Source organism: Mycobacteriales bacterium (assembly GCA_035690485.1).
GTDB lineage: Bacteria > Actinomycetota > Actinomycetes > JAFAQI01 > DASSKL01 > DASSKL01.
On record DASSKL010000038.1, the window covers coordinates 1 to 47280 of the forward strand.

47 protein-coding genes and 1 tRNA gene are annotated in these 47280 nt (G+C 72.8%); 38 read left to right on the forward strand and 10 right to left on the reverse strand.

The features are described from left to right. From VFJ21_04890 to proB, 6 genes are all read left to right on the forward strand, one after another. A partial coding sequence (locus VFJ21_04890; protein HET7406460.1) for an Rne/Rng family ribonuclease occupies positions 1–1839 on the forward strand: 1839 nt, incomplete at its 5' end. Between the two features lie 142 nt (positions 1840–1981). Next, positions 1982–2266, forward strand: coding sequence for a hypothetical protein (locus VFJ21_04895; protein HET7406461.1), 285 nt, complete (start codon positions 1982–1984; stop codon positions 2264–2266). A gap of 161 nt (positions 2267–2427) precedes the next feature. Beyond that, on the forward strand, positions 2428–2748 hold the full coding sequence (gene rplU, locus VFJ21_04900; GenBank protein ID HET7406462.1) for a 50S ribosomal protein L21: 321 nt from the start codon (positions 2428–2430) through the stop codon (positions 2746–2748). 7 nt (positions 2749–2755) lie between these two features. After that, positions 2756–3013 carry a 50S ribosomal protein L27 gene (rpmA, locus tag VFJ21_04905; protein ID HET7406463.1) on the forward strand — a complete coding sequence of 86 codons (258 nt, stop codon included), beginning with the start codon at positions 2756–2758 and terminating at the stop codon, positions 3011–3013. A gap of 22 nt (positions 3014–3035) precedes the next feature. Further along, complete coding sequence (gene obgE, locus VFJ21_04910) at positions 3036–4481, forward strand: GTPase ObgE (protein HET7406464.1); 1446 nt, start codon at positions 3036–3038, stop codon at positions 4479–4481. Then, entirely contained in the window at positions 4478–5593 is a 1116-nt protein-coding gene (gene proB, locus VFJ21_04915; protein HET7406465.1) for a glutamate 5-kinase, read from the forward strand. Before obgE ends, proB begins: the two co-directional genes overlap by 4 nt. Here the strand turns inward: proB and VFJ21_04920 are convergent. Further along, positions 5486–6184, reverse strand: a complete 699-nt coding sequence (locus tag VFJ21_04920) for a DUF3159 domain-containing protein (GenBank protein ID HET7406466.1) — start codon at positions 6182–6184, stop codon at positions 5486–5488. The two genes, proB and VFJ21_04920, sit on opposite strands and share 108 nt — an antisense overlap. A 58-nt stretch (positions 6185–6242) precedes the next feature. Between VFJ21_04920 and VFJ21_04925 the strand changes: the two genes are divergently transcribed. The 3 genes from VFJ21_04925 (at position 6243) to VFJ21_04935 (ending at position 9892) form a co-directional block, all read left to right on the forward strand. Next, positions 6243–7505, forward strand: a complete 1263-nt coding sequence (locus VFJ21_04925; GenBank protein ID HET7406467.1) for a glutamate-5-semialdehyde dehydrogenase — start codon at positions 6243–6245, stop codon at positions 7503–7505. A gap of 109 nt (positions 7506–7614) precedes the next feature. Then, on the forward strand, positions 7615–8490 hold the full coding sequence (locus tag VFJ21_04930; protein HET7406468.1) for a MoxR family ATPase: 876 nt from the start codon (positions 7615–7617) through the stop codon (positions 8488–8490). A 4-nt stretch (positions 8491–8494) separates the two neighbouring features. Next, complete coding sequence (locus tag VFJ21_04935) at positions 8495–9892, forward strand: VWA domain-containing protein (protein ID HET7406469.1); 1398 nt, start codon at positions 8495–8497, stop codon at positions 9890–9892. A 7-nt stretch (positions 9893–9899) separates the two neighbouring features. Here VFJ21_04935 and VFJ21_04940 read toward each other — a convergent pair whose 3' ends face one another. Continuing rightward, the gene (locus tag VFJ21_04940; protein HET7406470.1) at positions 9900–11129 is read right to left on the reverse strand and encodes a hypothetical protein; all 1230 of its coding nucleotides are present in this window, start codon (positions 11127–11129) and stop codon (positions 9900–9902) included. Between the two features lie 168 nt (positions 11130–11297). On the opposite strand from VFJ21_04940, the gene nadD reads away from it, so the two are divergent. From nadD to fabI, 16 genes are all read left to right on the forward strand, one after another. Next, positions 11298–11897 (forward strand): nicotinate-nucleotide adenylyltransferase, encoded by a 600-nt coding sequence (gene nadD, locus VFJ21_04945; GenBank protein HET7406471.1) that lies wholly within the window; start codon positions 11298–11300, stop codon positions 11895–11897. 77 nt (positions 11898–11974) lie between these two features. Continuing rightward, complete coding sequence (locus VFJ21_04950) at positions 11975–13225, forward strand: LCP family protein (GenBank protein ID HET7406472.1); 1251 nt, start codon at positions 11975–11977, stop codon at positions 13223–13225. A gap of 38 nt (positions 13226–13263) precedes the next feature. Next, positions 13264–13650: a ribosome silencing factor gene (gene rsfS / locus VFJ21_04955; protein HET7406473.1), complete on the forward strand. Its 387-nt coding sequence runs from the start codon at positions 13264–13266 to the stop codon at positions 13648–13650. 7 nt (positions 13651–13657) lie between these two features. Then, the gene (locus VFJ21_04960) at positions 13658–14305 is read left to right on the forward strand and encodes a histidine phosphatase family protein (GenBank protein ID HET7406474.1); all 648 of its coding nucleotides are present in this window, start codon (positions 13658–13660) and stop codon (positions 14303–14305) included. Positions 14306–14335: 30 nt separating this feature from the next. After that, positions 14336–14408: transfer RNA gene (locus VFJ21_04965), tRNA-Ala, on the forward strand. A gap of 83 nt (positions 14409–14491) precedes the next feature. Then, positions 14492–15988, forward strand: a complete 1497-nt coding sequence (locus tag VFJ21_04970; GenBank protein ID HET7406475.1) for an NAD(P)/FAD-dependent oxidoreductase — start codon at positions 14492–14494, stop codon at positions 15986–15988. Between the two features lie 60 nt (positions 15989–16048). Continuing rightward, entirely contained in the window at positions 16049–16885 is an 837-nt protein-coding gene (locus VFJ21_04975) for a hypothetical protein (protein HET7406476.1), read from the forward strand. 31 nt (positions 16886–16916) lie between these two features. Further along, positions 16917–17990 carry a phosphotransferase family protein gene (locus tag VFJ21_04980; GenBank protein ID HET7406477.1) on the forward strand — a complete coding sequence of 358 codons (1074 nt, stop codon included), beginning with the start codon at positions 16917–16919 and terminating at the stop codon, positions 17988–17990. Beyond that, on the forward strand, positions 17987–19177 hold the full coding sequence (locus tag VFJ21_04985) for a helix-turn-helix domain-containing protein (protein ID HET7406478.1): 1191 nt from the start codon (positions 17987–17989) through the stop codon (positions 19175–19177). Before VFJ21_04980 ends, VFJ21_04985 begins: the two co-directional genes overlap by 4 nt. Before the next feature lie 79 nt (positions 19178–19256). Beyond that, positions 19257–20429: an acyltransferase domain-containing protein gene (locus tag VFJ21_04990; protein ID HET7406479.1), complete on the forward strand. Its 1173-nt coding sequence runs from the start codon at positions 19257–19259 to the stop codon at positions 20427–20429. Then, the gene (locus VFJ21_04995; protein ID HET7406480.1) at positions 20426–21379 is read left to right on the forward strand and encodes a beta-ketoacyl-ACP synthase III; all 954 of its coding nucleotides are present in this window, start codon (positions 20426–20428) and stop codon (positions 21377–21379) included. Before VFJ21_04990 ends, VFJ21_04995 begins: the two co-directional genes overlap by 4 nt. Before the next feature lie 36 nt (positions 21380–21415). Further along, positions 21416–21664, forward strand: a complete 249-nt coding sequence (locus VFJ21_05000; GenBank protein ID HET7406481.1) for an acyl carrier protein — start codon at positions 21416–21418, stop codon at positions 21662–21664. Then, complete coding sequence (locus tag VFJ21_05005) at positions 21661–22887, forward strand: beta-ketoacyl-[acyl-carrier-protein] synthase II (protein HET7406482.1); 1227 nt, start codon at positions 21661–21663, stop codon at positions 22885–22887. Before VFJ21_05000 ends, VFJ21_05005 begins: the two co-directional genes overlap by 4 nt. Next, the gene (locus VFJ21_05010) at positions 22887–24302 is read left to right on the forward strand and encodes a carboxyl transferase domain-containing protein (GenBank protein HET7406483.1); all 1416 of its coding nucleotides are present in this window, start codon (positions 22887–22889) and stop codon (positions 24300–24302) included. The genes VFJ21_05005 and VFJ21_05010 overlap by 1 nt, the downstream gene beginning before the upstream one ends. Next, the gene (fabG, locus tag VFJ21_05015; protein HET7406484.1) at positions 24299–25003 is read left to right on the forward strand and encodes a 3-oxoacyl-ACP reductase FabG; all 705 of its coding nucleotides are present in this window, start codon (positions 24299–24301) and stop codon (positions 25001–25003) included. The genes VFJ21_05010 and fabG overlap by 4 nt, the downstream gene beginning before the upstream one ends. A gap of 1 nt (position 25004) precedes the next feature. Next, entirely contained in the window at positions 25005–25772 is a 768-nt protein-coding gene (fabI, locus tag VFJ21_05020) for an enoyl-ACP reductase FabI (protein HET7406485.1), read from the forward strand. A 106-nt stretch (positions 25773–25878) separates the two neighbouring features. On the opposite strand, the gene VFJ21_05025 is transcribed toward fabI, so the two are convergent. The 4 genes from VFJ21_05025 to VFJ21_05040 form a co-directional block, all read right to left on the reverse strand. Further along, complete coding sequence (locus VFJ21_05025) at positions 25879–26094, reverse strand: DUF2277 domain-containing protein (protein ID HET7406486.1); 216 nt, start codon at positions 26092–26094, stop codon at positions 25879–25881. A 10-nt stretch (positions 26095–26104) separates the two neighbouring features. Next, the gene (locus tag VFJ21_05030) at positions 26105–26875 is read right to left on the reverse strand and encodes a Sir2 family NAD-dependent protein deacetylase (protein ID HET7406487.1); all 771 of its coding nucleotides are present in this window, start codon (positions 26873–26875) and stop codon (positions 26105–26107) included. A 22-nt stretch (positions 26876–26897) separates the two neighbouring features. Next, complete coding sequence (locus tag VFJ21_05035) at positions 26898–28400, reverse strand: NAD(P)/FAD-dependent oxidoreductase (GenBank protein ID HET7406488.1); 1503 nt, start codon at positions 28398–28400, stop codon at positions 26898–26900. A 121-nt stretch (positions 28401–28521) separates the two neighbouring features. Then, positions 28522–28836 carry a hypothetical protein gene (locus tag VFJ21_05040; protein ID HET7406489.1) on the reverse strand — a complete coding sequence of 105 codons (315 nt, stop codon included), beginning with the start codon at positions 28834–28836 and terminating at the stop codon, positions 28522–28524. Positions 28837–28974: 138 nt separating this feature from the next. Between VFJ21_05040 and leuS the strand changes: the two genes are divergently transcribed. The 6 genes from leuS (at position 28975) to VFJ21_05070 (ending at position 36660) form a co-directional block, all read left to right on the forward strand. Next, complete coding sequence (gene leuS, locus VFJ21_05045; GenBank protein ID HET7406490.1) at positions 28975–31494, forward strand: leucine--tRNA ligase; 2520 nt, start codon at positions 28975–28977, stop codon at positions 31492–31494. A gap of 9 nt (positions 31495–31503) precedes the next feature. Further along, positions 31504–32373: a DegV family protein gene (locus VFJ21_05050; GenBank protein ID HET7406491.1), complete on the forward strand. Its 870-nt coding sequence runs from the start codon at positions 31504–31506 to the stop codon at positions 32371–32373. Between the two features lie 66 nt (positions 32374–32439). Then, the gene (locus VFJ21_05055; protein HET7406492.1) at positions 32440–33159 is read left to right on the forward strand and encodes a ComEA family DNA-binding protein; all 720 of its coding nucleotides are present in this window, start codon (positions 32440–32442) and stop codon (positions 33157–33159) included. Beyond that, positions 33156–35450 carry a ComEC/Rec2 family competence protein gene (locus VFJ21_05060; GenBank protein HET7406493.1) on the forward strand — a complete coding sequence of 765 codons (2295 nt, stop codon included), beginning with the start codon at positions 33156–33158 and terminating at the stop codon, positions 35448–35450. The genes VFJ21_05055 and VFJ21_05060 overlap by 4 nt, the downstream gene beginning before the upstream one ends. Before the next feature lie 26 nt (positions 35451–35476). Further along, complete coding sequence (locus tag VFJ21_05065; GenBank protein ID HET7406494.1) at positions 35477–36424, forward strand: DNA polymerase III subunit delta; 948 nt, start codon at positions 35477–35479, stop codon at positions 36422–36424. Beyond that, on the forward strand, positions 36421–36660 hold the full coding sequence (locus VFJ21_05070; GenBank protein ID HET7406495.1) for a hypothetical protein: 240 nt from the start codon (positions 36421–36423) through the stop codon (positions 36658–36660). The genes VFJ21_05065 and VFJ21_05070 overlap by 4 nt, the downstream gene beginning before the upstream one ends. Here VFJ21_05070 and rpsT read toward each other — a convergent pair. Both rpsT and VFJ21_05080 read right to left on the reverse strand, forming a co-directional pair. Next, positions 36657–36917, reverse strand: coding sequence for a 30S ribosomal protein S20 (gene rpsT, locus VFJ21_05075; GenBank protein HET7406496.1), 261 nt, complete (start codon positions 36915–36917; stop codon positions 36657–36659). The two genes, VFJ21_05070 and rpsT, sit on opposite strands and share 4 nt — an antisense overlap. A 101-nt stretch (positions 36918–37018) precedes the next feature. Next, positions 37019–37975, reverse strand: a complete 957-nt coding sequence (locus VFJ21_05080) for a hypothetical protein (protein ID HET7406497.1) — start codon at positions 37973–37975, stop codon at positions 37019–37021. 73 nt (positions 37976–38048) lie between these two features. Here VFJ21_05080 and lepA point away from each other — a divergent pair, with 73 nt between their 5' ends. The 4 genes from lepA to VFJ21_05100 all read left to right on the forward strand — a co-directional run bounded on the left by lepA (position 38049) and on the right by VFJ21_05100 (position 43048). Beyond that, positions 38049–39881, forward strand: coding sequence for a translation elongation factor 4 (lepA, locus tag VFJ21_05085; GenBank protein HET7406498.1), 1833 nt, complete (start codon positions 38049–38051; stop codon positions 39879–39881). Then, entirely contained in the window at positions 39878–40318 is a 441-nt protein-coding gene (locus VFJ21_05090; protein HET7406499.1) for a cytidine deaminase, read from the forward strand. The genes lepA and VFJ21_05090 overlap by 4 nt, the downstream gene beginning before the upstream one ends. 14 nt (positions 40319–40332) lie before the next feature. Then, positions 40333–41553, forward strand: coding sequence for a radical SAM family heme chaperone HemW (hemW, locus tag VFJ21_05095; GenBank protein ID HET7406500.1), 1221 nt, complete (start codon positions 40333–40335; stop codon positions 41551–41553). Between the two features lie 349 nt (positions 41554–41902). Beyond that, positions 41903–43048 carry a hypothetical protein gene (locus VFJ21_05100; GenBank protein HET7406501.1) on the forward strand — a complete coding sequence of 382 codons (1146 nt, stop codon included), beginning with the start codon at positions 41903–41905 and terminating at the stop codon, positions 43046–43048. Between the two features lie 79 nt (positions 43049–43127). On the opposite strand, the gene VFJ21_05105 is transcribed toward VFJ21_05100, so the two are convergent. Further along, the gene (locus VFJ21_05105) at positions 43128–44063 is read right to left on the reverse strand and encodes an alpha/beta hydrolase (protein HET7406502.1); all 936 of its coding nucleotides are present in this window, start codon (positions 44061–44063) and stop codon (positions 43128–43130) included. 84 nt (positions 44064–44147) lie between these two features. Between VFJ21_05105 and hrcA the strand changes: the two genes are divergently transcribed. From hrcA to VFJ21_05120, 3 genes are read left to right on the forward strand one after another with little or no spacing between them, the layout of a single operon-like run. Continuing rightward, positions 44148–45176, forward strand: coding sequence for a heat-inducible transcriptional repressor HrcA (gene hrcA / locus VFJ21_05110; protein ID HET7406503.1), 1029 nt, complete (start codon positions 44148–44150; stop codon positions 45174–45176). Positions 45177–45199: 23 nt separating this feature from the next. After that, complete coding sequence (gene dnaJ, locus VFJ21_05115) at positions 45200–46333, forward strand: molecular chaperone DnaJ (protein ID HET7406504.1); 1134 nt, start codon at positions 45200–45202, stop codon at positions 46331–46333. A gap of 12 nt (positions 46334–46345) precedes the next feature. Further along, positions 46346–47059, forward strand: coding sequence for a 16S rRNA (uracil(1498)-N(3))-methyltransferase (locus VFJ21_05120; GenBank protein ID HET7406505.1), 714 nt, complete (start codon positions 46346–46348; stop codon positions 47057–47059). A 1-nt stretch (position 47060) separates the two neighbouring features. Here VFJ21_05120 and VFJ21_05125 read toward each other — a convergent pair. After that, on the reverse strand, positions 47061–47280 hold a 220-nt coding region (locus VFJ21_05125; protein ID HET7406506.1), incomplete at its 5' end, for a hypothetical protein.

Genomic DNA, 47280 nt, shown 5'->3' on the forward strand with positions numbered 1-47280 from the left:
GCCGACGCGGCCGCAGACGACGACAACGCCGAGCCCGGCGCCGCGACCCGGTCGGACTCCGAAGGCGGCAAGGCCAAGGGCTCGTCCAGGCGGACCTCCCGGAAGGGCTCCTCCACCAAGGGCGCCGGACCCGAGGACTCCGAGGCTGCCGACGGCGCCGACGCCGAGCACGCCGACGGCGAGGGTGGTGACGCCGAGTCCGGCCACGCCGACTCGGATGCCGCCGACTCCGAGTCCGGCAAGTCCTCATCCCGCCGGCGCCGCCGTCGTCGTCGCCGCTCCGGATCCTCCGACGGCAGCGGTGACGACGATCCCGCCGACACCGTCGTGCACGTCCGGGAGAGCCGCTCCGGCGGGTCCGAATCGTCCAACGTGCAGGGCGTCAAGGGCTCCACCCGGCTGGAGGCCAAGCGGCAGCGGCGTCGCGAGGGACGCGAGTCCAGCCGCCGCCCGCCCGTGCTCAGCGAGGCTGAGTTCCTCGCTCGGCGCGAGTCGGTCGAGCGGGTCATGGCCGTGCGCCAGGGCAAGGACCGCACCCAGATAGCCGTGCTCGAGGACGGCGTGCTCGTCGAGCACTACATCACCCGCTCCGAGCACACGTCCTACGTCGGCAACGTCTACCTCGGCCGCATGCAGAACGTGCTGCCCAGCATGGAGGCCGCCTTCGTCGACATCGGCAAGGGTCGCAACGGCGTGCTCTACGCCGGCGAGGTCAACTACGACGCGAGCCAGCTCGACGGCCGGCCCCCGCGCATCGAGCAGGCGCTCAAGTCCGGGCAGTCCGTGCTCGTCCAGGTCACCAAGGACCCGATCGCGCACAAGGGCGCGCGGCTCACCAGCCAGATCAGCATCCCCGGCCGCTACGTCGTCCTCGTCCCCGAGGGGCACAGCACCGGCATCAGCCGCAAGCTGCCCGACAAGGAGCGCACCCGGCTCAAGAACATCCTCAAGCGCCTCACCCCCGAGGACGCCGGCCTCATCGTGCGTACGGCGGCCGAAGGGGCCAGCGAGGAGCAGCTCGAGCGTGATGTTGCCCGGCTCCAGGCCCAGTGGGAGGACATCCAGCGCAAGTCGCAGACAGCGAGCGCCCCGTCGCTGGTCTACGGCGAGCCCGACCTCGTCGTGCGCGTCATCCGCGACATCTTCAACGAGGACTTCTCCTCCCTCGTCGTCCAGGGTGACGACGAGTGGGACATGGTCGAGCCCTACATCGCCCATGTCGCGCCCGACCTGCGCGAGCGGGTCAGCAGGTGGGTCGAGCCCGGCGACGCCTTCGCGCACTACCGCATCGACGAGCAGCTCGCCAAGGCGCTCGACCGCAAGGTCTGGCTGCCCAGCGGTGGGTCGCTGGTCATCGACCGCACCGAGGCGATGACCGTCGTCGACGTCAACACCGGCAAGTTCACCGGCTCCGGCGGCAACCTCGAGGAGACCGTCACCCGCAACAACCTCGAGGCGGCCGAGGAGATCGTCCGCCAGCTGCGGCTGCGCGACGTCGGCGGCATCATCGTGATCGACTTCATCGACATGGTGCTCGAGAGCAACCGCGAGCTGGTGCTGCGCCGGCTCGTCGAGTGCCTCGGCCGTGACCGCACCAAGCACCAGGTCGCCGAGGTCACCTCGCTCGGGCTGGTCCAGATGACGCGCAAGCGCATCGGCCAGGGGCTGCTCGACGCCTTCAGCCAGACCTGCCCCGAGTGCAACGGGCGCGGGGTGAAGGTCGTCGTCGACCCGTTCGAGCCGGCACCGACGCACGCGCACGCCTCGACCGCGCACGCGGCGCCCGCGGGGGACGAGGGTGAGCCGGCCGAGGCACATCCGGAGCCCGCCAGCGCCTGACCGCGTCCGCGGCGCGGAAACGGTCGAAACAACGACATCCGGACGACCTGGCATGACCTGCGGTGACGGGGGTAGCGTCGGCTCAGGCTCAGTCACGAGCCTCCGCCGACTGCTCCGTTTCAGAGTCTTTGGAGGCGTCCTCATGGTGGCGTCCCGCCCATTTCTTGAGCCGATCGATGACGAGGTCGTGCGCCGGATGACCCGCCGGCTGCTCGCCGACTACGCGGACCGGCTTCCTGACACCACGATCTGGCGTTGTGTCGACGCGGCGCGCCGCGCCGTGCGCTACTTCGGTGAAGACCCCCAGGACCTGCCGCGAGTCCTCGAACGGATCGCCCGCGCCGACCTCGACCAGATCGCCAACGGCCGTGACTCCGGGGCCCGCATCTTCGGCGTGCACCGGCCCACGCATCCCGCCGACGGTTAGCCGGCCGGCCGAGCCCCAGGGGGGCGCTGGGCCGGGCCTCTTTGACCCACGGGCCGGGCACTCCGTATCCTGAACGCCGGCGCGTCCGAGCGGTCAAGAGACGTGCTGGCTCTCGCACGCCCGGCTTGCGCGGGGTCCGACCATCAGCACGTCAGGAGCGTCTGTCGATGTACGCGATCGTCCGCAGCGGCGGGCGCCAGCACAAGGTCGCTGTCGGCGACGTCCTCGAGGTCAACAAGCTCGAGGGCGGGGTCGGCGCTTCGCTGACGCTGCCCGCCGTGCTGCTCGTCGACGGCGAGAGCGTCACCCACGACGCGGGCAAGCTCGCGGGCGTGCGGGTGACCGCCGAGGTCGTCGAGCACACCAAGGGCCCCAAGATCCGCATGCACCTGTACAAGAACAAGTCCGGATACCACCGGCGCCTGGGCCACCGTCAGTCGCTCACCCGCGTCAAGGTCACCGGCATCGAGACCGGGAAGTAGCACCGAGATGGCACACAAGAAGGGCGCCTCGTCCAGCCGCAACGGCCGCGACTCCAACGCGCAGCGGCTCGGCGTCAAGCGCTTCGGCGGTCAGGCGGTCAACGCCGGCGAGATCCTCGTGCGCCAGCGCGGCACGCACTTCCACCCGGGCTGGCACGTCGGCCGCGGCGGCGACGACACGCTGTTCGCGCTCGTCGCCGGCACCGTGCAGTTCGGCAACCGCCGCGGCCGCCGAGTGGTCAGCATCGCCCCGAGCGACTCCTGACCCATTCGCTGAGTCGGTCCGCGTGAGCGGCCGGGGCGCGGAGTTCGTCGACCGCGTCGTCCTCCACGTCAGCGCGGGCAGCGGCGGCCACGGCTGCGCCTCGATCCATCGCGAGAAGTTCAAGCCGCTGGGGGGCCCCGACGGCGGCAACGGCGGCCGGGGCGGCGACGTCGTGCTCCTCGTCGACCCCGGCGTGACCACGCTGCTCGACTATCACCGCCACCCGCATCAGCGCGCCGGCAACGGCAAGCCCGGCCAGGGGAGCATGCGGCACGGCGCGAACGGCGGCGACCTCGTGCTGTCCGTGCCCTCGGGCACCGTCGTCCGCGACGCCGAGACAGGTGCCGAGATCGTCGACCTGGTCGGCGCCGGGACCCGCTACGTCGTCGGCGAGGGGGGCCGGGGCGGTCTCGGCAACGCGGCCCTCGCCTCCCCGCGGCGAAAGGCCCCCGGCTTCGCCCTTCTCGGCGAGCCCGGTGAGGTGCGCGACGTCGTCCTCGAGCTCAAGACCGTCGCCGACGTCGCGCTCGTCGGCTTCCCCAACGCCGGCAAGTCGTCGCTGATCGCGACCCTGTCGGCGGCCAAACCGAAGATCGCGGACTACCCGTTCACCACGCTCACCCCCAACCTCGGAGTGGTGGAGGCCGGCGACACCGTCTACACCGTCGCCGACGTACCCGGCCTGGTGCCCGGCGCCAGCGCCGGCAAGGGGCTGGGCCTGGAGTTCCTGCGCCACGTCGAGCGTTGCGCCGTGCTCGTGCACGTCATCGACGCCGCCACCCTCGAGCCCGGGCGCGACCCGCTCAGCGACCTCGACACGATCGAGGCGGAGCTCACCGCCTACGGCGGGCTGGCCGAGCGGCCACGGCTGGTGGCGATCAACAAGATCGACGTACCGGACGCCCGCGATCTCGCCGACCTCGTCCTGCCGATGCTCGCCGAGCGCGGCCTGCCCGCCTACCCGGTGTCGGCGGCGACCCGCGAGGGCCTGCAGGAGCTGCGTTTCGCGATGGCCGAGCAGGTCGCCGCTGCCCGCGCCGCCGAGCCGGAGCCCGAGGCGACCCGCATCGTGCTGCGCCCGCGGGCGGTTGACGAGAAGGAGTTCGCAGTCGACGTCGAGGAGGACGGCTTCCGGGTGCGCGGGCGCAAGCCCGAGCGCTGGGTGCGCCAGACCGACTTCACCAACGACGAGGCCGTCGGCTATCTCGCCGACCGGCTCGCCCGTCTCGGCGTCGAGGACGCGCTGGCCGACGCGGGAGCCGAGCGCGGGGCCGCCGTCACGATCGGCGACGTGACCTTCGACTGGGAGCCGACGCTGCGAGCCGGCGCCGGCGTGCCCTACGGCGTCCGCGGTGCCGACGAACGCCTCGACGCCTCCGACCGGGTGCCGGCCGCGGTACGCCGCGAGCTCAAGCGGGCCCGGCGCCGCCGCGAGGACGACGAGGACGACGACGGGGAGGAGCCGTGAGGGACGCGGTCGCTGGCGCGCAGCGGATCGTCGTCAAGATCGGCTCGTCGTCGCTGACCTCGGTCGATGCCGGCGTCGACGCGGCTCAGGTCGACCTGCTGGTGGATGCGCTCGCCGCCTGCCGCGCGGCCGGTCGCGAGGTCGTGCTGGTCTCCTCCGGTGCCATCGCCGCCGGGCTCGCACCGCTCGGGCTGCACGCCCGGCCCCGCGACCTTGCCACCCTGCAGGCCGCCGCGAGCGTCGGCCAGGGGCTGCTCGTCGCCTGCTACACCGAGGCGTTCGCCCGGCACGACCTGACGGTCGGGCAGGTGCTGCTGACCGCCGACGACGTCGTACGCCGCAGCCACTACCGCAACGCGCAGCGCACGCTGTCGCGGCTGCTCGGCCTTGGGGTGGTGGTCGTCGTCAACGAGAACGACACCGTCGCCACCGAGGAGATCCGGTTCGGCGACAACGACCGGTTGGCCGCGCTGGTCGCCCACCTCGTGCGGGCCGACGTGCTCGTGCTGCTCTCCGACGTCGACGGGCTCTACGACGGCAACCCGCGCCGGCCCGGCGCCCGCAAGATCGACGAGGTTCGCGGGCCGGCCGATCTGGCCGGCGTCTCCCTGGGCCGGCGCGGCGCGGCCGGCGTGGGCACCGGCGGCATGGTCACCAAGGTCGAAGCGGCCGGCATCGCCGCGGCGTCCGGCATCCCGGTGCTGCTCGCCGCCGCGACCGACGTGCAGGCCGCTCTCGGCGGAGCCGAGGTCGGCACGGTGTTCCACCCGACCGGCCGCCGGACGTCGTCGCGGCTGCTCTGGCTCGCCCATGCCAGCACGCCCCGCGGGAGCCTGCGGCTCGATGCCGGCGCCGTGGCGGCGGTCGTGCAGCGGCGCCTGTCGCTGCTGCCCGCGGGGGTCGTCGCCGTCGACGGTGACTTCGCCGCCGGTGACCCGGTCGACCTGGTCGACGAGACCGGCCGGGCGGTGGCCCGCGGGCTGGTCAACTACGACGCGAGCGAGCTACCCGCCCTCCTGGGACGCTCCACCCGGGAGCTGGCCGCCGAGCGGGGCCCGGCGTACGAGCGTGAGGTCGTCCACCGCGACGACATCGTGCTGCTGCGCCGCTGAGCTGATCGCCCGGCGGGCCAGCAAGAGGCTGACCGCGCCCGCAGCCGCGAACAGCGGCAACCCCATGCCGAGCTTCGCCGCCGCCAGCCAACCGACCTGGCTGTGCACGTAGAGCCACCCCTGGACGGTCGCCCGGGCGGCGAAGACCGCCACCCAGAGCAGTGAGGCGAGGGTGGCGGCCCGCCGGACCGGTGGCATGTGCTGCCAGTCGGTGCAGCGGTCGTCGAGCGCGGCGAAGACGTAGCCCACGAAGGGGCGTCCGACGAGCACGGACACGGCCGCCATCGCCGCGTAGGCGGCGTTGAGCAGGATGCCCGGCAGGAAGAACCCCTGGGCGCTGCCGGTGCGGGCCGCGACCGCGGCCGCCACCGCCACCGCGCCGAACCCGCCGATCGCCTGCCGCAACGGCTGCCGGCGGGCAAGCCGCAGCACCATGATCAGGACACCCGTGACCACCGCCGCGATCAGGCCGGCCCGCAGACCGCCGACGCTGTTGGCCGCGACGAAGACCACGGTCGGCGCGGCGCTGTCGATGACCCCGCGGACACCGCCGACGGCCTCGGCGAGTGTCTGCGGCTGCTGCGGGCGCATCGGTCCAGTCTGCCCGCCGCGGGCCGCATCGGGGCGTGCGCTCGCTAACCTTGTGCACATGAGCGAGGGGACCGCGCAGCAGTTCGCGGAGGTCGCGCATCGCGCCCGCGAAGCGGCGGTCGACCTCGCCCAGATGTCGCGAGCGCAGAAGGACGCCGCGCTGCACGCGCTGGCCGACGCGCTGGTGGCGGGCAGCGCCGACATCGTCGCGGCCAACGCGACCGACGTCGAGCGGGCTCGTGCCGACGGCACGTCGGCATCGGTCGTCGACCGGCTGGGGCTTGACGGCGACCGGATCGCGGCCATGGCTGACGGGCTGCGCCAGGTGGCCACGCTGCCCGACCCGGTCGGCGAGGTCGTCCGCGGCTCCACTCTCGCCAACGGCCTGGAGCTGCGGCAGGTCCGCGTGCCGATGGGCGTCGTCGGGATCATCTACGAGGCACGTCCCAACGTGACCGTCGACGCCGCCGGGCTGTGCATCAAGAGCGGCAACGCCGTGCTGCTGCGGGGCTCCTCGTCGGCCCGGGCCAGCAACGCCGCCCTGGTCGACGTGCTCTCGACCGCCGGGGTCGCGGCCGGCCTGCCGGCCGCCGCCGTACAGCTGGTGCCCGGCATCGACCACGAGTCGGCCAAGCACCTGATGCGCGCCCGCGGCCTCGTCGACGTGCTGATCCCGCGCGGTGGCGCCGGCCTGATCCGCAGCGTCGTCGAGGAGTCGACCGTGCCGGTCATCGAGACCGGCGTCGGCAACTGCCACGTCTACGTCGACGCCGACGCCGACCTCGACATGGCCGTCACCCTGACCGTCAACTCGAAGGTCCAGCGCTGCAGCGTCTGCAACGCCGCCGAGACCCTGCTCGTGCACCGCGCCGTCGCCGAGGCGTTCCTGCCGAAGGTGCTGCCCGCGCTGCACGACGCGGGCGTGACCGTCCACGGCGACCAGACCGTTCTTGCCTACGACGACACCGCGGTGCCGGCCACCGACGAGGACTGGGCCCAGGAGTACCTCTCGCTGGACCTGGCCGTCGGCGTGGTCGACTCGCTCGACGATGCGGTGGCCCACATCCGGCGCTGGGGCAGCCAGCACACCGAGTCGATCATCACCCGGTCGCAGTCCGCCGCGCGCCGGTTCGTCGCGACCGTCGACTCCGCCGCGGTGATGGTCAACGCGTCGACGCGGTTCACCGACGGCGAGCAGTTCGGCTTCGGCGCCGAGATCGGCATCTCGACTCAGAAGCTGCACGCCCGCGGGCCGATGGCCCTGCCCGAGCTCACGACGACCAAGTGGGTCGTCACCGGCGACGGTCACATCCGCGAGTAGCCGGGGCTCGGCGTCGGGTGACGGCCGCCGGTCGAACGAATAGAATGTGGTTCGGTATCCGCTGTCCGCCGGGCAGCGTCCGGCTGGCCGACGGAAGGCTGCTGCTGTCATGACTTCGACGCTCGTCCCCGTGTACGGCTCGCCGAGCGACGTGCACGAGCGGCTCGCGCAGGTGGGCTACCTCGCCGACGACGCGATCGCGACGACCGTGTTCCTCGCCGACCGCCTCGGCAAGCCCCTGCTGGTCGAGGGTCCGGCCGGTGTCGGCAAGACCGAGCTCGCCAAGGCGATCGCCGAGTCGACCGGCTCCGGGCTCATCCGCCTGCAGTGCTACGAGGGCCTCGACGAGGCGCGCGCGCTCTACGAGTGGAACTACAAGAAGCAGCTGCTGCGCATCCAGGCGGCCGGCTCCGACGCGAAGTGGGAAGAGACCCACGACGACATCTTCAACGAGGAGTTCCTCCTCTCGCGGCCGCTGCTCACCGCGATCCGCCAGGACCGGCCGACCGTGCTGCTCATCGACGAGACCGACAAGTCCGACGTCGAGGTCGAGGGGCTGCTCCTCGAGGTGCTCTCCGACTTCCAGGTCACGATCCCCGAGCTCGGCACCATCGAGGCATCGCGCCGCCCGATCGTCGTGCTGACCTCCAACGCGACCCGTGAGCTGTCCGAGGCGCTCAAGCGCCGCTGCCTCTACCTGCACCTCGACTACCCGTCGGCCGAGCGGGAGAAGGCGATCGTCCTCGCCCGGGTGCCCGAGGTCGCCGCCTCGCTGGCCGACCAGCTCGTGCAGACCGTGCGCGCGCTGCGCTCGCTGGAGCTGAAGAAGTCGCCGAGCATCGCGGAGACGATCGACTGGGCGCGTACCCTCGTCGCGCTCGGCCTCGACACCCTCGACGAGGCGGCGGTCAACAGCACGCTCGGTGTCGTGCTCAAGCACGCCTCCGACCAGGCGCGCGCCGCCGACCAGCTCAAGCTCAGCTGACGCCGTGACGGGCGGACTGATCGACCGTCAGGTCGGCTTCGTCGGCGCACTGCGCGAGGCCGGTCTGCCGGTCTCGCTGGCCGAGTCGCTCGACGGCGTGCGGGCGATGGGCGCGATCGAGCTGCTCGACCGCGAGCAGCTGCGCGCCGCCTATGCGGCGACGCTGGTGAAGCGGCCGGCGCACCGGGTGACGTTCGACGCGCTGTTCGACCTGTGGTTCCCGCCCGCGTGGGGGGACTCGGTCGACGTCGACGAGCACATCGAGGAGGCGCTCGAGGACATCGACCCCGACGACGCCGGGGCGATGCGCGACCTGCTGCGCAGCCGGCTGCTCGACCTGCTGCTCGAGGGTGACGACGCCAAGCTGCGCCGGTTCGCCCGCGAGGTCGTCGGTCGCATCGGCCGGGCCGACTCCGCGCCCGGGCGCCAGTCGTGGTTCGCCTACCGGGTGCTGCGTCAGCTCAACCCGCAGACGCTCATGGCCGCGCTGCTCGAAGAGGTGCTGCAGGGCGAGGAGCGTGGCGGGCTCGCGGAGAAGGTCGCCCGCCAGTCGCTCGCCGAGCGCATCAAGGCGTTCGAGAGCTACGTCGAGGCGGAGGTGCGCCGGCGGCTTGCGGAGGAGAAGGGCGTCGAGCAGGTCTCCAGGACCGCCGTCAAGCCGCTGGTCGAGACGGTCGACTTCCTGCGCGCCTCCCGTGACGATCTCGCCCAGCTGCGCCGCGAGGTCTACCCGCTCGCCCGCCGGCTCGCGACCCGGCTCACTGCCAAGCGGCGGCTCGGTCGCTCCGGACGCCTGGACTTCCGGCGTACGGTCCGCGCCTCGCTGTCGACCGGCGGCGTGCCGATCGAGACCAAGCACAAGCCGCACAAGCCGCACAAGCCCGAACTGGTCGTGCTCTGCGACGTCAGCGGGTCGGTGACGGCGTTCGCGCACTTCACGCTGCTGCTGTCCTACGCGCTGCGCGAGCAGTTCTCCAAGGTGCGGGCGTTCGCTTTCATCGATACGACCGACGAGGTCACGAAGTACTTCGAGCCGGGCAAGGACGTCGCCGACGCGATGACGTCGATGGCCAACGAGGCCGACCTCGTGTGGTTCGACGGGCACAGCGACTACGGGCACGCATTCGAGATCTTCGCGGAGAAGTGGCCCGACGCGGTGACCCCGCGCACGTCGCTGCTGGTCCTCGGTGACGCCCGGAGCAACTACCGGCAGCTCGCGCTGCCGACCGTGCGCTCGCTCGTGCACCACGCGCGGCACGCCTACTGGCTCAACCCCGAGCCTCGGCAGTACTGGGGGAGCGGTGACTCGGCCGCCACGCAGTACGCCCAGGTGATGCCGATGGTGGAGTGCCGCAACTCCGTTCAGCTCCAGGACTTCGTCGAGGCGCTGCTCCCGACCTGACCCGCGGTCACTTCGAGCCCAGCAGTCCGGTCACGACACTGATCGCGCTGCCGACGAGGCCGCCGGTCGTGGTCGTGACGGCCGTGGTCGGTGACGGGCTGGGCGCCGGCGACGGGTTCGAGGCCGGTGCCGGTCCGGCCGACGTGGCCGGAGCGGGCTGTGCCGCCGGCACGGCGCCGGCGAGGAACGCGCTGTTCGCGGTGTTCCAGTGCGCGGCGAGCCAGCTGCCCGCGGCCGGCTTCGTCGAGAAGTAGTCGTCGTGGCGGCAGTCGTAGCGCCACTGGTGAGAGCTGCTGCACACGACCTGTTGCCTTGCCCCGGTGCCGTCGTCGTAGCACATGATGTCGGCACCGTCGGTGCAGTGGGCGGCCTTCGTCGCGTGAGGCGCGTCGGGCTGTACGCCGCCCAGCATGTGCATGAGCTCGTGACCCTCGCCGTAGTCCCAGCAGGAGCGGTCGACGCGCGCGTAGGACGGGTAGGCGCCGTTGTTGTCGTTGTCCTGCGTCGGCTTGGAGTCGACGTAGACCGTGGCCTGGCCGCAGATGACGTCGTCGTCCATCCAGACGAGGTACTTGCGGTTGGGCTGGTCCAGGCCCGCGTCCGAGAGCGCCTTGATGAAGTTGGTCATGTTCTGCGCCGCAGTCGGGGACACCGCGATCTGGCCGACCAGCAGGTGGCAGCCCGGTGAACCGTTGTCGGTGACCCAGCGCACGTGCCGGCTCCCGCCGGTCTCCGCGGCGCTCTCGTTGATCTCGTTGTCCACCGCCGCCGCCCACTGCTGGATCGAGCCGGCGTAGGTGCCGAACCGGTTCGGACTGCCTTGCACGTAGGCGTAGTAGGCGATGACCCGCGGCCCGTCGTGACCGTTGCCGTAGCAGCCGATCGAGCCGCCTGCGGGCGGGTGGCCGCTGCCGGAGCCGGACGCGCTCAGCTCAGCCTTCGGGTCGGCTCCGTGGCTGCAGAGGTCGGGAGCACCGGCGATGAGAGGTGCGCAGGTCAGACCCTGCACGAGCTCGCCGACCACGTCGGCCGCCTGGCCCACCAGTGCCGACGGCGAGACGGGCGCGGTGCGCGCCACGGTGCCGGCAGCAGCACCCGCGTTGCGCGGCGCGGTGGTGACGGCCGTGACGGCGGCGGCCGGCCGGTCGGGCAGCTTCTCCTGCGCCATCGCCGTCGCCCCGACGGCGAGCGCCAACGATGTCGCGGCGAGCCCTGCCCCGATGATCCGGACGCCCATGAGCCGAGGCCCCTTCCGCGTGTCTAGTGCTTGCGGATCAGGGATCGGGACGTCCGAAAGGCCGTTGTTGGCCCGATCGGACTATTTCGGGCTAGTACGCCCGACCGTGAGGGAAACGCGCAGAGCGTCCGGAGGGGCCGGGTCGCCGCTGCGCTCTAGGCTTGGCCGGTGAGCGGCACCCGCCGGCTGGGCGTGATGGGCGGCACGTTCGACCCCGTGCACCACGGCCACCTGGTGGCAGCTAGCGAGGTGGCGACGCTGTTCGACCTCGACGAGGTCATCTTCGTCCCGACCGGCCAGCCGTGGCAGAAGTCCTCGTACGACGTGACGCCGGCCGAGGACCGCTACCTGATGACGGTCATCGCGACGGCGAGCAACCCGCGCTTCTCGGTCAGCCGGGTCGACGTCGACCGGCCCGGCCCGACCTACACCTACGGGACGCTGCGCGCACTCCATGAGCAGTACGGCGCCTCAGGAGAGCTGTTCTTCATCACGGGCGCCGACGCGTTGGCGCAGATCCTCGGGTGGCACCGCTCCGACGAGCTGTTCGACCTGGCCCACTTCATCGGCGTCACGCGACCCGGCCATCACCTGGCCGACCCCGGCCTGCCCGACGGTGGTGTGAGCCTCGTCGAGGTGCCGGCGCTCGCCATCAGCTCGACCGACATCCGGCGGCGGGTGGCCGAGGGGCACCCGATCTGGTACCTCGTGCCCGACGGCGTCGTGCAGTACATCCAGAAGCGGCACCTCTACCGCGCCGTCAGCTGAGGACTGCGCCGTCCGGGCGGCCCGGTGTCCGGCGACCGGCCCTACAGATCTGCGCCCGAACGGACGAGACACCTACGGTGCCCGTCCTGCAGCAGCCTCCCGGCGCGCCGGTCGTCATCGAGCCGCGGCTCAGCCGGCGTGCGCAGCGCGCCGCCGAACGTCGCCGGCAACGCCGCCAGCGCCGCATCCTCGCCGCCATCACGGCAGGTGTGGTCGCGCTCGCCGCGATCGTGCTCTTCGTCGTACGCGGGCATTCGTCGAGTCCGGACAAGTCCGTGGCAGCCGCCGGCGCCCGCACGCAGAGCACCTTGCTGCTCTCCCTGCGGGCGGGAGACGGCAGTGCCGCCGCGTCGGTGCTGCTCGCCGACGACCCGGCCCACCACCAGGGCGCCGAGGTCCTCGTGCCCGGCCGCGTCATCGTCGACGCGCCGGGTTACGGCAGTCACCCGTTCGCTCAGGTGCTCACCCTCCCCGGGGCCGGCTCGCTGTCCCGCGCCGCCCTGACCGATCTGGTCGGCGTCACCGTCGACGGCTACTGGACGCTCGACCAGACGTCGTTCGGCCGGCTCGTCGACACCCTGGGCGGCATCGACGTCCGGGTCGACCGTGACGTCGTACGCCGCACCGCGGGAGGTGGCGGCCAGGTGCTCGTCCCCGCCGGCCGGCAGCACCTCAACGGTGCGTCGGCCTGGGCCTACGCGACGTACGTCGCCGCCGGCGAGGACCCCACCGCGCAGCTGCCCCGGGTGCAAACCGTGCTCGACGGTGTCCTCGCGAAGATGCCGCGGGACGAAGCGGCTGCGGGCCGGATCGTCGGTGCGTTCCGCGGCGCGACCGACCGGTCCACGAAGCAGCTCGCCCACCTGTTCGTCGGGCTCGCCACCGATGCTCGCGGCTCCGACCTGACCTACACCCAGCTTCCCGTGCTCGACGTGGACACCGGCGGGCCGCTGCCGACCTACCGGATCGACAGTGCCAAGGTGCAGCAGCTGGTGAAAACGTCGTTCGCCGGTTCGCAGGTGGCGGACGGCGACGGGGCCGGCCGCCGGGTGCTGGTCGAGAACGCCGTCGGCACGCCGGGCCTGGGCGCGTCGGTGCGCGACCGCATCGTCAAGGCCGGCTACGTCTTCGTCTCCTCCAGCAACTTCCCGCCCTTCGGCCGCGCGCAGTCGCTGGTGCTGGTCTTCCAGGACACCCCCGGTGCCCAGGCGAAGGGCGCCGCGCTGGCGAAGGCGCTCGGACTGCCGGTCACCTCGGTGCGCTTCTCGCCGCGCGGCCAGTCGGTTGCCGACATCGTCGTGATCCTCGGGCGCGACTACCGGTCGTGACATCCTGGGCAGGTCCGATCCCTGCCCGAGAGAGTGCCGTGACTGCATCAGCCCGCGCGCTCGAGCTCGCCCAGGCGGCCGCCGCGGCAGCGGCCGACAAGCTGGCGACCGAGCTGCAGATCATCGACGTCAGCGAGCAGCTGGTCATCACGGACTGCTTCGTCCTCGCGGCGGCCGCCAACGACCGACAGGTCCGCGCCGTCGTCGACGCCATCGAGGAACGCATGCGCGACCTCGGCGCCAAGCCGGTGCGCCGCGAGGGGGAGCGCGAGGGCCGGTGGGTGCTGCTCGACTACGTCGACATCGTCGTGCACGTGCAGCACGCCGAGGAGCGCGACTACTACGCCCTCGAGCGGCTCTGGAAGGACTGCCCGACGTTGCCGCTCCCCGAGGCGGCGCTGGCGCCGCGGCGTGACGCCTCCTGAGGCTCGGGTGGGCGACGGCCCACGCCGGCTGGTGCTGTGGCGGCACGGGCGTACGGCGTGGAACGAAGGCGGCCGGTTCCAGGGCCAGCTCGACCCGCCGCTCGACGACACCGGGTTGGTCCAGGCGCGCGACGCGGCGCCGATGCTCGCGAGCCTGCGTCCCGCGGTCCTGGTGAGCAGCGACCTGGTCCGGGCACGTGACACCGCGGCAGCGCTGGCCGCCCTGGTCGACGTGCCCGTGCAGGACTGCGCCGCACTGCGCGAGATGGATCTGGGGGAGTGGCAGGGGCTGACCCGCCGGGAGGCGCGCGAGCGGTTCCCCGAGGAGTACGCCGAGTGGCAGGTCGGCAAGGACGTCCGCCGCGGTGGTGGCGAGAACTACTCCGAGGTCGGCCGCCGGGCCGCCGACGCGCTGCTGGCCGCGCTGTCGGGCGTACCGCCGGGCGGCACCCTGGTCGCGGTGTCGCACGGCGGCACGATCCGCTCGGCCATCGGCACGCTGCTCGACCTCGAGGTCGTGCTCTGGTGGCGGCTCGGACCGCTCGGAAACGCACGCTGGTCGGTGCTCGTGGAGAACCGTCGCGGCTGGCAGCTGGAGGAGCACAACGCGGGCGGCCGGCCCGAGCGGGTGACCAGCGGCGACGACGCCCGCTAACGGTCCCCGTTGATACACTGAGGCCGCCGCGGGGGTATAGCTCAGTTGGTAGAGCACTTGCTCGGCAGGCAAGGGGTCAGGGGTTCGAATCCCCTTACCTCCACCGCGACGTCATGGGGCGCAGTGGGACAGTAGAGCCCACTGCGCCGCGTGCATTCCGGCGTTCTGACGACCGAGGAGACCCAGATGGCTTCCGACCAGCACGTCGACGTCCTCATCGTCGGCGCCGGTCTGTCGGGCATCGGCGCCGCGTGCCGGCTGCAGATGGAGTGCCCGGGCAAGACGTTCACGATCCTCGAGGCGCGCGAGGCCATCGGCGGCACGTGGGACCTCTTCCGCTACCCGGGCATCCGATCCGACTCGGACATGTACACCCTGGGCTACGACTTCCGGCCGTGGACCGAGGCCAAGGCGATCGCCGACGGGCCGTCGATCCTCAACTACATTCGCGAGACCGCGAGAGACTACGGCGTCGACCGGCACATCCGGTTCAACCACCGCGTGGTGCGAGCCGCCTGGTCGACCGACGACGCGGTCTGGACCGTCGAGTCGGAGCGCTCCGACACCGGCGAGACGGTGCGGTTCACCTGCGGCTTCCTGTTCATGTGCAGCGGTTACTACCGCTACGACCAGGGCTACCTGCCCGAGTTCCCGGGCGTGGAGCGGTTCGCCGGTCCGGTCGTGCACCCGCAGCACTGGCCCGAGGACCTCGACTACGACGGCAAGCGCGTCGTCGTCGTCGGCAGCGGGGCGACAGCGGTCACGCTCGTGCCCGCGATGGCCGAGCGCGCGGCCCACGTGACGATGCTCCAGCGTTCCCCGACCTACGTCGTGTCGATGCCGGCGAAGGACCCCATCGCGACGCGGCTGCGCCGGTGGCTGCCGGAGATGCGCGCCTACCAGGCGGTGCGCTGGAAGAACGTGCTGCTGACGATGCTCAGCTACCAGCTGAGCCGCCGGGTGCCGCAGGTCGTGCGCGCCGGCATTCGCAAGGGCGTCGAGAAGCAGCTCGGTCCCGACTACGACATCGACACGCACTTCAACCCGCGCTACGACCCGTGGGACCAGCGCATGTGCCTGGTGCCCGACGGCGACCTGTTCGCGGCCATCAGCAGCGGCCGCGCCTCGATCGTGACCGACACCATCGAGACCTTCGACGAGACCGGCATCCAGCTGACCTCCGGTGAGCGCCTCGAGGCCGACGTGGTCATCACCGCCACGGGGCTCAACATGCTCGCCCTCGGCGGCATGCAGATCAGCGTCGACGGCCGCGCGGTCGAGCTGCACGAGACCGTCGCCTACAAGGGGATGATGTTCAGCGGCATCCCGAACCTCGCCGCGGCCATGGGCTACACCAACGCCTCGTGGACACTGAAGTGCGACCTCGTGTGCGCCTACGTCTGCCGGCTGCTGGGCCGGATGGACGAGCTCGGCGTCCGGCAGGTCACGCCGCGCTGGCCGGGCGGCTCGCTGCCCGACAGCCCCTTCATCGACCTGACGTCCGGCTACGTCATGCGGTCGATCGACAAGTTCCCCAAGCAGGGGCGCCGGTCGCCGTGGCGGCTCTACCAGAACTACATCCGCGACATCGTGCTGCTCAAGCGCGCACCGCTCGACGACGGCGCCGTCGAGTTCTCCAACCCGGTGCCGGCCGGCCGCCCCGCCGAGCGCGTCGCCGTCTGACGCCCGCTGGCGCCGGGTCCGCCCCCGCGCGGGCCCGTCGTCGGCGACACTGGTTGCACCATGGCCCCACCGTCCAGCCACCGGCGGCGGCGCCGACGCCTGCGGCGTTTCGGCGTCACGCTGACCGTGCTCGCGATCGTCGCGGTGGGTGCGGTGGTCGTCTGGCATCGGGCGGGACCCGGCGCCACCGGCTGCACGGTGACCGCCGGCACCGACCACTACGAGCTCGACACCGAGCAGGCCGCCAACGCGGCCACCGTCGCGGCGACGGCCGACCGGCTCGGCCTGCCGCACCACGCGGTGACGGTCGCTCTCGCCGCGGCCCTGCAGGAGTCGAAGCTGCGTAATCTGCCCTACGGCGACCGCGACTCCCTCGGGCTCTTCCAGCAACGGCCGTCGCAGGGCTGGGGCACGCCGGCGCAGCTCATGGACCCGGCGTACGCCTCGGGTGCGTTCCTTCAGGGGCTGGAGAAGGTGCGCGGCTGGGAGACGATGTCGCTCGCCGACGCCGCGCAGTCGGTGCAGCGCAGCGCGTCGGCCGACGCCTACGCCGGCTGGGAGGACCAGGCCCGGGCGCTCGCTCGAGCGCTCACCGGAGAGGTCCCCGCTGCGCTCACCTGCCGCTTCGACAAGCCCGTGTCGACGGCGACGGCCGAGCACCTGCGCAACCGGATGCAGGTGGAGTTCGGCAGCGCGCTGCACAACGACGCCAGCCGCTGGACGGTCGCGACGTGGCTGGTCGCGCACTCCTACACCAGCGGCGTCACCGCGGTGACCTACGACGGCCAGACGTGGACCTACGCCAGCGGTGCGTGGAAGCACGGAGCAGGTGTCGACGGGGCCAGCCCCGACCGCGTGGCGGTGCGACTCGGCGACGCGACGACACTGCAGGTCTGACCGGACGCGCGACGGTGTTCACTACGCAGGTGTGAGCGAGCATCTCGACGAAGCCGCGCCGGTCCGCACCGGTGACGACCTGGACTGGCCGCGCATCGAGTCCTACCTGCGCGAGCACCTCGAAGGCGCCGAGGGCGAGTTCACGGTGCTGCAGTTCCCGCACGGTGCGGCCAACCTGACCTACCTGCTGCGCTTCGGTGACCGCGAGTTCGTGCTGCGGCGACCGCCGTTCGGCGTCATCGCACCAGGCGCGCACGACATGCGGCGGGAGTTCCGGGTGCTGTCGCGGCTGTGGCGGGTCTTCGACCTCGCCCCCCGGGCCTACGTCTTCTGCGACGACCACGACGTCGCCGGTGCCGACTTCTTCGTCATGCAGCGCCGGGACGGCGTCGTCATTCGCGGCGTGCTGCCGCCGTCGATGGCCGGGCTGCCGGACGTAGGCCGGCGCATCGGCTTCGCTGTCGTCGAGGCGATGGCCGCGCTGCACCTCGTCGACCCGGCGGCGGCCGACCTGGCCGACCTCGGCCGGCCGGAGGGCTTCGTCGCCCGGCAGGTGTCCGGCTGGAAGAAGCGCTGGGACCTGGTTGCGGACGAGGCCAACACGCCGGTCATGACCGAGGTGCACGAACGGCTCGAGCGCACGATGCCCCGACCGAGCCGCGCGTCGCTGGTGCACAACGACCTCAAGCTGGACAACTGCCAGTTCGACCCGGCCGACCCGGACCGGGTTGTGTCCATCTTCGACTGGGACATGACGACGGTCGGCGACCCGCTGGTCGACCTGGGCACCCTGCTCAACTACTGGCCCGACCCTGCCGACCCACCGCAGGCGGCGCGCGGCGCGCATCCCGGGGAGCGGCAGATGGGCCTCCCGTCACGTGCCGAGATCGTGCAGCGGTACGCCGAACGCACCGGCACTCCGGTCGAGTCGATCGGCTGGTACGAAGCCTTCGCGCAGTGGAAGACGGCCGTCGTCGTGCAGCAGCTCTACAACCGTTTCGCTCGGGGCGAGACGCAGGACACCCGCATGGCACACCAGGCCGACCGGGTCCCGGCGCTGGCGGCGGGAGCGCTGGAGCTGATCGAGGGGATTCCGGCGGGGTGACGCCCACGCCGGCGGGCAAGGCAGCGCAGCGCACCCATGCGCGGGCGGCGCGGCGGCTTCAGCGCGCCGCGGGCAGGCTTGCCACCACCGCCCTGGAGCGCATGGAGGCGACGCTGCCGTGGTTCGCCGCGCTGCCGGCCGACCAGCGGTCGTGGGTCGGGCTCGTCGTGCAGTCGGGCCTGGCCGGCTTCGCCCGGTGGCTGCGTGAGCCGGAGAGCAGCGAGCGGGTGACACTCGACGTCTTCGCCACCGCGCCGCGGGAGATGGCCCGGCTGATCACGCTGCAGCAGACCGTCGAGCTCGTCCGCATCGTCGTCGACATCGCGGAGGAGGCGGCGGCGGACCTGGCCGACCCCGGTGAGGAGGCGTGGCTGCGCGAGTCGACCCTGCGCTTCTCCCGGGAGATCGCGTTCGCCGCAGCCACGGTCTACGCCCGCGCCGCCGAGCAGCGCGGTGCGTGGGACGCCCGGCTCGAGGCCCTCGTCGTCGACGCGATCCTGCGCGGCGAACCCGACGACACGTTGCTCTCCCGCGCCTCGGCCCTCGGCTGGGCCGACCCGCCCGCGGTCACCGTCGTCGCCGGCCGCTCGCCGCACGACGACCCCGAGGCGGTGGTCGAGGCGGTCCACCGCCGGGCAGCCGTCGAACGACTGCAGGTGCTCGCCGGGGTGCAGGGCACCCGGCTCGTCGTGGTGCTCGGCGGCGACGGCACCCTCGACCGCGGGGTGCGCATCCTCGCCGACGCCTTCGGAGCCGGCCCGGTCGTCGTCGGGCCGACCGTCGGCTCGCTCTCAGGCGCATGGTCCTCCGCGCTCGAGGCGCTCGCCGCACTGCGCGCCGCGCCCGCGTGGCCCGCCGTACCCCGGCCGGTGCCGGCCGCGGCTTTGCTCCCCGAGCGAGCGCTCAACGGAGAGCCCGTCGCGCTGCAGGCCCTCGTCGACACCGTCTTCGCGCCGTTGCGCGACGCCGGCGGCTCGCTCCTCGAGACGGTCGAGGCCTATCTCGACTGCGGGGGGGCGGTCGAGGCGACCGCGCGCGCCCTCTACGTGCACGCCAACACCGTCCGCTACCGCCTGGGCCGTGTGGCCGACCTCTGTGGCCTTTCCCCAAATGATCCACGGGACGGCTACGTGCTCCGCACCGCTATTACGGCAGGACGGCTACGCCCGGTCGAGGGCGCGTTGTAGGAACCCTACAAACGCGGGCACGATATTTCGTGCGCGTCGTCCGACGACACCCGGCGCCCGGCCGGGCGAGGGTGGAGACGTGCTCGCCCTCCTCGCCCCCGGCCAGGGGTCACAGACCCCCGGCTTCCTCGCTCCCTGGCTCGACCTGCCGGGTGTCGCCGACCGCGTGCGCTGGCACGGCACCGTGGCCGGTCGGGACCTGCTCACGGCCGGTGCCGACCCGGACTTCCCCGACGTCGTCGACACCGCCGTCGCCCAGCCCCTGATCGTCGCCGCGGGCCTCGCGACGGCACCGCTGCTCGGTGATCTGCCGATGGGCACCCCGGTGGCCGGCCACAGCGTCGGGGAGTTCACGGCGGCGGTCCTGGCCGGCGCGCTCGACCCGAGTGCGGGGCTCGCACTCGTCGGCGAGCGGGGCCGTGCCATGGCCGAGGCCTCTGCCCGCACCGACGGGGGGATGACGGCGATCCTCGGTGGCGACGCCGACGAGGTGGAGCGCGCGGTGAGCGCCGCCGGCTGCGTCGTCGCCAACCACAACGGCGCCGGGCAGGCCGTGGCGGCCGGGCCGCGCGCCGCGCTCGAGCGGCTCGCTGCGGCACCGCCCGCCGGGGCGCGGTTGCGACCGCTGTCGGTCGCCGGCGCGTTCCACACGGAGCTCATGGCCGCCGCCCAGCGGGTGCTGGCCGACGTCGCGGCCGGCGTCTCCGCGAAGGACCCGCGGCTGCCGTTCGTGTCCAATGCCGACGGCGCGGTCGTCGACCGCGGCAGCGAGCTGGTGGCCCGGCTGGTGGCGCAGGTGAGCCGCCCGGTCCGCTGGGACAGCTGCATGCAGACCCTCGGTGCGATGGGCGTCACGGCCGTGATCGAGCTCCCGCCGGCGGGCACCCTGACCGGGCTGGTGCGCCGGGCGCTCCCCGGCGTACGCACCGTCGCCCTTCGCGGACCGGACGACCTCGACGAGGCGCGCGCGCTGATCGCGGAGTTCGCCCACGTCGACGTGTCGCCGCTGCTGCCGTGGCGAGTGCTCGTGGCACCGGTCGGCGGCACGTTCCGCGCAGAGCCGGTGGTTCCCGGCGACAAGCTGCCGGAGGGCACCGAGGTCGGCCGGGTGGTGTCGCACCGCGACGAGACGGCCGTTCGCACGGCCCACGGCGGCGTGCTGGTGGAGTGGCTGGCGCAGGACGGCGACCCGGTCGCCCCGGGACAGGCGCTGGCCCGGCTGCACCCCGAGACCGCGGACGTCGTGGCATGAAGGCCCGCAGCGGCGCACCCGGCGCGCGCATCCTCGCGGTCGCCGATCACCGACCGGCGCGGTCGGTCAGCAACGACGACCTGTCGCAGGTCCTCGACACCTCGGACGAGTGGATCCGCGAACGCACCGGCATCGCCCATCGCGGTGTCGCCGACGCCGCGGAGAGCGTGGTGGCGATGGCGGCCGACGCCGCCGGCAAGGCGCTGGCGGCCGCCGGCGTCGACCCGGCGCAGGTAGACCTCGTCGTGCTCGCCAGCTGCACGATGCCGACCCCGATCCCCGGTGGTGCGGCTCGGCTCGCGCGGCTCATCGGCGCCGGATCTCCGGGGGCCTACGACGTCAACGGCGCCTGCGCCGGCTTCTGCTACGGGCTGGCCGCCGCGGCTGACGCGGTGCGCGCGGGCAGCGCTCGCTACGTGGTCGTCGCCGGTGCGGAGCGGCTGTCCGACTGGCTCGACTGGACCGACCGGTCGACCGCGGTGATCTTCGGTGACGGGGCGGGTGCGGTCGTGGTCGGGCCCGCCGACGAGCCCGGTATCGGCCCGGTGGTCTGGGGCAGCGACGGCGACCGGCACGCGCTGATCCAGGTGCCGTCGGGCGGTCACCTCGAGATGGACGGTCCGGCGGTCTTCCGGTGGGCGACCACGTCGCTCGCCGCGATCGCGGAGCAGGCCTGCGACGCCGCGGGCATTGCGCCGAGCGATCTCGCGGCGTTCGTGCCGCACCAGGCCAACCTGCGCATCATCACCGCGGTGGTGCGCCGGCTCGCCATTCCCGACGTCGTCATCGCCGACGACATCGTCTCGGCCGGCAACACGTCGTCGGCGTCGATCCCCATGGCGCTCACCGCGCTGCAGGCCGAAGGCCGGGTCGCCGGCGGCGACCTCGCGCTGCTGCTCGGCTTCGGCGCCGGCCTCACCTGGGCCGGCCAAGTCGTCCGCGTGCCCTGAGCGGTCGCGGAACTTCCATCCACTGAAGGAGAAAGCATGTCCCAGCAGGAGATCCTCGACGCGCTCGCCGAGATCGTGCACGAGGTGACCGGCATCCCGATCCGTGAGGTCGAGCCGGGCAAGTCGTTCAGCAAGGACCTCGACATCGACTCGCTGTCGATGGTGGAGATCGCGACGGCGGCCGAGGACCGGTTCGGCGTGAGCATCCCCGACGAGTCGCTCGGCCAGCTGAAGACCGTCGCCGACGCCGTCGCCTACATCGAGAAGGCCGGCGTTCCGGCATGAGTCGTGAGGTCGTCGTCACCGGCCTCGGCGCGGTGACCCCGCTCGGCGGCGACATGACGTCGACCTGGTCGGCGCTGGTCGCCGGCACGTCCGGCGCCCGCCTGCTCGAGGACGACTGGGCGGCCGAGCTGCCGGTGCGCATCGCCGCACCGGCAGCGGTCGACCCCGCCGAGGTGCTCGACCGGGTCGAGGCGCGAACCCTCGACCGCGGGCAGCAGCTCGCGGTCGTGGCGGCCGGCGAGGCGTGGACCGACGCCGGCGCTCCCGACGTGGAGCCCGAACGCCTGGCCATCGTCATCGGCACCGGCATCGGCGGCGTCCTCACCACGCTCGCCGCCTACGACACGCTGAAGGAACGCGGCGCCCGCCGCGTCTCGCCGCACACCGTGCCGATGCTCATGCCCAACGGGCCGGCGGCCGCCGTGGGCCTGCGGCTCGGTGCGCGGGCCGGGGTGCACGCGCCGGTGTCGGCATGCGCGTCGGGCGCCGAAGCCGTCGCGCTGGCGCTCGACCTGGTCCGGTCCGGCCGCGCCGACGTTGTCGTCTGCGGGGGCACGGAGGCGGCGATCCACCCGTTGCCGATCGCGGCGTTCGCCTCGATGCGGGCGCTCTCGACGCGGGAGTCCGAACCCGCGGCCGCCTCGCGGCCGTTCGACAAGGGCCGTGACGGCTTCGTCCTCGGAGAGGGCGCCGGGGTGCTCGTCGTCGAGTCGGCCGAGCACGCGGCTGCGCGCGGGCGGACGGCGTACGCCGTGCTCGCCGGAGCCGGCATCAGCGCCGACTCCCACCACGTCGCAGCACCGGAGCCGACGGGTGCGGGCGCGGCGCGTGCCATGCAGGGAGCGCTGCGCGACGCGGGGCTGGCACCCGAGGACGTGCGGCACGTGAACGCCCACGCGACCTCGACACCCGCCGGCGACGTGGCCGAGTCGTCGGCCATCCGCACGGCGTTCGGCCCCGCGGCCGGGCAGCTCGCCGTGACCGCCACCAAGTCCTGCACAGGCCACCTGCTCGGTGCCGCCGGCGCGGTCGAGGCGGCGCTCACCGTCCTGTCACTGCATCACCATCTGGTGCCGGCGGTGCGCAACCTCGACGACCCCGACGACGAGGTTCAGCTCGACGTCGTCCGCGTCGACCCGCGGCCCCTCGCGCCGGGTGCGGCGCTGTCCAACTCGTTCGGCTTCGGCGGGCACAACGTGGCGCTCGCCTTCATGGAGGTCTGATGACCCTGCTCAGCGACCACCCGCGCGCAGTCGAGCGTCAGGGTGTCGCCGACGAGCGCGACCCCCGGGTGCGCCTGGCGCGGCTCTTCGACGCCGACTCGCTCACCGTGCTGCGCGACGACACCGGTTGCGGTGTCGTCGCCGGCATCGGCGTGGTCGACGGGACAGAGGTCGTCGCGTTCGCCACCGACGCGTCGGTGCAGGGCGGGGCGATGGGCGCCGAGGGCTGCGCGGCCATCGCGTCGGCCTACGACGTGGCGATCCGCGCCCGGGCGCCGATCGTCGGCATCTGGCACTCCGGCGGCGCCCGGCTGCGGGAGGGGGTGACCTCGCTCGACGGCGTCGGGCGGGTGTTCGCCGCGATGACCCGCGCCTCCGGCCGGGTGCCCCAGGTGTCGGTCGTGCTCGGCCCGGCCGCCGGGGGAGCGGCCTACGGTCCCGCGCTCACCGACGTCGTGGTGCTCGGACCGCAGGGCCGCATCTTCGTCACCGGTCCCGACGTCGTCCGCAGCGTCACCGGCGAGGACGTCGACATGGCGCGGCTCGGCGGTCCGGAGCCGCACGGCCGGCGCAGCGGCGTCGCCCATCTGGTCACCGACACCGACGACGCCGCCTTCGACGCGGCGCGGCAGGTGGTCACGTTGCTCGGAACGCCGCGGCGGGTCGGCCCGGCGAGCGACCGGCCCTTCGCGACGCTGCTGCCGGAGTCCGCGCGCCGCGCCTACGACGTGCACCCGCTCGTCGACGCGCTGCTCGACCTTCCCGGCGTGGAGTTGCACCCGCGCTGGGCGCCCAGCATCGTGACCACGCTCGGCCGGCTCGGCGGCGGCTCCGTCGGGGTGCTCGCCAACAACCCGCAGCGTCTCGGCGGCTGCCTCGACGCCGCGTCCGCGGAGAAGGCGGCCCGTTTCGTGCGGATGTGCGACGCGTTCGGCCTCCCGCTCGTCGTGCTCGTCGACGTACCCGGGTACCTGCCGGGCGTCGGGCAGGAGTGGGACGGGGTCGTACGCCGCGGGGCCAAGCTGCTCCACGCCTTCGCCGAGGCGCGGGTGCCGCGGGTCACGGTCATCACCCGTAAGGCTTACGGCGGCGCCTACATCGCCATGAACTCGCGGTCGCTCGGCGCCACGTCGGTGCTCGCCTGGCCCGACGCGCAGGTCGACGTGATGGGCGCGGTCGCCGCGGTGCGGGTGCTGCACCGGCGCAGGCTCGCCGAGGTCCCGGAGTCGCACCGCGCGGCACTGGAGGAAGAGCTCGCGATCGAGCACGTGCAGCTGTCCGGCGGGCTGGCGACTGCGGTGACCGAGGGGTCGGTCGACGCGGTCATCGAGCCCGACCGCACCCGCAGCGTCGTGGCATCCGCCATCGCGGCGGCACCCGCCGAACGCGGCCTGCACGGAAACATCCCGCTGTGAGCAGGTCGGTCCTGGTCACCGGCGGCAGCCGGGGCATCGGTCTCGCCACCGCCCGGGCATTCGCCGCTCTCGGCGACAAGGTCGCGGTCGCGCACTGGTCGACCACGCCGCCGGACGGCTTCTACGCCGTGAAGTGCGACGTGAGGTCGACCGACAGCGTGCGTGAAGCCGTCGCGGGGGTCGTCGCGGAACAGGGTCCGGTGCAGGTGCTCGTCGCCGGCGCCGGGGTCACCCGCGACACCTTGCTCATGCGGATGGCGGATGACGCCTGGGCCGACGTGCTCGACGCCAACCTGTCCGGGGCCTGGAGGGTTGCCCGCGAGGTCGTCCCGGGGATGGTGCGCGCGCGGGGCGGCCGGCTGCTCTTCCTGTCGAGCGTCGTCGGCCTGCTCGGATCGGCGGGCCAGGCCAACTACGCCGCCTCCAAGGCGGGCCTGGTCGGGCTGGCGCGGTCCTTGGCCCGCGAGCTCGGGTCCCGCGGCATCACCTCGAACGTCGTGGCGCCCGGGTTCGTCGACACCGACATGACCGCGGTGCTCACCGACGAGCAGCGCGCCGACATCGTCGCCCGCACGCCCCTCGGCCGCACCGCACAGGCCGAGGAGGTCGCGGCCGTGCTGACGTTCCTCGCCAGCGACGCAGCGGCGTTCATCACCGGTGCGGTGGTGCCGGTCGACGGCGGACTCGGGATGGGGCACTGACATGGGCCTGCTGTCCGGCAAGTCGGTGCTCGTCACCGGCGTGCTGACCGACAAGTCGATCGCGTTCCGGGTGGCCGAGGTCGCCCAGCGCGAAGGTGCTGCGGTGGTGCTGACGGGTGTCGGGCGCAGCCTGTCGCTCACCCGGCGGATCGCCGGTCGGCTGCCGCGGCCGGCCCCCGTGGTCGCGCTCGACGTGACCGATGAGGAGCAGCTCGCCGCGCTGCCCGTCGCGGTGCGCGAGCACGTCGACTCACTCGACGGTGTGCTGCACGCCATCGGTTTCGCGCCTCCGTCGGCACTCGGCGGCGGCTTCATCGACGCGCCCTGGTCCGATGTCGCGACCGCGCTGCACGTGTCGACGTACTCCCTGGCCGCACTCACCAAGGCGGCGCTGCCGCTGATGCCGGGCGGGGGATCGGTCGTGGGGCTCGACTTCGACGCGACCGTGGCCTGGCCGGCGTACGACTGGATGGGTGTCGCCAAGGCGGGGCTGGAGTCCGCGACCCGCTATCTCGCCAGGGACCTGGGCTCGAGCGGCGTGCGGGTCAACCTGGTCGCGGCCGGACCGCTGCGCACGATGGCGGCGCGCAGCATCCCGGGCTTCGCCGACTTCGAGTCGGTCTGGAAGGACCGCGCGCCGCTCGGCTGGGACCTCGACGACGCCGAGCCGGTCGCCCGGGCGTGCGTGGCGTTGCTGTCGGACTGGTTCCCGGCGACGACGGGGTCCGTCGTCTACGTCGACGGAGGCGTGCACGCCGTCGGCTGCTAGCCGACCGCCTTCCTCGGGGTCCGCCGTCCGAGGCGCGCGCCCGTCATGATCGTGAGCCCGCCCTCCGTGCAACACGTCGTGCCGGCCACCCCGGGAGGGCTCTGGATCACCGGGCGCTGGCGCGGACGGTGAGGCCGGCGAGCAGCTCGGCGGTCACGTCGGCGATCCGGTCCACTGCCTGGTCGAAGGCCACGCGGTTGGCCGCGGCAGGCTGCCGCATCCCGGCCACCTTGCGCACGTACTGCAGCGCGGCGGCGCGAATCTCCTCGTCGGTCACGGAGTCGGCGTACGGCGGGCGCAGCGTCTTGATGCTCCGGCACATGCCGCGCACTCTAGGACGGGGAGAGAGCGGCACGGACGACGTCGGGCAGCACCTCGCCGATCCGCGCGCGCAGCACGACCGTCGCCATCGCGTCGTAGGGGGTCGGGTCGGCGTTGAGGATGACGAGCCGGGCGCCGTGGCCGACCGCCACGTCACACAGTCCCGCCGCCGGGTGCACCTGCAGCGTGGAGCCGATCGCCAGCATCAGGTCGCAGTCGGCGGCCGCCTGCCAGGCGCGCTCCAGCACCTCGGGGTCGAGCGCCTGACCGAACGAGATCGTCGCCGACTTCAGGATGCCGCCACAGCGTTCGCAGGGGGGATCGGGGAGCTCGTCGCTGACCCGCTCGAGCGTCTCCGCCATCGGCGTCCGGTCGCCGCACGCCACGCACTGGGCGAACCACACGGTGCCGTGCAGCTCGATCACTCTCTCGGCGCTGGAGCCGGCGCGCTGATGCAGGCCGTCGACGTTCTGCGTGGCCACGGCGCGCAGCTTGCCGGCGCGCTCCAGGTCGACGAGGGCGTGGTGGCCGGAGTTGGGCTGGGCGGTCCAGGCGCCGTGCGACTTGCGGGCCTGCCAGGCCCGACGGCGTACGTCCGGGTCGGCCAGGTAGGTCTGCAGCGTCGCCTGCTTCTCGGCCGCGGGGTTGCGAGTCCACACGCCCTGGGGCCCCCGGAAGTCGGGGATGCCCGAGTCGGTGGAGATTCCGGCACCGGTCAGAGCCGCGATCTTCTCGGCGTCACGCAGCAGAGTGACCACGCGGTCGATGTCCGGCTGCGGCATGACGCCACGGTACGGGCGACTGCTACTTGAAGACGAGGGCGCCGTCGTCGAGGTCGGCCGCCGGCAGCGCTTCCTTCTCGACGCCGTAGTCGTGCAGCAGCCGCCACGGGTCGCGGTCGCCCTGCTTCGGCATGAGATGCAGCGAGCGGGTCAGGTAGCCGGGGTTGAAGTTGTCGGGATCGACCCATGGCCCGAGCGGCATGCCCACCTCGTCGTCACGCAGCGCGGGGGTCACCATCGTCGCCCCGCGCTCCTCCATGTGCGCCAGCAGCTTGCAGACGAAGTCGCTGATGAGGTCGGCGCGCAACGTCCAGCTGGCGCGGAAGTAGCCGAAGACGTAGGCCAGGTTCGGTACGCCGGTGAACATGATTCCCCGGTAGGTGACCGTGTCCGCGAAGTCGAGCGGGCCGTCGTCGATGCGGAAGGCGATGCCCCCGAGCACGCTGAGGTCGAAGCCGGTCGCGGTGACGATGATGTCGGCCTCGAGCTCCTCCCCGGAGACCAGCCGGATGCCCGTCTCGGTGAACGTCTCGATGTGGTCGGTGACCACCGACGCCTTGCCGGCGGTGACCGCGTGGAACAGGTCGCCACCGAGCAGCACGGCGATGCGCTGCTGCCACGGCCGGTAGCGCGGGTTGAAGTGCTTGTCGACGTCGAAGCCCTCGGGCAGCAACGGCCGGATCGTGTCGAGCAGGAACGTCCGCAGCACCTCGGGATCCTCGAACGACATCTTCGTGACCGCGTCCTGGTCGTGCAGGATCTTGCGCCGCACGATCTCGTGCGTCCACTCGTCGGGGATGTCGAGCTCGCGCAGCGTCTCGGCCAGCTCGTTGACGTTGGGCCGCACGAAGAAGAACGTGGGGGAGCGCTGGAGCATCGTGACGTGCGCGGCTTCGTCTGCGATCGAGGGGATGAGCGTCGCCGCCGTTGCGCCGGAGCCGATGACGACGACTCGCTTGCCTGCGTAGTCGAGGTCATCCGGCCAGGTCTGCGGGTGCACGATCCGGCCACGGAAGCGGTCCATGCCGGGCCAGTCGGGCGTGTAGCCCTGCCGGTGCTCGTAGTAGCCCTGGCACATCCAGAGGAAGTTGCACGTGAACACCTGCAGCTCGTCGTCGTCGAGCCGCACGACCTCGACGGTCCACTGCCGCAGGTCGGTCGACCAGCTCGCCGAGACGATCCGGTGCCGGTAGCGGATGTGCCGGTCGAGGTGGTTCTCGTCGATGACCTCGCCGAGGTAGTGCAGGATCTCGTCGGCGGTCGCGATCGGCGTGCCGCGCCAGGGCTTGAACCGGTAGCCGAAGGTGAACAGGTCGCTGTCGGAACGCACCCCCGGGTAGCGATGCGTCCACCAGGTGCCGCCGTAGTGGTCCAGCGCGTCGAGGACCACGAAGCTCGTGCCCGGCCGCTGCTGCTGCAGGTGGTAGGCCGCGCCGATCCCGGAGATGCCGGCGCCGACGATGAGTACGTCGACGTGCTCGACGGCTACCTCGGCGCCCGCCGCCGCGGTCTGGCTGTTCGGCATGGCTTGGTCCCTCCGACGAGCGGTGAGGGCGCGGGATGCGCCCGCCACCGACGCGCGGTAACGCGCGTTATCGAAGTATGCCCAGTCCGGTCCGGTCGATGGAACTGTTTGCGGTTGCCGGTCAGTGGCGGGTTCGGCCTCGCCGCAGCGCGCTCAACCGGTCCGCACCCAACCGGTCCGCGGCCGCCGGCTCGTCGGGATACGCGGTGAACGCGCCCCGCGGTACGCCGTACACGTCGAGATCGACGTCGCCGCCGAGCGACTCGTGCAGCTCGAGCAGCCGGCTCTGCAGCCGCGCCACCTCGCCGGCGAGCTCACCCGGGGGAAGGTCGTCCCACAGCGCCTCGAGCGCCTGGTAGGCCGCGTGCACCCGGCTTCGGGTGCCGACCGGCAGCTCTTCGCGGACCAGCGGAAAGAACGCAGGCTCCTCGCGCACGTTCCCGTCCCTCCCCCGTGCCGGGACGCGGTGTCGCGCTCCGTCTCTACACGGTCGCAAAGCGCGACCGGCCGGTCCAGAGAGGTTGCAGCGCCGCCGTACGCTGATCGGGACGAACGCAGCGAGCACGAGGACGCGATGAGCCAGCCGATCACCACCGCAGACGACGCCGTCGAGCCGGAGAGCTACGACCCGCACGGCATCGTCGACAAGTGGCTGCCCGTCTGGGACCGGCTGCGCGTCTACGAGGCGACCGGCGCCTTCCGCGCACCTGCGGACGACCGGCCCAAGGCCTACGTCGTCGACATGTTCCCGTATCCCTCGGGCGACCTGCACATGGGACACGCGGAGGCCTTCAGCATCGGCGACGCGATCGCGCGCTTCGAGATGATGCGCGGCCACAACGTGCTGCACCCGGTGGGCTGGGACTCCTTCGGCCTGCCCGCGGAGAACGCCGCCATCAAACGCGGCCAGGACCCGCGCGACTGGACCTACAGCAACATCGACACGCAGGCCGAGTCGTTCCGCCGCTTCGGCATCTCCTTCGACTGGCGCACCCGGCTGCACACGTCCGACCCGGCCTACTACCGCTGGACGCAGTGGTTGTTCCTGCGCCTCTACGAGCGCGGGCTCGCCTATCGCAAGGCGGCGCCGGTCAACTGGTGCCCCACCGACCAGACCGTGCTGGCCAACGAGCAGGTGATCCAGGGCCGCTGCGAGCGCTGCGGCAGCGAGGTGACGAAGAAGAACCTGACGCAGTGGTTCTTCAAGATCACCGACTATGCCGAGCGCCTGCTCGACGACATGACGCTGCTCGAAGGCCGGTGGCCCGACCGCGTCCTGACGATGCAGCGCAACTGGATCGGCCGCTCGACCGGCGCGCACGTCGACTTCCGCATCGAGGGGCACGCCGAGCCGGTGCGGGTGTTCACCACCCGGCCCGACACGCTGTTCGGGGCGACGTTCTTCGTGGTCGCCGCCGATGCCCCGCTGGCGGCCGAGCTGGTGCATCTCGAGCACGAGCAGGCCTTCCACGCCTATCTCGACAAGGTGCGCGGCGCCAGCGAGATCGACCGGCTGTCGACGGACCGCCCGAAGACCGGCGTCTTCCTGGGTCGTTACGCCGTCAACCCCGTCAACGGCGAGCGGATCCCCGTCTACGCCGCCGACTACGTGCTCGCCGACTACGGCACCGGCGCGATCATGGCCGTGCCCGCGCACGACCAGCGCGACCTCGACTTCGCCAAGGCCTTCGACCTGCCGGTGCGGATGGTGGTCGACACCGGGGAGGCCGATCCCGCCCGGACCGGCGTCGCGACGATCGGTGACGGTACGGCGGTCAACTCCGGCCAGTACGACGGCCTGGCGACGGCAGAGGTCAAGCAGCGGATCGCCGCTGACCTCTCCCGTGACGGGCACGGCGAGTCGGCGATCACCTACCGCCTGCGCGACTGGCTGGTCTCCCGCCAGCGTTACTGGGGGCCGCCGATCCCGGTGGTGCACTGCCCGTCCTGCGGCGTCGTCCCGATCCCCGACGACCAGCTCCCGGTGGAGCTGCCGACGACCGGCTACGACCTGCGGCCCGGAGGCGGGAAGTCGCCGCTCGAGACGGCCACCGACTGGGTGGCCGTCGACTGCCCGTCGTGCGGGGAGAGGGCTGCCCGCGACACCGACACGATGGACACGTTCGTCGACTCCTCCTGGTACTACCTGCGCTACCCCTCGGCCGACCGCGACGACGTCGTCTTCGATCCCGAGGCCACCCGGCGCTGGTTGCCCGTCGACTACTACGTCGGCGGCGTCGAGCACGCGATCCTGCACCTGCTCTACAGCCGTTTCGTCACGAAGTCGCTGCACGACATGGGCCTGCTCGACTTCGTCGAGCCCTTCCTGTCGCTGACCAACCAGGGTCAAGTGATCATGGAGGGGTCGGCGATGTCGAAGTCGAAGGGCAACCTCGTCGACCTGCAGCAAGAGCTGGCGAAGTACGGCCCCGACGCCGTCCGCGTCACCATGCTGTTCGCCAGCCCGCCCGAGGACGACATCGACTGGGCCGACGTGTCGCCCACGGGATCGGTCAAGTGGCTGGCCCGCGTGTGGCGGGTCGCCGTCGACATCGAGGAGGCCGGCCTGGGCAGCGACCCGGCGACCGGTGAAGTCGGCCTGCGCACGTCGGTGCACCGTTGGATCGACGAGTGCACGACCTTGATGCAGCAGCGTCGGCTCAACGTCGTCGTGGCCCGGCTGATGGAGCTGACCAGCGCGCTGCGCAAGGCGGTCGACGGTGGCGCGTTGTCGACCCCGGCCGGTGCGGCGGCGTGCCGTGAGGGGGCCGAGGTGCTGGCTCGGATGCTGACGCCGTTCGCGCCGTTCACCGCGGAGGAGATCTGGTCGCGGCTGGGCAACGAGCCGTCGGTCGTGCGGGCCGGCTGGCCGGTGGCCGACCCGGCGCTCGTCCGTGAGGAGTCGGTCGTCTGCGTCGTGCAGGTCGCGGGCAAGGTCCGCGACCGGCTGGACGTGCCCGTCGACATCGACGAGGCCAGCCTGCGCGAGCTGGCGCTCGCCTCCGACGGCGTACGCCGTGCCCTCGGTGCCCGCACCGTCCGCACCGTGATCGTGCGCCCGCCGAGACTCGTCAACGTCGTGCCCGACAACTAATCTCCGGTTATGTCCGGGACGCGTCGGGTCGCCGTCGTCACGGACTCGACCGCCTACCTGCCGGAAGGCATCGCGGAGAAGTACGACGTCCGCGTCATCCCCCTGCAGGTGGTCATCGGGGGGCGCGTCGGCGCCGAGGGTCTCGACGTGCACCCGGCCGACGTGGCCGAGGCGCTGCGCTCGCGGCGAGCACCGGTCAGCACCTCGCGGCCCTCGCCTGAGCAGTTCGCCCGTGCCTACGCGGATCTGGCCGCCGCCGGCTACGAGGCCGCGGTGTCCGTGCACCTGTCAGCCGCGCTCTCCGGCACCGTCGACGCGGCACGGATGGCCGCCGCACACGCGCCGCTGCCCGTCCAGGTCCTCGACTCCCGGTCGACGGCGATGGGCCTCGGCTTCGCCGTTCTCGCCGCCGCCGAAGCTGCCGACTCCGGCGCCGACGCCGGCACCGTTGCGGGCGAAGCAGCCGCGGCCGCGGCCCGCACCGACACGTTGTTCTACGTCGACACCCTGGAGCACCTGCGGCGGGGCGGCCGTATCGGCAGGGCCGCGGCGATGCTCGGGTCGGCGCTCGCGGTCAAGCCGATCCTGCACGTCGACGCAGGGGAGATCGCGCCGCTCGAGAAGGTGCGCACGGCCAGTCGCGGCCTCACCCGCCTGCAGGAGCTCGTCGTCGACCGCGCCGGTGACTCCCTCGTCGACGTCGCCGTGCACCACCTCGCCGCTCCGGCGCGCGCGGACGTCCTCGTCGAGCGGATCCGGTCCGCCGTGCCGCGGCTGCGCCACCTCTACGTCGCCGAGGTCGGCGCGGCCATCGGGGCGCACGTCGGTCCGGGACTGCTCGCCGTCGTCGTGTCACGGGCGGCCGATCCACAGGGCTGACTGCTCGTCCCCAGATGGCCCGCCGGGGGCTGCCCGGACGACGCACCGTCTTTAGCGTCGGTCGGCGTGCTGCTCGACCGCCTCCAGCCGCGCCGGGTCTCCGACGACGACCGGCGGGCCGCGCTCGCGCGCCTGCGGGCGTTCGCCGCGGGTGAAGCGCAGCAACCGTCGGCAGGGCACCGATCAGAGGAGTCGGCGGCGGGCGTTCGCATCGACCCGGGCCGGCACGGCCTGCTCGCGCTGATCGCCGTCGCGGTCGTCGCTGCACTCGCTGCCGGGGCTCTCTACCTGCGCGCCCGCCCGCAGCCGGTGGAGGTGCCGAGCCGGGTCGCCGCCGGGCAACCTCTCGTCTCCACCTCTCCCAGCGCTGCCGCCGAGGTGGTCGTCGACGTCGCAGGCAGGGTCGCGCATCCCGGTGTGGTCACGTTGCCGCTGGGCTCCCGCGTCGGTGACGCGCTGCGGGCGGCCGGCGGAGCGCTGCCCGGCGTGGACCTGTCGTCGCTGAACCTCGCGCGCAAGCTCGTCGACGGGGAGCAGGTGCTGGTGGGGGTGGTGCCACCGCCCGGCGCGGTCGCCGGCGCGCCCGCCGGCGGTGGCCTGGTCAACCTCAACAGCGCGACCGCGGAGCAGCTCGAGTCGTTGCCCGGGGTCGGCCCGGTGCTGGCCCAGCGCATCGTCGACTGGCGGCAGACGCACGGCGGCTTCCGCAGCGTCGAGCAGCTGCGCGAGGTCAGCGGCATCGGCGCCGCGAAGTACGCCGATCTCAAGTCGAAGGTCACCGTGTGACCGGCGGCCCGGCCGACCTTCGCCTCGTCCTGCCGGCCGCAGCCGGCTGGGCGGCCGGCGCGGCGCTGCTGGGCGCGCCGGCGCGTGCCGGTCTGGGAGTGGCCGGAGTGCTCGGCCTCGTCGCACTCCTCACGGCCCGTCGCCCGGCGATCGCCGCGACGGTGGTGGCCGCGGCGGCCGTGGCGTTCGTCACCGCGCTGCACGCCGGTCAGGTCGCGGCCGGGCCACTGCCGGGGCTCGCTGGTCGAGGTGCTGTCGTCACCCTCGACCTCCGGATCACCGGCGACCCGGTGGTTCATGCCGGCCGGGTGTCGGGCTCGACGCTGTTCTCGCGGTCGGTCACTGTGCCTGCGACCGCCGAGCGGGTCGAGGCCGGCGGCCGCACGGTGCGCATCCGCAGTCCGGTGCTGGTCATCGGTCGCGGCGACGGCTGGCGCACGCTCCTGCCCAGCCAGCGGCTGCGGGTGCAGGGGCGCGTGGCACCGCCGGATCGCGCCGGCGACCTCACGGCGGTCGTCCTCGCCGACGGCCCGCCCGACCGCGTGATGTCCCCGTCGGCGGTGCAGTCCGCCGCCGGCAGTGTCCGCGCCGGGCTGCGGGCCGCCGCGGGCGTGCTGCCGGCCGAGCCGCGGGGGCTGCTGCCGGGCCTGGTCGACGGCGACGTCTCCGGGATGCCGTCCGGGCTGGTCGACGACTTCCGCACGGCGGGCCTGACGCACTTGACCGCCGTGTCCGGTGCCAACGTCGCGATCGTCCTCGCGGTAGTCCTCGGCCTCGCACGCCGGCTGCGGGTGCCCGCCCGCGTCGCACCGGTCGTGGGTCTGGTCGCCCTTGCCGGCTTCGTGGTCCTCGCCCGGCCGTCGCCCAGCGTGGTGCGGGCGGCCGCCATGGGCACCGTGGTCATCGTCGGCATGCTCGGTGGTCGCCGCGGCGTCTCGTTGGCGGCCCTGGGCGCAGCGGTGCTCGCGCTGCTTCTCATCAGTCCCTCGCTGGCCCGCTCGCCGGGCCTCGCGCTGTCGGTGCTCGCCACCGGTGCGCTGCTCGTTGTCGCGCCCCGCTGGGCTGCTGTGCTCGACCGGTGGCTGCCGCGCTGGCTGGCGGAGCCGGTCGCGATCGCCGCGGCCGCGCAGGTCTTCTGCGCCCCGGTGATCGCGGCGATCGGCGGCGACGTCAGCCTCGTCGCGGTGCCGGCCAACCTGCTGGCCGCGCCCGCGGTGGCACCGGCCACCGTCCTCGGCGTCGCCGCAGCCGTCATCGCACCCGTTCTGATGCCGGCGGCGCAGGCGCTCGCCTGGGTCGCGGGGTGGCCCACGCGATGGCTGGTCGTCGTCGCGCACGAGTCGGCGGCCGCTCCACATGCGACGTTCCCGTGGCCGGCCGGCTTGACCGGGGGTGCCGCGCTGGCGGTGGTGCTCGTCGCCGCCGTCGTGGTCGTCCGGCGGCGGGCGCCCCGTCGCTGGGGGAGCGCCGGCCTCGCCGGTGTCGTCGTGGCGGTCGTCGGCCTGCATGCCCTCGTGCCCGGCTGGCCGCCCTCCGGGTGGCTGTTCGTCGCCTGCGCGGTCGGGCAGGGTGACGCGCTCGTGCTGCGGGTGGCTCCGGGTACGGCCGTCGTCGTCGATGCGGGACCCGATCCGCGGGCGGTCGACCGGTGCCTGCGCGACCTCGGCGTACGCCGGGTTCCGCTCGTCCTGCTCAGCCATTTCCACGCCGACCACGTCGAGGGGCTGCCCGGGGTGCTGCGCCACCGCGCGGTCGGTGAGATCGAAGTCGGCCCGCTCGACGCGCCGGTCGACGAGCGTCGCCGGGTGCTCGGGTGGGCCGCCCGTGCGCGCGTGCCGATCCACGTCGCGCAGTCGGGCGAACGCCGTCGCGCCGGTGACCTCGAGTGGCAGGTCATCGCACCGCTGGTCGTCCTGCACGGCACGACCTCGGATCCGAACAACGACTCGCTCGTGCTGCGTGTGGAGACCCGGGGCATCACCCTGCTGCTCACCGGTGACGTCGAACCCGAGGCGCAGCAGGCGCTGCTGGACCACGCGGCCGGCCTGCAGGCCGACGTCCTGAAGATCCCGCACCACGGATCGTCGCACCAGGATCCGGCGTTCCTCGACTCGGTCCGTGCAACGGTCGCGGTCGCCTCGGTCGGTACCGACAACCCGTACGGGCATCCCGCCCCGGCCACGCTGGACCGGCTGCGCCGCGACGGGGCACGCGTCTACCGGACAGACCGCGACGGCGACGTCGCGGTCTGCCGCCGCGACGGGAGGTTGGTGGTCGTGGCCCGCGGCTGACGGTGGTGCGTGCGATCCTTGCCCGCGTGGCAGAGCCCGCGGTGACGCTGATCACCGGCGACGAGGAGTTCCTCGCCGGCCGCGCCGTCGCCGCCCGCATCGCCGCCGCCGGTCCCGATGCCGAGGTCAGTGACCTCGCCGCGAGCGACGTGGAGCCGGGTTCGCTGGCCGAGCTGCTGTCTCCGTCGCTGTTCGGCGGTCCGCGGGTCGTGGTCATCCGTTCCACCCACGAGCTGGGCAAGGACGCCTGCGCCGCCCTCACCGCCTACGCCGGGGACCCCAGCGACGAGGTGGCCCTGGTGGTCGTACACCCCGGCGGCAGCCGCAACAAGGCCTTCGTCGACGCGCTGCGCGGGAGCGGCGCCGCGACCGTCGAGGTGGCGAAGCTGCGCTGGCCGGAGGAACGCGAGCGCTTCGTCGTCGCCGAGGTGGAGGCAGCCGGCGGGTCGATCAGCCACGAAGCCGCCGCCGAGCTCGTCGCTGCGGTCGGCACCGAGCTGCGCGAGCTCGCGAGTGCGGCCGCCCAGCTGGTCGCCGACTGCGGTGGCACCGTCGACGTCGACGTGGTGGCCCGCTACCACCGCGGCCGGGCCGAGGCGACCGGCTTCGTCGTCGCCGACAAGGCCGTCGAGGGCGACGCGGTCGGCGCGCTGGAGACGCTGCGCTGGGGGCTCGGGGTGGGCATGGCTCCGGTGCTCGTGACCAGTTCCCTCGCGGCCAACCTCCGGCTGGTCGCGGGCGTTGCCGCCGCCGGCCGCGCCTCACCGCAGAGCCTCGCCTCGAGCCTCGGCGCCGCTCCGTGGAAGGTGCGCAAGGCGCAGGGTTGGGCCCGCGGTTGGCGGCCCGAGGGGCTAGCCACCGCGGTGCGCGCGGTCGCCGACGCCGACGCGGCGGTCAAGGGCGGCGCCGCGGATCCGGCCTACGCGCTGGAGCGGCTGGTGCTCACCGTCGCCGGCGCACGGGGTCGCGGATGAGTCAGAAGCCGCCGATGTACTGGCGGGTCCTACGGCTGCGCCGCGTGCGACCCAACTCGTGGCAGCGGTTGATGCTCGTCGAGGGGTCGTTCGCCGCGGGTGTCGTGCTGGCGCTGTCCGGCGCGGCGAGCGGATGGGCCGTCGTCGTGCTGCCGTTCACCGTCGCGGTCGTCGTCAAGGGACACGACCTGCTGGCCGCACTCCTGCCGGCGCGGCAGGGTGGTGGGGAGAGCTAGAGCGACGCGGCGCGCTTGGCGAGCGCCGACTTGCGGTTGGCGGCTTGATTCTTGTGGATGACGCCCTTGCTCGCGGCCTTGTCGAGCTCGCGGACGGCCGTCTTCAGGCGCTCGGTCGCCGTGGCGCTGTCGCCGGCATCGGCGGCCTCGTGGAACCGGCGGACGTAGGTCTTGACCTCGGACTTCACGGCCTTGTTGCGCTGCCGGCGCTGCTCGTTCTGCCGGTTGCGCTTGATCTGCGACTTGATGTTGGCCACGCGGAAACCCTCGGTATTCGTCGGATGAGTGGAAAGCACAGCGTGCACGATGCGCACGACACCGCGACGAGGATATCAGCGGCCGGGCCGGGCGACCAAGGTCACCGCCAGCCGGTGCGCTCCGCCAACCACGCCCTCGTGATCTCGGCCTGCGCCGCTTGAAATGCTCGCACGGTCGGCAGACCGGCAGGCGCCGGCAGCAACGACTGCCGGGTCAGATAGCCCGCGATCGCCGCGACGTAAGCCGTGATCGCCGCCGGATCGGCGGTCCGGGCCGCCGCACTGCGCCCGAGCAGCTCCTCCGGCGGCGGGCCACCCTGCATCGCGACGCTCGGCGCGAACAGTGCCACGTCGATCCAGGCAGCCCCGACCGATGCGGCCGGCCAGTCGACCAGCCACACCCGCTCGCCGTCGAGCAGCAGGTTGTCGGCGCGGACGTCGTGGTGCAGCAGCGTGGTGCCGGCCGCAGCTGCCTCCCAGCCCGCCTCCAGCTCGGCGAGCGCGTCGAGATGGCGGCGCGACCAGTCGTCGAGACCGGCGGGTACGCCGCCTGCGGCCAACCGCCGCCAGCCGCTGAACGCCCGGCCCATCCGCTCTGCCAGCTCCGGAGCCTGCCGCCACGGCGACGGGGTCAGGTCGTCAGTCAGCCGGGCCAGCATCCGGAGCACCCGGTCCAGGTCACCCGCTGACCACGGCAGGCGCGGCTGCTCGCCGGCGACCGCCTCGAAGGCGAGGGCGACCCAGGTCCCGTCGTCGTAGACGCCGAGCAGGCGTGGCGCGGGCACCGACGCCGGCAGCGCGGCGGCGGCCAACGCCTCGCGGCGATGCATCTCCGGGCTGACCGGGTTCGCGTCGCCCGACACCGCCTTGACGAACGCCGTCCGGCCGTCCGCGCACGCCACCACCGCGGCGACGCCGGGGGAGAACCCGCCGGCCCGCGTGCCGGCCGACACCACCGGTGACCCGAGCAGCTCGTCGACCCAGTCGTGGACCACCGGCGGCAGCGCGGAGTAGGGCGTGCGCACGCCCTCACCGGGTGGTCCGACTGTCGACACCATCCGTCGAGCATCGGCGATCACGACGATCAGCGGCAACCGGATTGCCCGAACCGCGTGGGACCATGGGCGGGTCATGCCCAACGCACCCGTCGAGCCCAGCCGCACCGACCCGGCGCTGATTCGCAACTTCTGCATCATCGCGCACATCGACCACGGCAAGTCGACGCTCGCCGACCGGATGCTCGAGGTGACCGGGCTCGTCGACGAGCGCAGCATGCGGGCGCAGTACCTCGACCGCATGGACATCGAGCGCGAGCGCGGCATCACCATCAAGGCCCAGGCCGTGCGGCTGCCGTGGACGAGCAGCGGCACCCGGCACGTGCTCAACCTCATCGACACCCCGGGTCACGTCGACTTCACCTACGAGGTGTCACGCAGCCTGGCGGCCTGCGAGGGCGCGGTGCTGCTCGTCGACGCCGCCCAGGGCATCGAGGCGCAGACGCTGGCCAACCTCTACCTGGCGCTCGGCAACGACCTGCACCTGATCCCGGTGCTCAACAAGATCGACCTGCCTGCGGCGCAGCCGGAGAAGTACGCCGCGGAGCTCGCGCACATCATCGGCTGCGACCCCTCCGAGGTGCTGCGGGTCAGCGCCAAGACCGGCGAGGGCGTGCGTGAGCTCCTGGACGTGATCGTCGCGCAGGTGCCCCCGCCGCAGGGCCGGCCCGACGCGCCCGCCCGGGCGATGATCTTCGACTCGGTCTACGACTCCTACCGGGGCGTCATCACCTACGTCCGCGTCGTCGACGGCCGGCTGACCACCCGCGACCGGGTGCTGATGATGTCGACGGGCGCGACCCACGAGACGCTCGAAGTCGGCGTCATCTCACCCGAGCCGATGGCCGTCGACGCGCTCGGCGTCGGCGAGGTCGGCTACGTCATCTCCGGGGTCAAGGACGTCCGGCAGGCCAAGGTCGGCGACACGATGACCGGCGCGTCGAAGCCGGCGAAGCAGGCGCTGGCCGGTTATCGCGAGCCACGGCCGATGGTGTTCTCGGGCCTCTATCCGCTGGACGGCAGCGACTACCCCGCGCTGCGCGACGCGCTGGACAAGCTGCGGCTCAACGACGCGGCGCTGGCCTACGAGCCCGAGACGTCCGCTGCGCTGGGATTCGGCTTCCGCTGCGGGTTCCTCGGGCTGCTGCACATGGAGATCGTGCGGGAGCGGCTGGAGCGGGAGTTCGACCTCGCCCTGATCTCCACCGCGCCCAACGTCGTCTACCGCGTGACGCTCGAGGACGGCACGGTCGAGCGGGTGACCAACCCCAGCGACTGGCCCGAGGGGAAGATCGCCGAGGTGCAGGAGCCGATCGTCAGGGCGACGATCCTCGCGCCGTCCGACTACATCGGCGCGATCATGGAGCTCTGCCAGTCGCGGCGCGGCAACCTCGAGGGCATGGACTACCTGTCCGAGGATCGGGTCGAGCTGCGCTACACGCTGCCGCTCGCCGAGATCATCTTCGACTTCTTCGACCAGCTGAAGAGCCGCACCCGCGGCTACGCGAGCCTCGACTACGAGCCGGTCGGCGAGCAGAGCGCCGACCTCGTGAAGGTCGACATACTGCTGCAGGGCGAGCCGGTCGACGCGTTCAGCGCGATCGTGCACAAGGACAAGGCTTATGCCTACGGGGTGGCGATGACGCAGCGGCTGCGCGAGCTGATCCCGCGGCAGCAGTTCGAGGTGCCGATCCAGGCCGCGATCGGCAGCCGGGTCATCGCCCGCGAGAACATCCGCGCGATCCGCAAGGACGTGCTCGCCAAGTGCTACGGCGGTGACATCACCCGCAAGCGCAAGCTGCTGGAGAAGCAGAAGGAAGGCAAGAAGCGGATGAAGATGGTCGGCCGGGTCGAGGTGCCGCAGGAGGCCTTCATCGCCGCCCTGTCGACGACGCCTGCCAACCAGTGAGCGAGAGCGACCTCGTCGAGGCGGCCCGCGAGCTCGCCCGCGAACGGTTCGTGGCCGGCTGGCACTCGGTCGCCGCTGCCCTGCGTACGACGAGCGGGCGGGTCTTCACCGCGATCCATCTCGACGCCAACGTCGGCCGGGTCTCGGTGTGCGCGGAGGCCATCGCGCTGGGCATGGCGGTGGCCGCGGGGGAACGCGACTACGAGGCCATCGTCGCGGTCCGCCACCCCAAGCCGCACGAGCCCGACCAGACCATCCAGATCGTCTCGCCCTGCGGCATGTGCCGGGAGATGCTCACCGACTACGCGCCCGACATCGTCGTGCTGCTGCCCGACGGCGACGGCGGCATCGCCCGGGCCACCGCGAAGGACCTGCTGCCGGTGAAGTACCGCCGCGACGCGGGCGCCGCCGCGGTCGCCCCGCCCTCGGCCACCTGACCGACACTGGACGGGTGCCTTCGACGTTGCCCGACGGCGAGCCGGCGCCACTGGACGGCGCGCTCCCCGACGCCGCGCTCGCGGCGGCCGGCCGCCAGCCGTTCGGCGTCTACGTGCACGTGCCCTTCTGCGCGACCCGGTGCGGCTACTGCGACTTCAACACCTACACGGCCGCGGAGCTCGGCGGTGGCGTCTCGACCGACACCTACGCCGACATCGCGGTCGCCGAGATCCGCCTGGCGCGCCGCGCGCTCGGTGCGGCGGAAATGCCTGCCCGGACGGTGTTCTTCGGCGGCGGTACGCCGACGCTGCTCGCGCCCGCAGACATCGGCCGGCTGTTGCGTGCGGTCGCTGACGAGTTCGGGCTCGCCGCCGACGCAGAGGTGACGGTGGAGGCCAACCCGGAGTCGGTCGATGCGCGCTACCTCGCCGACCTGCGGGCGGCCGGCGCGAACCGGCTCAGCCTCGGCATGCAGTCGGCGCGCGCGCACGTGCTCGCGACCCTGGACCGCCGGCACACGCCGGGTCGCCCGCAGCAGTGCGTCGCCGACGCCCGGGCCGCCGGTTTCGCCCAGGTGAGCCTGGACCTCATCTACGGCACGCCGGGGGAGAGCGACGACGACTGGCGCGCGAGCCTCGACGCGGCACTGGGCTGTGAGGTGGATCACGTGTCGGCGTACGCCCTGATCGTCGAGGACGGCACGCGCCTCGCCGCCGATGTCCGCCGCGGCCGGCTGCCGGCGCCGGACGACGACGTGCTGGCCGATCGCTATCTCCTCGCCGACGAGGTCCTCAGCTCCGCGGGACTGCGCTGGTACGAGATCTCCAACTGGGCCCGCACGCCTGCGGCGAGGTCGCGGCACAACCTGGCCTACTGGTGCTCCCACGACTGGTGGGGGATCGGACCCGGAGCGCACAGCCACGTCGCGGGTGTCCGCTGGTGGAACGTCAAGCACCCGTCGGCCTACGCCGAGCGCCTCGCCGCCGGCCGCAGCCCGGCGCACGCCAGGGAGCTGCTGGACGACGAGACCCGGCGCTGGGAACGCGTGCTGCTCGGCGTCCGCCTGGTCGAGGGCGTGTCCCTCTCGGAGCTGACCGCGTCGGGGCGGCGGGCGGCGGAGCGCGCGGCGGGCGAGGGGCTGCTGGATCCGGCGTCGTACGCCGAAGGCCGAGCAGCGCTCACGCTGCGTGGGCGGCTGCTGGGTGACGCCGTTGCCCGTGACCTCCTCGACTGACCGCTTTGCCCCGCCCCAGTAACTCTTTTTGACCGGCACCCGCGACCTTTTGCCGCCGAATCGGTTACTGAGAGCAGCAGGAATCGGCGGGGTGACCGTCGAAATACCAGGGTGAACGAGGCGAGGCAGCGCCCCAGGCGCACAGGTGTGACCCAGAGCACCACGGATCGTGACGAAAGATCGCGGCCGGGGTGTGTAGTTCGGGAGAAATCGGATAATTGAAGAGCGGATCGCAGCGCAACGTGATGGCAGCGCAGGCTACCGATCGACCAGCCGGTTGTGAGGTCCTCGTCCCCCGCCGACTAGGCCACGCGCTCGATCCTGTCTCGACGAGGGAGGAGACCCCAGCATGAGGAAAGCAGTGATCCTGGCCATGTCGGCCCCGCTCATCATCGGGCCGGCGTCGGCGGCACTGGCTGCCGTCGGGGGCACCGCCCCCGCAGCGCCGACGTCGCCGACCAATTCGCTCCAGCAGGCGGTCCAGCCGGCCGGCTCCACGGGCAGCACCGCGCCCAGCAGCACCACGAGCCAGCAGACCACGCAGAACACGACCACGCCGGCGCCGCCCGCGAGCTCCGAGGCCAAGCCGCTCGACGTGGCCGGCATCGTCTCGATCGGCCACACCAAGGCCGGCGCCGGCCCCAATGGCTCCAGCGCCACCGGCAACGCGATCGAGCTCGGCGGCCAGGTCGTCTCGGGCGGCACCGCCACGAGCGGCGGCAAGCAGGGCAGTGGTTCGCTCTTCGACTCGAGCACCACGCCGCTCGCGCCGCTCGGCCTGATCCAGATCGCGCCGTGGACCGCGTCGGCCACGCAGACCGGCGACTCGAGCAGCGCCGACGCCACCGCATCGCTGGCGCACGTCGTTCTCGGTGGCGGGCAGGCGCCCGGCTTCGTCGACCTGCTGCTGTTCGGTTCGGAGTCGAAGGCCGCCTACAGCCCGGCCGAGGCGACGTCCAGTTCGGTGAGCGACGGCGTGCTGCTGCAGGTCGGCCAGACCGGTCAGCCGCCGGCTCTCACGGTGGACCTGCTGCACGCGGAGACCTCCTCCGACAAGAAGGGGAGCTCCTACCTCGCCTCGATCAACGGCAACGAGATCGGCAGCAGCGACCAGGTCAACGGCGCGTGCCAGATCCCGATCCCGTCGCTGCTCACCATCAACTGCCTGACGGCGACCGGCGGCACTGCCGGCCAGCTGGCCTCCTCGGCGGTAGGCACGGTCGACTTCGTGCCGAGCCAGCTGCCCGACGCCACGGTCAGCGGCACGACCAGCCAGGCCAACACGGTCGCGGCGGTCACGCCGGCCGTGAGCGGTGAGGGGGTCGGCGCCGGCAGCAACGGTGGCACCTCGGTCGAGGGCAACAAGACGGTGGCCGGCAGCGGCCTGCCGTTCACCGGCCTCAACGCCGGTGAGCTGGCCGCCCTGGGCGGCGCGCTTGCCGCGGGCGGCATGGTGGCCCTGAGCCTGGGCCGTCGCCGCCGCACGCAGGGCTGATCTCAACCGGCAGCTAGACCGTAAGGACGGGTCCGTGACCTTCGGGTCGCGGGCCCGTTCTGCGTCCGCCGGCGCGGTCTTACAGGCCGGCGAGGAACCGCAGCAGCGCGGCGTTGACCTCGCGGGCTCGCTCCTGCTGCGTCCAGTGACCGCAGCCGTCGAACACCAGCGTCTCCCGCAGGTTCGGCACGAACAGCTGCAGGTTGTCGATGACGTTCTTCATGCCGGGAAAGGCGACTACGACGTCCTTGTCGCCCGCGCAGTACAGCGCCGGCGGCTGCACGACCGCGCCCTTCCACGCCCCGGTCAGGGCCCAGTTGCGGTCGATGTTGCGGTACCAGTTGAGGCCGCCGGTGAAGCCGGTGCGGCTGAACTCCCCGACGTAGAAGGCGATGTCGTCCTCGGTCAGCCAGTCGGGCAGCTGCGGCGGCACGTCGGCCTTGCGCAGGAAGCCGCCTCCCGCGGGGACGACCGGGTTGGCCCCGCCGTACAGCACCATCCGCAACGTCGTGTCGACGTCGGCCTCGAACTCCTTCTCCGCGACACCCGGCTCCTGGAAGTAGATCTGGTAGAAGCCGTCGCCGGTCTGCGCCCGGATCGACTCCAGCGGGGCAGTCGAGCCGCGCGGGGTGTAAGGCACCGACAACCCGACCACGCCGCGGACCAGGTCGGGCCGCATCAGGGCGGTCTGCCAGGCGACGGGTGCGCCCCAGTCGTGACCGACGACCACGGCCGAGCTCTCGCCCAGCGCGTGGATCAGGCCGACGACGTCACCGACGAGGTGGTGAATCGTGTAGTCGTCGATGCGTTCCGGCTTGTCGGTCTGCCCGTAGCCCCGCTGGTCGGGCGCCACCACGTGGTAGCCGGCGTCGGCGAGGGCGGCGATCTGGTGGCGCCAGGAGTACCACGACTCCGGCCAGCCGTGCAGCAGCAGCACGAGCGGTCCTTCGCCGCGTTCGGCAACGTGCATCCGGATGCCGTTGGTCTCGACGAACCGGTGCGCTACGTCGACCATCAGGTCCTCCCTTGCCGGTGCGGTCCCGGGACGATATCGCCCCGCGCCGCTACACTGGCACTCTGGTAGAGAGAGTGCCAGGAGGTGGACGCCGTGCTCGACGATCGCAAGCTCGACGTCCTCCGTGCCATCGTCGAGGACTACGTCTCGACGCAGGAGCCGGTCGGTTCCAAGGCACTGGTCGAGCGGCACAGCCTCGGAGTCTCGCCGGCAACGATCCGTAACGACATGGCCGCCCTCGAGGACGAGGGCTACATCGCGCAGCCGCACACCAGCGCGGGGCGGATCCCCACCGACAAGGGCTACCGGCTGTTCGTCGACCGGCTGTCCACGGTCAAGCCCCTGTCGCACGCCGAGCGCCGGGCGATCGAGCGCTTCCTCGACGGGGCCGTCGACCTCGACGACGTCGTACGCCGCACCGTGCGCCTGCTCGCCCAGCTGACCCGCCAGGTTGCGGTCGTGCAGTACCCCTCGCTGTCGCGGTCCTCGGTGCGCCACGTCGAGGTGGTGTCGCTGTCGTCGACGCGGCTGCTGCTGGTGCTCATCACCGACACCGGTCGGGTGGAGCAGCGCATGGTCGACCTGCCGGCCGCGCTGAGCGCCGACGAGCTGCACGACCTGCGCACGGCGGTCAACAGCCGGGTTGCCGGCAGCCTGCTCACCGAGGCGCCACCGCGGCTGGCCGACCTGCCCGACGCGTGTCCCGCGGAGCTGCAGGCCGTCTACGCCGCCGTCTCGTCGGTCATCCTCGAGACCCTCGTGGAGAAGCCGGAGGAGCGGGTCGTCCTCGCCGGCACCGCCAACCTGACTCGCTCGGTGACCGACTTCGCCGACTCGCTGCGTCCCGTCCTCGAGGCGCTCGAGGAGAACGTCGTGCTGCTGCGTCTGCTCGGTGAGGCCACCGACCCGTCGGCCATCAACGTGAGCATCGGCGGGGAGAACGCCTACGAGGGGCTGCGCTCGGCGGCGGTGGTGTCGACGGCATACGGCAGCGGGGAGCGGGCACTGGCGGGGTTGGGGGTGCTCGGCCCGACCCGCATGGACTACCCGGGCACCATGGGTGCGGTCCGAGCCGTCGCCCGTTACGTCGGCCAGATCCTGGCCGAGGGCTGAACCACTATCCGATCAGAGGTCTGATGCCGCGTCCCGACTACTACGCGATCCTCGGTGTGAGCCGCACCGCGTCCCCCGACGAGGTGAAGAAGGCCTACCGGAAGCTTGCGCGGCAGCACCACCCCGACGTCAACTCGTCGGACGACGCGGCGGAGCGGTTCAAGGAGATCAGCGCGGCCTACGACGTGCTGTCCGATCCGCAGAAGCGGGAGATCTACGACCTCGGGGGCGATCCGCTCGGCCCCTCCGGCGGTGCGGGCGCCGGCGGTTTCCAGGGCTTCGGCGGCCTCGGCGACATCATGGACGCGTTCTTCGGCACGGCCACCGGTCAGCGCGGCCCGCGTTCGCGGGTGCGGCCCGGCGCCGACGCGCTGATCCGCATCGATCTCGACCTGGCGGAGACGGCGTTCGGCACCAGCCGCGAGATCACCGTCGACACCGCCGTCCTGTGTCCCACCTGCAGCGGCGCCGGCACCGCGCCGGGCACCCACCCGGAGACGTGCCGGACCTGCCACGGGCGCGGTGACATCCAGCAGGTGCAGCGGTCGTTCCTCGGCCAGGTCGTCACGACCCGCCCCTGCTACGACTGCGGCGGCACCGGGCAGCGCATCTCGCACCCGTGCCCGGAGTGCGCGGCCGACGGGCGCGTGCGCAGCCGGCGCACGCTGACCGTCAAGGTGCCGGCCGGTGTCGACAACGGCATGCGGCTGCGGCTGTCCGGCGAGGGCGAGGTCGGGTCCGGGGGCGGCCCGCCCGGCGACCTGTACGTCGAGATCCGTGAGCGCCAGCACCCCGTCTTCACCCGTGAGGGCGACGACCTGCACTGCACGCTCACGTTGCCCATGACCGCCGCGGCGCTGGGCACCCAGGTCAAGCTCGAGACCCTCGACGGCGAGGAGAGCCTCGACATCCGACCGGGCACCCAACCCGGCACGGTGCTGACGTTGCGCGGGCGCGGGGTCACGCGGCTGTCGCGCAACGGCAGCCGCGGCGACCTGCACGCCCACATCGACGTGGCGGTGCCGACCAGGCTCGACGCCGAGCAGGAGGAGCTGCTGCGCACCCTGGCCCGGGTGCGCGGTGAGGAGCAGCCGGAGGCCATCGTGACCAGCAACGAGGGCGGCCTGTTCTCCAAGCTGCGCGACGCCTTCCGCTGAGCGGACCCTGACATGACGCCGCCGGTTTTCTGGTCGGCCGCGCTGGGCGACGTCGGTGACACCGTGCTGCTCGACGGCGCCGAGGGGCACCACGCCTCCGCCGTACGCCGGCTGCGGCCGGGAGAGCGACTCGACCTGGCCGACGGGGCGGGTGAAGTCGCCGAGTGCGTCGTGGTCGAGGCCGGCCGTGATGCGCTGACCTGCCGGGTCGTCCGGCGCCGGTGCGTGCCGGCGCCTCAACCGCGGTTGGTCGTGGTGCAGGCACTGGCCAAGGGCGGCCGGGACGAGGATGCCGTCGAAGCGATGACCGAGGTAGGCGTAGACGCGTTCGTGCCTTGGGAGGCGGCGCGGTCGGTGGCCCGCTGGAAGCGCGACCGGTGGACGTCGGTCGCCCGCGAGGCGGGAAAGCAGTCGCGGCGGGCGTGGTTCCCGCAGGTGTCGCCGCCGGCCTCGACGGCACACGTCCGCGAGCTGCTGGCCGGTGCCGCGCTGGGTGTCGTGCTGCACGAGGGGGCGGCCGAGCCGCTGGTCTCACTGCTGCCGCCGACGACGGGCGACGTCGTGCTGGTCGTGGGGCCCGAGGGCGGCATCACCGATGAGGAGCTCGAGGCGTTCTCTCTGGCCGGTGCGCAGACCTGCCGGCTCGGTTCGACGGTGCTGCGCACGTCGACCGCAGGCGTCGCGGCCGCTGCGGTGCTCAACGCCCGCAGCGGCCGCTGGGCCTGACCTACCAGCTGGGGGACTGACCGACTGCCCGCAGCTGCACGGTCTGCCCGGTGACGATCTCCACGTCGCCGGTGCCGGTGCCGATGATGACCGCTCCGTTGGTGGCGTCCATCCCGGTCACGCTCGGCGTGCCCGGGATCGCGAACACGGGCGTGAAGCTCGTCGGCGTGCAGGACGCGACGCTGATGCCCTCGCCGTTCTGCGCGGCGACCAGCAACGTC

Bases quoted from the DNA above. Each gene is read 5' to 3' on its own strand.
- VFJ21_04895 (HET7406461.1), top strand. From the start codon at position 1,982: ATGGTGGCGTCCCGCCCATTTCTTGAGCCGATCGATGACGAGGTCGTG.
- rpmA (HET7406463.1), top strand. From the start codon at position 2,756: ATGGCACACAAGAAGGGCGCCTCGTCCAGCCGCAACGGCCGCGACTCC.
- VFJ21_04920 (HET7406466.1), bottom strand. From the start codon at position 6,184: ATGCGCCCGCAGCAGCCGCAGACACTCGCCGAGGCCGTCGGCGGTGTC.
- VFJ21_04925 (HET7406467.1), top strand. From the start codon at position 6,243: ATGAGCGAGGGGACCGCGCAGCAGTTCGCGGAGGTCGCGCATCGCGCC.
- VFJ21_04930 (HET7406468.1), top strand. From the start codon at position 7,615: ATGACTTCGACGCTCGTCCCCGTGTACGGCTCGCCGAGCGACGTGCAC.
- VFJ21_04940 (HET7406470.1), bottom strand. From the start codon at position 11,129: ATGGGCGTCCGGATCATCGGGGCAGGGCTCGCCGCGACATCGTTGGCG.
- VFJ21_04970 (HET7406475.1), top strand. From the start codon at position 14,492: ATGGCTTCCGACCAGCACGTCGACGTCCTCATCGTCGGCGCCGGTCTG.
- VFJ21_04975 (HET7406476.1), top strand. From the start codon at position 16,049: ATGGCCCCACCGTCCAGCCACCGGCGGCGGCGCCGACGCCTGCGGCGT.
- VFJ21_04995 (HET7406480.1), top strand. From the start codon at position 20,426: ATGAAGGCCCGCAGCGGCGCACCCGGCGCGCGCATCCTCGCGGTCGCC.
- VFJ21_05000 (HET7406481.1), top strand. From the start codon at position 21,416: ATGTCCCAGCAGGAGATCCTCGACGCGCTCGCCGAGATCGTGCACGAG.
- VFJ21_05005 (HET7406482.1), top strand. From the start codon at position 21,661: ATGAGTCGTGAGGTCGTCGTCACCGGCCTCGGCGCGGTGACCCCGCTC.
- VFJ21_05010 (HET7406483.1), top strand. From the start codon at position 22,887: ATGACCCTGCTCAGCGACCACCCGCGCGCAGTCGAGCGTCAGGGTGTC.
- fabI (HET7406485.1), top strand. From the start codon at position 25,005: ATGGGCCTGCTGTCCGGCAAGTCGGTGCTCGTCACCGGCGTGCTGACC.
- VFJ21_05025 (HET7406486.1), bottom strand. From the start codon at position 26,094: ATGTGCCGGAGCATCAAGACGCTGCGCCCGCCGTACGCCGACTCCGTG.
- VFJ21_05030 (HET7406487.1), bottom strand. From the start codon at position 26,875: ATGCCGCAGCCGGACATCGACCGCGTGGTCACTCTGCTGCGTGACGCC.
- VFJ21_05035 (HET7406488.1), bottom strand. From the start codon at position 28,400: ATGCCGAACAGCCAGACCGCGGCGGCGGGCGCCGAGGTAGCCGTCGAG.
- leuS (HET7406490.1), top strand. From the start codon at position 28,975: ATGAGCCAGCCGATCACCACCGCAGACGACGCCGTCGAGCCGGAGAGC.
- VFJ21_05050 (HET7406491.1), top strand. From the start codon at position 31,504: ATGTCCGGGACGCGTCGGGTCGCCGTCGTCACGGACTCGACCGCCTAC.
- VFJ21_05070 (HET7406495.1), top strand. From the start codon at position 36,421: ATGAGTCAGAAGCCGCCGATGTACTGGCGGGTCCTACGGCTGCGCCGC.
- VFJ21_05080 (HET7406497.1), bottom strand. From the start codon at position 37,975: ATGGTGTCGACAGTCGGACCACCCGGTGAGGGCGTGCGCACGCCCTAC.
- lepA (HET7406498.1), top strand. From the start codon at position 38,049: ATGCCCAACGCACCCGTCGAGCCCAGCCGCACCGACCCGGCGCTGATT.
- VFJ21_05100 (HET7406501.1), top strand. From the start codon at position 41,903: ATGAGGAAAGCAGTGATCCTGGCCATGTCGGCCCCGCTCATCATCGGG.
- VFJ21_05105 (HET7406502.1), bottom strand. From the start codon at position 44,063: ATGGTCGACGTAGCGCACCGGTTCGTCGAGACCAACGGCATCCGGATG.
- dnaJ (HET7406504.1), top strand. From the start codon at position 45,200: ATGCCGCGTCCCGACTACTACGCGATCCTCGGTGTGAGCCGCACCGCG.
- VFJ21_05120 (HET7406505.1), top strand. From the start codon at position 46,346: ATGACGCCGCCGGTTTTCTGGTCGGCCGCGCTGGGCGACGTCGGTGAC.